The following is a 42,614-nucleotide window of genomic DNA, read 5'->3' as shown; positions in this document are numbered from 1 at the left end:
ATGGTGGAGCGGGAACCGATACCTTAGAGATTACAACTGCAGATACGTTAACAGATGGTGATTTTACGGGGGTTAGCCTTATTGAGACACTCAAACTTTCTCAAGATGCGGCACAAAGCGTTATTTTAGGAACAGAGGGGACAGCAGCAGGGATCGTTACGATTAATGCGGCGGCAGTAGTTACATCAGCGAATGCAGTAACCATCGATATCCAAGGGATGACTTCAGATAAAACGATGAGTATCACTACGGGTGCAGGTAATGACACGATCAAAACCAAAGGGACGTACCTTACTTCAGCAGATAGTATTAATGGTGGAGGCGGTAATAATACCCTAGAGATTACGACAGCAGATGATCTAGTGGATACTGATTTTACAAGTGTCACGAATATTAAAATATTAAAACTCTCTCAAGACGTGGCGCAAAGTATTGTTTTGGGTACTGAAGCTAGTCAAGCCACTATTGATACCATTGATGCAGCAGCAATATCCAATGTTGTCACCATTGATACGATTGCGATGTCATCTGCAAATATGACCATTACAACCGGTACAGGTAATGATTTAATCCGTTTTAAATCCGGTGAACTAACCAGTGGAGATGTTGTTGATGGCGGCAATGGTGATGATATTCTCGAAATTGTTGCTTTATCGGGTACGAATACAATAAATGATGTTGCATTTACAAATGTTACTGATATTAAAACCTTAAAAGTGACGAACACTGCCGGTGCTAATGTGGTAACATTTTCGGCAGAGGCTAAAGAAGCAGGGATAACGACAATTGATGCTAGTGGTAATACGAACGGAGGGTATGCCACAACATTTGATTTTTCGACGGCTGCTGTTGATGGCGATTATACGTTGACCGGAAGTGCTGGTGCTGATATCATTAAAATTAAATCAGCTCATCTTACAGTAAATGATGTAATCAATGGCGGTACCAATACGGATACACTTGAATTTACTACTACTATCAGCAGCACAGATGGCGATATTTTCAGTGGGTTAAGCAGTGTCGAAAAAATTAAACTAGCCGTTGGTAATGATCAACTTCTTACCTTAAATGCATATAGTTCAGACTTAACGATTGATGCAAAAACAAATTTGAACGCCGGAGATAAAGTTACGATTGATGCAGATCTTATGGCTAACGATCTTATCTTAAATACGGTCGGTGGTGCTGATATTCTTACCCTTGGATCAGGAAATGATAGTGTTGATCTAGGCGCAGGTGATGACATCCTAAAAGCAAAGAATTTACGTTTAGATTCTGCAGATTTGATTAAATTTGGTAGTGGTGTCGATACGCTAGAAATGCTCCAAGCGGCGACGTTGGTGGATTCTGATTTTACGCAGGTAACCGGTTTAGAAAAAATCATTCTTTCAAATGGTGCTAATAGTGTAACCTTAGGTGATTTAGCTTATACAGCAGCTGTTTATAGTGTTGATGGTTCGTCTTCTACATCGGCATTAACGGTGAAATGGGAGGCTCAGTCTGATATTGGAATGGGTATTACTGTTGTAGGAGGAAGTGCCGCCGATACGATCGAGATGAAGGCAGGACATTTGAGTGCCAATGATACGATTACCGGAGGAGACGGAGATGATATTCTTTCTCTAAAAGGGACCGGAATTGTCTATGATGATGTGTTTGTTAATAAAACCAGTATTGAAATCTTGAAGCTTGCCAATGCAGATCAAGATTATACATTAGGAACCAATGCTATTGCAGCGGGTATTACCAGTATTGATACTACAGATGTTACCACGGCAAAAATCCGCTTAGACCTCTCAGCAATGACTACTGATTTTACAGTAGCAACCAAAGGTGGAAGTGATACCGTTGTAATGGGAAGCGGTACTAGTGATGATATTAAAACGGGAGCCGGTGATGATACGATCCGTATTGCAGGCGATCGTTTGAGTGCGACTGATTTAATAAATGGTGAAGCGGATAATGACGTTTTAGAATTTACCTCTGCGATTTCGATTACGGACAATGCCATTTTAGGTGGTGTAAGCAACATTGAAACGTATAAACTATCAAATGCGGCAGATCAGGCATTGACTCTGAAAGCCGATGCGGCATTGACGACTATCGATGCCACGGCATTGATCGGTACCAATAAAGTAACCGTCGATGCAACAGCTATGGTTACAGATTTAACAATCAAAACCGGAAATGGCAATGATACGATTATCGCCGGAAGCGGATCAATCTATACGATTGATTCCGGATCAGGCGATGATTTGATCCAATTTGGTGCTGTATCAGATATCGACAATACTGATTCTATTAAAGGGGGAGTGGGTAAAGATACGTTGGAATTGACCGATACAACCGCTCAAAGTATCGACAGTACATTTTTCGGAACCCATATTAGTGGAATCGAAGTATTAAAAGTTGCCGATGTAACCGGACATACTATCGACCTCTCTACGGCAACGACAGCTATGACTAGTGGGCTGAATACAATCGATACTTCATTGGTTGCTACTACGAAAACAGTAACAATAGATGTTTCAGGCTTTACAACATCAATGAATATTATTGGCGGTGCAGGAGATGAGAGTGTTACGGCCGGTAAGGGCGTTGATAGTTATGTCTTGGGTGAGGGTGATGATGTATTAACGATCAATAATACCTCTTGGACCAAAGACGATACCATTAATTTGGGTGCAGACAGTGATACTCTCAATGTAGCTGAAGCGCTAAGTATAACTGATGAAATGTTTACCAAGGTTTCCGGCGTTGAAAAAATGGTATTGCTCGATAACACCAAAGATAAAACGGTTACGTTGGGATTGTATGCAAAAAACAGCGGGCTGAATGAGATTGATGCTTCTGCTTTAAATGGTGCAAGTAGTGCAACCGCTAAAAAAGCAGTGATCGATGCCTCTTTGATGACGAACGACATGACGATTACTACCGGAACCGGATACGATACTGTAACTATGGGTAAAGGTAAAGACACGATTTCTACCGGAGAGGGTAATGATACCATCAAAGTTTCCGGTGCCCAATTTACACTTGATGATGAGATTGATGGTGGTGCTAGTACCGATGATACTCTTATGTTTACTGATTCGGTCTCATTAGCGGATGCGAGTTTTACCAATGTGAGTAATGTTGAGGGGATAAGACTTTCTGATTTTGACCGTCAGACGATTGTACTTGGGGATGTAGCGTTAGGCAATGGAATATTGAGTATAGATGCTTCGTTGCTAACTGCAGGGAATCGTTCAACTACTGATTTCTCTACGGCGACTGTGGATAAGATTATAAGTGTGATCGGTGGTAAAGGGGATGATACGGTTAAAATGAGAGCCGTGGATTTTACAGCAGACGATACGATTCAAGCCGGCGTAGGGATCGATACCATCCATATTGCATCAGCTTCAAGTGGTGCAAATGCAGTTGAAGATAATGATTTCACTCTTGTAAGTGCCTTAGAAACGTTGAAACTCTCCGATTTTGATGCCCAATCGGTCGTTGTAGGTGCAAAAGCAAAAGTTGCTGGATTAAAAACGATCGATGCAACATCTCTCTCCGGTGCTAATGCGGTAAGTGTTGATGTTACTGCGATGAGTGGTATGAGTGTCAAAACCGGTTCAGGGAATGATACGATTAAAGCTGGATTTACGACAGCCGTTGATACGATCGAAGCGGGAGGCGGTGATGATACCATTGAGATAAAAACTGCGGCATTTACAGGGGATGTGATTGATGGAGGAAGCGGAACTGATACGATCCTGATTACCGATTTAGCAACCATTACCGATGTTAAATTCAGTGCAGTAACCAATGTCGAGACTTTGAAAGTCAGTGATATCTTGGGAACTTCCAACGTGACTCTTGGAGCTAAAGCTGATGCAGCGGGGATCGTAACCGTTGATGCTTCAGCGCTAACTGGAACGAATAAAGCCATCATCGATACGTCATTGATGATCGGAAATGTCGAAATTAAGACATCTTTGAATGATGATACGATTACTCTAGGAAGCGGTGTCTCCACAGTGAGTGCAGGCAGTGGAGCCGATACTATTAAAATAGCAGCGGCAAATTTGACATCTGCAGATTCGATCAGTGGTGGATTAGGAAGTGATATACTACTTGTCACCACAGCTTCAGTTGGTGCCAATGAGATTATCGATGCTGATTTTACTAATATCAGTGGCATTGAAACTCTCAAACTTTCCAACTTTGGGTCTCAAGTGGTTACTTTAGGTACTAATGGACGGTTGGCAGGTGTTAATTCGGTAGATGCAACAGGGGTAACGACAACAACATTCGGTGTTACGATCGATACCTCAACGATGAGTAGTTCTGTCACACTCAAAGGGGGTGCAGGTAACGATATCTTTAAACTTGGTACCTCAAATGATACGATTCTAGGTGGATTAGGTAATGATACCATTCAATTACAATCGTCTGATTTAACCTCTTTTGATAATTTTGACGGAGGAGCAGGAACCGATATTTTACATATTATCGATGCAGCAACAGTTGTGGATGATGATTTTACCGGTATCACCAATCTCGAAACACTTAAAGTGGGTGATTTCGCTTCACAAACGATCTCGGTAGGAGTAAAAGCTTCTGTGACAGGGGTAGGGCTTAAAACTGTTGATGCTTCATTGGTCACATCCGGTGTAACGGTAAATGCTTCTGAAGCAACGATTGCGTTGAATATTATAGGGGGAAGTGGAAATGATACCCTTTTGGCATCTAAAGGTACTAATGTAATTACTGCCGGAGATGGTAATGATACGATCAAAATAGCCAGTGTTGGATTTGATGCAAATGATAAAATTGATGGCGGTCTTGGAACGGATATTCTTGAGATCACCGATGGCGCTAATCTTATCGATGCGGCTTGGTCAAATATCAATGGAATTGAAACGATCAAATTAAACGATTTTGCATCACAGTCACTTGTATTGGGGGTAAAAGCCCAAGCCAAAGGAATTGTCAATATCAATGCAGCAGGATTAACAGGAACAAATTCAGTCTCGATAAATACAGCTGCGATGACGGTCAATCAAAATTTCAATATCCAATCGGGAGCAGGGGATGATACGTTTGTTGTTCGTAAGGCATTTTTAGACAGCAATGATGTCTTAAAAGCGGGAGACGGAAACGACACCCTTTTGTTCTCTGATTTAGCCATTATAAACGATGCCTTTATTGGTGATTTTGATGCTAATGCAGATTTTGAAATCCTTGCTTTAAGTAATTATTCTGCACAATCGGTTATTTTAGGTGCTAATGCCCTAGCAAAAGGGATTACGACTGTCGATTTATCCAAAGTTGTATCGACAACTTATGCAACGACAGTAACATCTACAATGGCGAGTGGTCTCAATGTTACAGGTGGTGCAGGAATTGATACAATAACAACCAACAGTGGAGTTTATAACGATACAATCTCCGGCGGAGCCGGAAATGATATCATCAGTATTGGCGGAGGAAATGATACTCTCACCGGAGGAATCGGAAACGATACGATCAAAGTATCAATTGCTAATTTAGATGTAATGGATAATATTGATGGAGAAGCGGGTATCGATATAGTAGAATTTACGACTGCCGGTGCAATCGGAGATACCCAGTTTGAAGGGTTGACATCGATTGAAACCATTAAACTAGCTAATGGTGTCAATTCAGTTACATTAACAGAGAAAGCACTCATTGCAGGGATAACAACGATTCAAGGACAAGACTCTAGTTCTGCATTAACCGTCAATGGCAGTGCATTTACTGGCAATATCTCTATTTATGGAGGCAGTGGTAACGATACCATTACTGCTGGAAGCGGAAATGATATTTTAGTCGGAGGCAGTGGAAATGATAACTATGCATTCTCGAGTTTCAATTTGACACAAAACGATAAAATTATTGATTCTAGCGGGACGGACACCCTTTTAATTACCGATGCTGCATCGATAACTGACACAATGTTTACAGGGGTTAAAGGGGTAGAAGTTATTAAATTGACCACAAATGTTGCTAACCAAACGATTTCACTTGGGACATATGCTAAAGCTGCAGGAATTACGACGATCGATTTATGGGATATTGATCCTATTAATGTGATATTGAATACAGCAGGGTATACAGGTTCGTTGAGTATTTTGAGTAACAAACAAGGTGGTACTTTTAAAGGAGGAACAGTTAATGATACGTTCCGACTTGCATACGAAGCATTTGATTCTGATGTTGGAACGAATTTAACAACCATCGCTGGATCTACCGGTATAGATACATTAGAAATGATGACAACTGCTAATGTTGTGGATGATGATTTTGGTAAAACAACTGCTGTAGAAATATTTAAATTCGCAAGTGATGGCGGTAGTGCAGTATTTGGAGCACTTGCAAAAAAAGCAGGAATCTTAACGGTTGATGCTTCTCAAGCCAACAGTGCTGTAACGGCAAATGCTACTGACATGGCACTTACAACCTTGAGTTATATCGAAGGTGGAACGGTTCTTGATAGCCATTTTGCTAATATCTCAGGATTTGCTTCATTAAAATTTGCTAAAGGTGATAATACAGTCACTTTAGGGGCAATTGCAGCAGCAAAATTTAGTACAGCAACTTTGGATGCATTGGCTTCTCTCAGCGGAGATAACTCTGTTTATAATCTTGATGGGTATGCTCAAGCCAAAACGATTGTATTCAAATCAGGGGCAGGAAATGAAACGATTGTCCTCAATGATATGCAGTTTGACGGTACACACACCATTACAGCCGGGACAGGGGCAGATACAATCAAAATCGCTGACGCAGCGACCATTTTCGATATCAATTTCGGAACTAGTAAAATCACAGGGGTCGAGGTACTTAAACTCTCTACCGGTGGTTCGGTAACATTAGGAGCTAAAGCACTTGCAGCAGGGATTACTACCGTTGATTTGAGTGAAACAACGGCAGCAAATACCATCGATAGCTCAGGCATGTTGAAAGGGGTTACGGTTCAATTGGGTGCTCAAGCCGATAATGTGACAACCGGAACGTATGCTGATACGGTAACGGTTGCTATAGGGTCATTAACTTCTGCTGATACGATTAATCTTGGTACAGGTACTACCTTGGATACTCTCCAATTTACAAATGCCGGTACCGTTTTAGATGCGGCTCTTACCAATGTCACCAATGTCGAAGTGATCAAATTTGCTGTCGGCAATAACAGTGCGACTCTATCCGCACAAACATCAGAAGCATTCGCAAGTACATTGCAAACACAACGCACCATTGATGCAAAACTTTCTGTTGCCGGTAACGCTTCGACATATGATATTTCTGGAATGACCAAAACGGTTACTTTTAATGGAGGTGCTGGAGATGAGACACTTGTAATGGGTGACCAAGATCATAATATTATAGCAGGGGCTGGAGCTGACACAATGTCCATCACCAATGCGAATCTATCGTCAACCTACGCTTCAACGATCGATGGTGGACTTGGAGAGGATACTCTAAGTATTACAGATGCTGCAGCGATTGATGATAACCAATTTACAAAAGTAAAAGGGGTTGAAGTCGTCAAGCTAAACTCTACTGATGCAACACAATCGGTAACAATTGGAGCTAAAGCAACTACGGCTGGAATCATTAAGGTGGATGCTTCACTTACCGGAAGTGTGACAATTGATAACGCTATGACTACCAATAAAGCAATGACATTTATCGGTGGGGCGGGTGCCGATACGTTCAAATTTAAAAATGCAACATTAGATTTGGCGGATACGGTTACTGGCGCAGGTGGAAACGATGTTGTTGAAATTACGGACAAAGCAACCATCATTGATACTGATTTCAAAAAAACAACGGGTGTAGAGACTCTAAAAGTTAATAATTTTGCCGGACAAATAGTCACTTTAGGTATCTGGGCAACTGCTGCAGGGATCAGAACGGTTGAAGCATCATCATTGACTAATGCGATGAAAATTGATACTGCAGCTATGGGTAGTGCTAATTTGACCCTTAACGGTGGCTCGGCAGCAGACACGTTTGTTATGAAAGGTAGCGATCTGAACGGAAGTGATACGATCGTCGGAGGAGTTGGAACGGATATTTTACAACTTTCAGGAGCGACTACTTTGGTGGATAGTGCTTTTGCCGGTATTACTGATGTTGAAAAAATAGTTTTGAATGTAGGTGCCGCATATAATCTTACTCTTGGTACAACCAATGCTGAAGATAAAGCAAAAATCGATACGATTGATGGCTCTAAATTGACCACGACCGCATTGACGCTCGATGCCAGCGTATATGCCTCAATAGATTTGACGGTTACATCAGGTGGTGGTGCAGATACGATCAAAACAGGTGCTGGAGATGATGTAATTACCTCCGGTGGCGGCAATGATACAATCGAATCGGGTGCAGGAAACGATAATATCGTCACTGGCGCAGGTAACGATACAATCACTTCGGGTACCGGTAACGATACGATTGATGGTGGTGCCGGTGATGATATATTCAAATTTGCAATGGCAGATTTGGATGCAAGTGATTCAGTGATTGGAAACTTAGGCAGTGATACGCTTTGGATGACTGATGCCGTTACACTGGCAGATACTCAGTTTACCCTTATTAAAACAACAGAGAATATTAAATTAGCTTCGACAGATGCTGCACAAACGGTAGAACTCGGTGTTAAAGCAACTGCTGCGGGTATTTTGAAAGTTGATGGGTCGGCTGCAGGAAGTGTGACGATTAATAACGCTATGACAACCAATAAAACGATGACGTTGATAGGTGGTGCGGGTGCCGATACGTTCAAATTTAAAAATGCAACGTTTGATTTGGCAGATACGGTTACGGGAGCAGGTGGTAGTGATGTGATAGAAATCACCGATAAAGCAACCATTATCGATACTGATTTTACAAAAGTCACCGGTGTCGAAACGCTTAAAATTGGAAATTTTGCAGGTCAAGTGGTTACTTTAGGTGCAAAAGCAAAAGTATCAGGATTAACTAAAGTAGATGCGTCGCTTGTTGAAACCGGGGTGACTATCAATGCATCGACAATGACATTTACTGCTGGTACATCAGGGATAACACTTATCGGGGGTAAAGGTGCCGATACATTGTACGGATCTGCCGGCAATGATATTTTTGTCTTTAGCAGCGCTGATGGAATGAGCGGTGCTGACAAAGTTTATAATTTTGCCGATACTAAAGATAAAATTGCACTCAGTGGCACCAGTGGTACTGCGGGTGATGCCTTGAGTGGCGGTGATTTCAGCACCTATATTACTTCTATTGCACAAGTAGGAGATAATACACTCATTACATTAGCCACCGGTACGAATGACACTATTACTCTTTTAGGTGTTGAAGCAACCAACATTACTGTAGCTGATTTCATCTACGGCTAACTTCTTTACAAAAGCGGGAACTCCCGCTTTCCCTTCTCTATAAAATTCTTCTATCTATTCATACCGCAGAGCATCAATTGGGTTAAGTCTAGCCGCTTTACGGGCTGGGAAATAGCCAAATACGACCCCAACGAGGGTAGAGAATAAAAACGCAATAATGACTATCGAGGTGTTAAATACCAACGGCAGATCAAAGAAAAAACTGATCCCGACTCCAAAGCCTAATCCCAAGAGTACTCCAATCACCCCACCGAGTGAGGATAGGACGATTGCCTCGACTAAAAACTGTAGCAGAACCTCCCTCTCCAGTGCTCCGATGGCGAGGCGGATTCCGATTTCACGAGTACGTTCGGTGACCGAGACGAGCATAATGTTCATAATCCCGATCCCTCCGACGAGGAGACTGATAGTCGCGACGGCTCCGAGGAGGAGGGTAAGCATTTTGGTGGTGGAGGTAAGCGTTTGAACCATCTCCCGCATATCACGGACACTGAAATCATCCTCTTCGCCGAGTTTGATGCGGCGGCGCTCTTGGAAGAGGGCAGTGAGGGAAGATTTGACATTTTCGATCACCGCAGGTGAAGAGGCAGAGACCAGAATCATCGAGATCTCTTGATTGCCGCTGACCCGTCGCTGTAGCAGTCGGATGGGAACGACGATAATATCATCCTGATCCATTCCGAACATGGACGCACCTTTGGATTTAAGTAATCCGATCACTTGACATGAAAATGTCCCTAAACGTATAGAGGCACCGAGGGGGTCTTGATCGCCGAAGAGTTCGCTCCGTACCGTTTCCCCGATAACACAGACCGATTTTCCTGCTTGAAGTTCTGCGGGAGCGAACATCCGTCCTGATTCAAACATCCAATCTTTGACGGCGAAATAGTCGTTATCACTTCCATCGATTGTCGTGGAGTAGTTTTGGTTTCCGTAGACCGCTTGAACCCCTTTGGAGCCTATCGGTGCAGCGCCTCGTATATCGGTGATTTCACGGTGAATGGCTTGGAGATCGTCGTGGCTGAACCGTTTAGCGGTGCTATCTTCACTTCGCGGCCCTTTGCGGTCCTGTCCCGGACGGAGGATGAGCATGTTGGTACCGAGTTTGGAAATACTGTTCGAGACATAGGCGGTGGTGGCATCGCCGAGCATCACCATCGCGATAACCGAAGCGACCCCGATCACGATCCCAAGCGTTGTGAGGATAGAGCGCATTGCACTGCGACGTATTTCACGTAGAGCGAGGAGAAAAGCATTCCAAATCATGAGTGAGCCTTGTCTATGAGCCCATCACGAAAACGGATGGTTCGCTCTGAGTACGCTGCCATATCATCCTCATGGGTGACCATGATGATGGTGATCCCTTTATCACGATTAAACGATTGCAACAGCTCCATCACTTCGATACTTTTGGCACTGTCGAGATTTCCGGTAGGTTCATCGGCGAGGAGGATGAGAGGATCGGTGACGATCGCACGGGCGATAGCGACACGCTGCTGCTGTCCTCCTGAGAGCTCACCGGGGGTGTGGTGGGCGACGTGCTCCAATCCGACACTTTTGAGAGCTTCGAGTGCTTTAGCTCTGCGAGTTTGGGCATCTATCCCCCGATACAGCAGTGGAAGTTCGACATTTTCAACGGCTGAGGTTTTTCCTAGCAGATTGAACCCTTGAAAGATAAATCCGATGTAGTTACGACGCAAGAGTGCTCGCTGATCTCTGGAGAGGCTCCCGACATCTACCCCCTCAAATAGGTATTCTCCCTGTGATGGGGTATCGAGACATCCGATGATGTTCATTGCCGTCGATTTCCCTGATCCGCTGGGTCCCATGATGGCTACGAATTCACCGCGTACTATCTCTAAATCAACACCGCGCAGAGCATACGCCGTTGCTTCACCCTCTCCATAAGATTTGGTAACATTGCTAAAGCTAATGACGCTAGAGGTGTGCGTACTCATTCACTATTCTCTTTGACACCGATGATAACCTTATCACCCGCTTTGAGGTTCGGTGAGGTAATGGCGGTTGAGATTCCGTCGCTTTTACCCACTTTGACACTGATGGATGAGGGTTTTTTCTCTTTGAGAATCCATACCGATTTTTCGTTTAATTTGCTCGTCTCTTGAGAGGTGTTTGCTTTCTCCTCTTTTGATTTTGGAGGGGTGAAACGGAGCGCTGCATTGGGGACGACGAGAGTATTTGCTAAAACACCGGTGATGATCTGTGCCGTTGCCGTCATCCCCGGACGGAGTTTTAGATCACTATTGGGCACTTCGACAACGGCATCGTAGGTTACTACACCATTGACCATTTGAGAGTTCAATCGCAGTTGCGTGATGATCCCTTTAAACTGCTCATTAGGATAAGCATCGACATTGAAGGTTACCTTTTGCTTCTCTTTTACTTCGCCGATGTCGGCTTCATCCACACTGACTAGGACTTTCATTGTATCGAGACTTTTTGCCATTTTGAACAAAACAGGAGTTTGCATCGAGGCAACGACGGTTTGCCCCGGTTCTACTTTGCGCTCTAAAATTATCCCCTCTACCGGTGAGACGACGATTGCTTTTCGGAGGTTATCCTCATGGGCTTCGAGTTCTGCACTGGCTTGGGCGGATTGAGCGATCGCCGCTTCTAAACCTGCTTTGGCGGTGAGGAGGGCGTTACCCGCTTCATCCACCTCTTTTTTAGAGGGGTAGTTTCCTCCGGTCTCTTTGTACATTTTATGGATCCGCTCATACTCGTTTTGGGCATTGGAGAGTGAGGCTTTGGCGGCGGAAATATTGGCCTTATAGCGCAAGAGGGAGGCTTTTGAGCTGGTTACTTGGGAGATCAGTTTAGTCGTATCCAACCGTGCTAATATTTGGCCCGCTTTGACATGATCGTTATAATCGACTAGCACGTCGGTAATGGTTCCGGAAACTTCGATCCCCACATCGATGGTATTTGTCGGTTCTAAATTCCCCGTCGCCGATACGGTAGTGGTGAGCTCTTTGATCTGCGCAGGTGCGGTGAGATATTCAGTTTTAGTCGATGAAGAGCTTTGCATCCAAAACCATCCCCCACCAATAAGTAGTAGAGTGATCCCCCCTATGAGGAGATACTTTTTCAGCGGTGATTTTTTCGGAGCATTGAGCCCGAGGGTTTGTTCGATCGATTCGGTAGATTGATTCATAAATTTTCCTTGGAAGGGTGAAGTGCAAAATGGAGTTTAGCGAACTCGATTTGGATATTGATCTCATTGATCTTAATCTCCAGCTCTTCGATCGTTTTGGTGTTTTTAAGGGTTTGTAGATCGTATCCCGTTTTGGTTCCGGCATTGACTCCGGCTTGGAGTACACGGATCAGTTCATCGTAGAGGAGGAGGTTTTTAGAGGTAATAGAGATAGTGTCTCGGTAGCTTTGAATTTTCTCAAGCACTTGAGCATATTGGGCATTCAGTTCTCTTTTTTTATCGGCAGTTTTAGCCGCTTCTTTGAGATAGGTTGCTTGTGCTTCTTGGATTGTCGCTGAGGCGTTATAGACCAGTGGCATGGTGAGCTGAAACCCTGCGCTATAGTAATTGCCATTGTAGGCTCCGCTGAGTTCTTTGGGATCGTAGTTACGATATCCGACATCTGCGTTAAGTGCGATGGAGGGGAGATAGTTGGTAGCCGTTACCTCGGAGAGGTTTTTGAGGGTATCGCTTTGCGCTTGTGCGTATTGTAAATCAAATTGACCTGAGAGGTACTGCTCTTTAGCGATCATCTCAAATCGGGGAATCGGAAACGTATCCGGGGTAATGTCGCTGATTTTAGCAATCTCAAAACGCTGTTCACTGAGGGCGTATTTGAGGGAAATGAGAGTTTTAAGCTCATTGCTTTTTCCCATAAATGCATTGTTTAACTCGGTAATATCGACTTTTCCGGCATCGTAGAGTTGACGTTTGATAAAGATTTCGATCTCTTTGTTATCGAGACGTTTTTGACTTTGTTCCAGCAATACACTGTTTTTTTGGTACGTGAGGAGGGCGAGAAACAACTGTTGATTCAACGCCGCTATTTGTTGTTGGTAGGCTATGGACTCACTTTGTTTTTTGGCATCGGCGTAAGCGATTTGATACATGATCCCACCGGAGCGAAAGATGTCCTGAGAGATGGACGCGGAGAGATTTTCGGTGTCACTGTGATAATCACCCTGTGCGCTTTTGTCATAACTGTACGACGCATTGAGATTCAGCGGTGCGATCCAGTTCGTGCGGAGTTTTTCATGCTCGAACTCATATATCTCTTTTTGTTGGCGTAATAACTCTTGTTTTTCGCCAGAGAGGAGTGCATTATCACTGCCACAGAGGTTAGTCATGAGAAGTAAAGGGAGTGTAGCTATATATCTTTTTTTCATCTCATCATAGTATTCTTTTTTCGGTAACAAAAAAGTAAATGGTGTGAATGAAATTTTAATGGTATAAAAAAAGTTAATAAAGGAAAAAAATTATCCTTTAAGTGAAAAACTTCTATGATTGACAAAATTATTACCAAAGGGAAATTATGAAAATTTTTGTTGCCCTCATCAGTGCAGCCGTATCACTTCTCGCAATTGAACCTATCGTTACTGCACAATGGCTGAATGAACATAAAAACGATACCAATCTTCGTATCATTGAAGTCTCCGAGGGGGATTTGTACGGATTAGAGCATATCCCGAATGCCGCACATACTACGATAGCCAAATGGCGTTTTGATAATGGTACCTTTCTTTCGATCCGTCCGGTTGCTGATATTGAAAAAGAGATCAGTGCTTTGGGTATCGATTCAACAACCGATGTTGTCCTTTATGCCCCGATTAACGATCCTAAAGATGTCTTAAAAACCTCATACATCTATTGGGCACTTAACTATCACGGAATTAAAAACGTGGCGTTGCTCGATGGAGGTCTCAAGACATGGAAAAACGGCAAATTAGAACTCACCCAAGCGGAACCGACGATCAAACCGACCGCGTTTAAAGCGTCAATCGACTCCGCTAAAATCGCTGACATCACCTACGTGAAAAATCACCTCGGTAAACTCCCGATGATCGATGCACGTCCGAGTGATATGTATTTAGGCGTCACCCCGACCCCAACCGTCAAACGTAACGGTCATATCAAAGGCGGTATGAGCTACTCATGGAACTATTCGGTCGATAAAGAGTATATGCTAAAACCTAAAACTATGTTAGAGAGTGTTTTTAAAGAGGGATACAGCCTCGACAAAAACAAAGAAGTGTTGGTTTATTGTACGGGGGGATTGGAGACGTCGTTTAACTATTTCGTCCTCAGCGGAGTCCTCGGATATAAAAACGTCCGATTGTACGATGCGTCGATGAAAGAGTGGGGTAACCATGACGATACCCCGATGAGCCAATACCGCTACGAGATGTTTAAAAAATAAGTTTACTTTTTGAGAGCAAGCGGGCTACAGAGATATTTTTTATCTTTGGCGACCCGCGCACATTTCTCACAGATAAATTTTGGTTTACTGACAATCTTGATGATTTTTTTGAAATCGGTTGCCAATTTATTTTTTTTGAGTTTGCATAGTGTATTCATGATAATCTCCGCATCCCCAAAAAGGGGATAAAATTAATCTAAATGTTCCCGTTTAAAATACTCACGTCCTGCTTTACATAGAGGGCAGGCAACAGGTGGTTTTTTTCCTCGGTGGATATGTCCGCATACTTCGCACACCCAAATCTCATCCTCTCCACTGGCAAAGAAACCATCGGCGATCAATGCCTCTTTGAGGGCGGCGTATTCGCGTTCGTGTTCTACTTCGACTTTACCTATGGCAGTAAAAAGCCGTGCTAACTCTTTATGCCCTTCGGCGGTAGCGATTTCGGCAAAGTTTGGGTACATCACCGTGTGTTCATAGTTCTCTCCACCCATTGCGCTATCGAGATTGGCGGCAGTCGCATCGACGTCACAGCCGTGGATTAGTTTATGATACGCTTTATACTCGGCACGGGCGTGGTACATCTCGTTATGTGCTGCTTCGCGAAAATGGCGCTCAACCGCGTGCCACCCTTCATCATGCGCGATGTCGGCAAACAGCTCGTATTTGTTCCGCGCCATACTCTCACCTGCAAATGCTTTCATCAGGTTGACGGAAGTGAGGCTTTTAGTAGTCATCTCCATCTCATGTCCGCAGCAGACGAGAGTTCCCCCTCCGACGTTTTGCACTTCGACTTCATTTCCGCACGTATTGCAATGGTAAGTTTCGTATTGACGCATAGTGGCTCCTCAAAATAGTGATTAAGCAAATCATAGCAGAAAAAGGGGAAACGAAAAGAGATGATTAAACGATAAACATTATCATTACTAAGATTATATTAAGTTGATAACTACTATCATGTTGAAATATTTTAATAATGCTAATCAAAATAAAAAACTATTTATATTAGCTTTAGATAAACAACGGAGAACCTTAAAATGAAAAAAGCAATTATGATGAGTTTATCGGTAGTAGTGGCATTAAGTGCATCAAGCATTGATGAAGCATTTAATACAGGAAAGGTTAGTGGACACATTCGAGCGGCGTATGTGAGCCAAGATAATATGGCAAATTTAGATACTTATGGAACATCGATTGGTGGTATTTTAAAATTTGAGACAGCCGATTGGGATGGAATTAAACTAGGTGTAGCAGCCCATATCAGTCAAAAAATAGATGTTGCAACCAATGATGATAAAAAAGTTAATCTTGATTTTTTGGATGAAGAAGGGAGATCATTTACATCTCTAGGTGAAGCGTATCTCGATTATACTTTTAACGATTTGAACCTTCGTATTGGTCGTCAGTTGATTGATACACCATTTGCTGATACCGATGATATTCGTATGCACCCTAATACATTTGAAGCAGCGATTATAACGTATAGTCTGATTGAAAATATGACGTTGGTCGGCGGGTATGTTACAAGGTGGGCGGGATACGATTCCGGTGATGATAAATCGACCTTTAAAAAACTAGATCCTAACGGGAATGGAGCGATCGTTGTGGGTGCAGTTAATGAGAGCATTGAACATCTTGCTCTTCAAGGTTGGTATTACGGTGTGGACAATGTAGCGGATATGGTGTATACAGATGCATCTTACGTCATTCATCTTAGTGAAACCATGGAATTCGATATTAGTGCTCAATACGCACAGTTCAATGAAAAAAGCGGTAGTGCAGTTGATGGAAATGTATTTGGAATAAGTGCAGCATTTAATGCAAGTGCATTAAACCTAGGGATAGCTTACAATCAAGGAAATAATGATAATAGCAAAACAACGCCGATTGGATTTGGTGGAGGTCCTTATATGACCTCGATGGAAGAGTGGACGATCGAGGCGATGAGTGATGTTAAAGCATATCAGCTCAGAGCAGAGTTTGATATGGCGAGTGCAGGATTAGAAGGCTTAATTCTCACAGCACTTTATGGCAATTTTAAAAGTGATACGGATGGAACTAAAGTAACTGAATTTGATGTGATCGCATCATTGGAACTGAATGAAGTGATCAGCGGCGATGTCAGTTATGCAATAATTAATGATAAAAATAATAATGCTGATGGTGGAATTGATGCGGGATATGATCGTTTCCTTGTCCGTTTGAACTATGCGTTTTAGGATGAATAATGCTAGAAAATACTATTGCTCCAACTCACCGTCTTGTACGGAGTGGATGTGCATGTTAAAAGATGAGCAAGTAATCGTCTCGTCATCTTCATCAGAGTATAATGGCATTGTTATAGAGTCAAAAATGCTGTTTAAAACGATAATGCAATCCGTATCGTTCACGGCAATGAGATATATACCCTGAGAATTACCAAAGGCAATAAGCTAATTCTCATCAAATAATCGGTGCTTGTGCACCGCATTTCCAAGGATTACTGTGTTCTACCGTCCCCTCATACTTCTCACCTGTACCCTCTCTTTCGCTTGTGCCGAAGAGATACTTCAGCTCGATAAAATATCAGTAGAAGAGACCTATAGCGTCATCGAGGAGCGTAAAGATAACTCCATAGCAAAACGTATCATAAAAGGTGAAGAATTAGCACAATATGGTGATATGAATGCACAAGAGATGCTCAAACGGACACCCGGTGTCACTATCAGTGAGGGTAAAGGGAAAAAAGGTGCTCCCGGAAAAGGGTACACTAAAGTGTTAATCGACGGTGAGGAGGTTTCAAGCACGAAACGGGGAAATCCACTGGAACATATCTCCCCCGATATGATCGAACGTCTCGAAGTGATGACCAACGGCTCAGCCGAGCACAGCGCTGAATCGATGGGGGGGATTGTTAATATCGTCCTCAAAAAACCTTCATCTGAGGGTAAAACGATCGCGAAAGTGACCGCAGGTGCGTATGAGGGTGAACCGATGGCGTCTGTATTCGTCCAAAATGAAGGAAAAAAGGGGAAGCTCTCCTATCTCGTAAATACGACATTATCGGATAACTCTCAGGATGATTCATCCTCCACTCTAACTGAGCGTTATAATGAAAACACCGATACCGATTCACGTTACCGATCTCTTAGCCTCAATACCAAACTAATCTATGCACCGACTTCGAAAGAGAAATATATGTTTGATGGAGCGCTCAATCGGAGCGATTATACAAAAGAGAGTGTCGAAAACAGAATGGGCAGTGTCAATGAAACCCTGCTGCACAACGATGAGGGGGACGCTCTGATGATCTGGGCAAAACTCTCAGGGAATCATAATCTCTCAGGTACCGAATTGGTTGAGTGGAAACTCAAATACCATGAGAACGATTCAGACGGTATTACGAGATCCGATGATGCAACAACGCAGAGTGAACAGAATGACCAAGGGACATTTCGGGTATTCGGAACCGAGGGGAGTTACTCAAAAGCATACGATGAGCATTTCATCAAAACCGGTATTGAACTCAAGCATTTGACTCAAAATGATGAGGTATCGACCTATGTTAACAGTGTGTTAGACACGGCGGATAAACAAAATTTACGTGAAGACAAAGGTTCATTTTACCTACAAGATGAGATAAGTATCGGTGAAAATATGGTCGTAACGCCGGGGATTCGATATGAGCACTCGCTTCGTCGTTTTGAGCAGAGTGTTGCTATCGATTATTTTGCCCCCTCGCTCCATGCTCTGTATAAACTGAGTGAGAGTGATAACCTCCGTGCGAGTGTTGCTAAAACAGTAAAATTACCTCGTTTGAGTGAACTCTCTTCGTCCCTAGACAGCTCTCTCGATGATAATGATCTTAACCATCCCGATGTGAGTGGAAATCCGAATCTCAAAGAAGAGTCAGCGATCAGTTACGAACTCCGTTATGAACACTTTTTTGACGATAAAGGGATAGTGAGTATCGGAGGTTTTTACCGTGATATTAGTGATAAAATCGAAAAACTTACAACGTACGATTCTGGAACCGGGCGATACACAGAACGCCCAGAAAATGCAGGAGAGGGGAAACTGTGGAGTTTAGAACTTGAGCTCAAAAAATCACTCGATGCATACACAAAAGGGCTAGGGATTTTTGCTAATGCCACGATTCAAAACTCTTCACTGGTTACTGATGGGGTCAAACGAACCATAAAAGGGACTAACGATTACATTTATAACATCGGGATTGATCATAGGTTTGAACCGTATCGCTTGACCTATGGTGCGGCCTATCGGTATGTGAGCGGTTATGATGATCCTATCGATGCGAGGGATGTGGCAGAATCACAAGAGGGGTATGGAACATTGGATCTATATGCTAAGAAGCGATTGGATTCTACTTATAAGTTGGGACTTAACCTCAAAAATATTACCCAAGAGAGCATCACAACCACTTCAAAACGCTATAGCTCAGGTGTACTGAGCGAAACCCAAATCGACAACGAAAATTCTCGCTTCCATTTCCTCGTAACACTAGAAGGTCGCTGGTAATGTTTGACGTTAAAATAAACCAATATTTAAACTTAAATCGTCAAAGTAGGGGTGATTTGTTAACCGATTATAGGATAAGATGGCTACTATTCTTAACCTAAATTTGAGGAGTTTCCCATGAAAGACAATGAACCAACACTTAGCTCGATCGAAGACTACGATACTCTAAAAGGATCGAAAAAACGGGTTGTATGGGCTGTTATTATCAGCGGTTTGATTATAGGAGCTATTTTTGTTACGGCAAAAATAATTTATGGCGGAGTAGAAGATACGATTCTTGTGAATGAAAGTATCGGTAAAGTTCCAGTTAAATAATGGTAAAATCCCCCTTTAAATTTTAAAACGCTAACGGAGCAAAGCCCCGTTAAGCTACGCTTGCCGCTATGGCACTGAAGCTTGCCTCTAGCGAGGCAGAATTCCAAGGAATTTTATGATTACAACTATTATCGGTGTCTACACGCTCTATATTCTTATACGGCTCTATGTTAGTGTCATGCAAATCGGCTATATTAATCAGATGAAACGCAAAGGTGCCGTGTTGATGGGTGAGCGTGAGTATCTTGATGCGGCCAATTACGCCGTAGCAAAAGAGAAACTCGGGATGATGGAGACGTTTGTGGAATACGCTCTTTTCCTCATTTGGATGGGGGGAATGATGGCATGGCTAGATTCTGCATTAGTCTCTCAAACTCCTCTTATACAAACCATCGGGGCCGTAATGGGATTGATTTTAATCAACGGTTTAGTAAGCCTCCCTTTTGGATGGATTACGAAATTTAAAATCGATGCGCAATACGGGTTTAATCGCTCAACAACGGGACAATTTGTAAAAGATACCCTAATTAGTACCCTTTTAACACTTATTATCGGTAGTTTGATGGTTTGGATCGTATCGATGATCATCACCTCAAGTACGTTGTGGTGGTTATGGAGTTTTGCCTTTATTATGGCGGTAGTGATCGCTATCAATATGTTTTTTCCGACGATTCGTGCACTCTTTTTTGACAAAGTAACTCCGCTGGAAGATCCGGAACTTCGTGATCAGATCGAAGCGTTGATGGCAAAAACAGGTTTTGTAAGCAGTGGTGTTTTTATCAGCGATGCGAGTAAACGCGATGCACGTTTAAATGCCTATTTTGGCGGATTGGGTAAATCAAAACGGGTTGTACTTTTCGATACCTTGATCCAAAAATTGACCCCCGCAGAGTTAGTTGCTGTTTTAGGTCACGAACTGGGACATTTTGCCCACGGTGATTTATACAAAAATATCGCGATGGTGGGGGCAATGCTTTTTGGAATGTTCGCGTTGTTCGGCAACCTTCCTGAAACACTTTATATGGAACTGGGTGTTTCTCAAAGCCCCCACATTATTATGATGCTTTTTCTCCTTCTCCTGCCGGTAGTCAGTTTTGTGATGATGCCGTTAATGGGGTTGATGAGTCGTCATAACGAATATGAAGCCGACCGCACCGGAGCAGAACTCGGTGGAGCAGAACATTTGGTCAATGCCCTCAAAAAATTGGTGGCAGAAAACAAAAGCTTCCCCCTTTCTCATCCCATTTATCGCTTTTTTCATACGACACACCCGCCGGTGGTCGATCGGCTTCGTGCGCTCGGATACGATATCCATGTGAATGCTAATGAGGGATACGCCGATCCATGTCCAAAAGACTAAAAGAACTCCACGACGAGATTACCGAACGTTTGCGCGGTGTGGTTGAATCTCCCCGCCGTGAAGCCGAACTTCTCCTCATAGCCTATTTGGAGAAAGATCAGCTCTACTTTATCACCCACCAAGACGATCTCATCGACGATAATGATCCGAGACTATTGGAATGGATAGTGAAACGTTCCGCTAATGTCCCCCTCGAATACCTCACCAACTGCGTTAGCTTTTACAGTCGTGAGTTTTATATCGATGAGGGTGCTCTGATCCCTCGACCTGAAACCGAACATCTGATCGATGAGGTATTGAGACGTGTCTCAATCGATGAAGAGATTAGAATCGTTGAGGTAGGGGTGGGAAGCGGCATTATCTCCATTATGCTTGCTCTGCATTTGCCCAAAGCCCGTTTTATCGCTGTCGATATCTCACCTCGTGCTTTGGCAGTTGCACGACGTAATATTGAAACATTCGGATTAAGTGATCGAATTGAATTACGAGAAGGTGATTTACTTTCATCCATTGATGAAAAAATTGATTTTCTTGTTTCCAATCCCCCCTACATTGCTCACGATGCGCAATTAGAAAGCAATCTCTCGTTTGAGCCTCAAAATGCCCTGTTCGGTGGTGAGATAGGGGATGAGATTATTCAGAGATTGCTGGATGAAGTGTATGCTCGTCAAATCTCACTATTCGCCTGTGAGATGGGTTTTGATCAGAAACCAAAAGTACAAGAGTATCTTAAAAATTTTGCGCTACAATCTTTGGATTTTTATACTGATTACGCCTCGTTTGATCGAGGATTTGTATTAAAGGCTTTGCATGAATAAAAAGATTATTATTGACGTTGTTTACCTCCTACTAATTGCTATGACAGCGGGTGCCGTTTTGGTACTCGGTGTATTTGTTGCGGCTGTTGTTTTTCACTCTGAAATCTATCTAACCTTGCCGCTTTTGTCCCGTTACGAAGAGGGGAAAATTATGGGAGAGATATTCCACCGATTTAGCTATTGGGGATATTTTATGGCGGTTGTGATCGCAGTGTATGAAGTGTCACGTTACAAAGTGATGCAAATCGATAAAGTCTCCATTTTGAGTGCATTAGGCTCTCTATCGACATTACTCCTTTTTAGTGCTGTTTATACCCCGAAAATTTTAGAGTATCAATCTCGCGGTGAAGAGGCGATCGATTCGTCGTTTGAAGCCTTGCACAAAGCGAGTGAGATTGATTTTAAAATCCTGTTAGTGATGTTATTAATCCTCTTTTGCCGTAGAGCCTATCTGTTGGCGGTGAAACGATGATCAAATTTGAAAACATCACCAAACGTTTCGGCAAACGTGAAATCTTAAAAGGTGTCACTTTAGAGATTGAGCAGGGGAAAACGACTGTTATTTTTGGAGTATCAGGTGGCGGTAAATCGACGATTATCAAACACATGGTGGGATTGCTCAAACCCGATAGCGGAACGATCACCTATAACGGAACTCGGATTGATAATGCCGATGAATCGACCTTGCGTGAGTTTCGTAAAAAAATTGGATTTTTATTCCAAAGCGGCGCACTCTTCGACAGTATGAACATCCGCGATAACGTCGCATTTCCCATGGTTGAGCACCAAAACCTAAGTACCAAAGAGCTCGATTATAAAATCGATGAAAAACTCACCATGGTAGGGCTTGACCCCGCAATCGTCAAATCTCTCTACCCCGAAGAACTCAGTGGCGGTATGCGCAAACGGGTCGGATTAGCACGCACTCTCGCGCTTGAACCCGAAGTAATCCTCTATGATGAGCCGACATCAGGTTTAGATCCTGTTACGAGTGATTTTATCACTCAGATGATTTGTCGTTTGCGTGATGAGATAGGGATGACATCGGTACTTATCAGTCACGATATCGCTGAGAGTTTTAAAGCGGGGGATAATTATGCGATGTTATTTGACGGTGTGATTGTCGAAGCAGGTGATAAAGAGAGTTTTAGAAATTCACCCAATGCTGTTGTTCAGCAGTTTATCCATGCACGCTCTGTAGGGCCGATCGCATTTCATTAACGTCTCCATCATTCCCAACTAGATTGGGAATCCATCTTTCACGTCATTCCGTACTCGATACGGAATCTATTCCCCTGTGATCCCTTTAAAAGCTAAATTATTATTATATTACAGCAGATAAAAATATATGATTATTTTTGAAAAAGTGATTTTTCTCCTAACGCCAAAGAATACGGCTATCTTATGAGAGTCTTATAACTAAAAAATTAAGACTTTTTGCTGTATATTTTTCTACTAAAATTTAATGAGAAATATCAACATGGCACTTGATCAAGAAGAACTAAAATATTTCAAGACTGAATCATCTAATAAACGTCAATCAATAGCTGCAAAGCAAAATCTTATTGACTTTAAAAAAACATGGAAATTAGATGAATATAAAGATGGAGAAATCGGATTTACAGTTGTGTTGTTTATACTTGGTATATTGTTTTTTCTATTTTACATTGGTTATAAATATATTTTTCTTGATGAAAATTATGAAAAAGCTATTGAAGCTTATACAAATGAAGACTATATTAATTCTGTAAAATATTTTGAGATTTCGTGCAATGATAAGAATGGTGTATCTTGTAATCTTCTCGGTGTAATGTATGATTCAGGCGAACAAATTCAAGAAGATAATATGCAAGCAATAGAATTCTATACTAAATCTTGTAAACTAGATAATAAAAATGGATGCTACAATCTTGAGCTAATGGCTAAACAAGCTGAATAGTTTCTAGTGTTATTCTAACTAATTCAAATACCTCTCATCATCACCCTCAATACGTTGAAGCAAGAAATATCACTTGCCAACATAGGTATCAATTTTTTTGATTTTATTTAAGTAGTGTATAGGCTCTTTATTGTAAAATCAAAGAAAAATATTTAAGGTTATTAATGATTAGAACTTTTTTATTCATCTTTTTGACAATTTCGTTTGTTGGATATGCAGATATTAATCAAGAAAATTCTAAATTTAAACAAGCATGTGATAGTGGAAAGTTACTAGACTGTACTCAGCTTGGAATCAATTACGCAGATGGAAAAGATATTGAACAAAATCTTAGTAAAGCAATTGAGCTATTTACAAAAGCATGTGACGGTGGTGAAAGTTCAGGGTGTATTTATCTTGGGACTATGTATACAAAAGGAATAGGTGTCGAACAAAATCATTCTAAAGCTGTAGAACTATATGCTAAATCATGTGATAATAGAGAAGCTATTGGATGTACTTTACTGGGGGATGCTTATATAAAAGGTATAGGTATTAATAAAGATTATTTTAGTGCAGTAAAACTATTCACATATTCCTGTGAAAAAAAAGAAATGTTAGGTTGTGCTAATTTAGGAGCAATGTATATGTCTGGCAAAGGAATTAAACAAGATCAAGCTAAAGCAGCAAAACTATTTAAACAATCTTGTGATTCTGGAACGATGGAAGGATGTTCAGGACTTGGTATAATGTATATGATGGGTGCTGGAATTAAACAAGATCGTGTTAAAGCAGAAAAATTAATTTCAGAAGCCTGCGATGGAGGAGATGTTACTGGATGTACTTTTCTTGGTATTATGTATGAAAAAGGAGCAGAAGTTAAACAAGATTACTATCAAGCTGCAGACCGATATACAAAAGCTTGTGATGGTGGTGAAGTAACAGGGTGTGTACTTCTTGGAAATCTTTATGAAAATGGCATAGGTGTTAAACAAGATGCTGTTAAGGTATTAGAATTATATACAAAAGCATGTAATGAAGGAAGTGCCAAAGGGTGTACAAAGCTCGGGATTATATATGAACACGGCAAAGCAGTAGAGATTAATCAACAAGAAGCATTAAAATTTTATAGTAAAGCATGTGCTTTAGATGACGAAGCAGGATGTCAAAGATATAATAAACTAAATCATAAATAAATTTTTGTTATGAGTAACTATTACTTAATTCAACAAGTTATTTTAAAAAATCTAAAATGTTCTTTCAAAATTCGTTGCCCATCTAATATCACTCATATAAAAAAATTAATTAAATATTTAACTGGGAATGTTTATGTATACCTTGTTAACGAACAAGACAATAGTAAAGAAAATCTAACCGAAAAGCTAGGAAAAACAGATTTTGACTATCATGAGTTTTTATTAGATTTTAAAAATATAGATAAAATTTTTATGCAATTCAAGATACGTCAAGGTCATTGGGCACAAGAAAATATTGTATTCTATTCGACTGAAAATATTATTTTTGATATTTTTTTCTGTAATGGCAACACAACATATCCTTGCTGGAGTTCACAGTATATTAACCTTCTTGACTATACTGATTCATCAAAAAAAATATATAAAGGCTTGGAATACGAAAAGTTCATTGGAAAAAAATATGAAATAGCTGGCTACCATGTTCGGTATCGAGGAGATGAGCTTGGTAAGCAAGATGGAGGAATTGATTTATTAGTTGAAAATGATGATACAATATTTTTAGTGCAGTGTAAAAATTGGATTGAAATTGATAACTACCAAATTGAAAGTAGGGATTTAAGAGCATTTATTGGTGATTGTTATATATATTTATTGCAAAATATAATCAAAAAAAAGGTCTCGTTTCATTATATTATCGGTGACAATCAAATGCTATCAGAATCTGCAAAATATTTTCTTAAAAATCAAAAAATGTTAAAACTTCAGGAAATTAGATTTGAAAGTATTATTGAGTCGTAGTTTATTTTAGTGATCCCCACAAAATTTTCTATCTTAACTTGATTATTTCTGATAATGTAACAATCTTGATAGCATAAGAAATGGGAACAGCTAAATTTATCCCGCCATTCTATATGACCGTAGAGAAAACGGGGACAGGCTGAATTAAAATGAGTAAACGATTGGAGAGGGCAAATAAATGAGTGAAGTGTTAATTTATCAAAACGAAAGCGGAGAGATAAAAGTCGATGTTCGGTTTGAAGAAAAAAGTATTTGGCTTTCTCAATCTCAACTATGTGAGGTCTTTGGCAAATCAAAAGCAACGATCAGCGAACATATTTCCCATATTTTTGAAGAGGGTGAATTAGAGCATATATCAACTGTTCGGAAATTCCGAACAGTTCAAATCGAAGGTGAGCGAGAGGTTGCGAGAGAGATAGATTTTTACAATCTCGATATGATTATCGCCATCGGTTTTCGGGTCAAATCGCCTCAGGGGACGAAGTTTAGAATCTGGGCGACCAAAAGACTCAATGAGTACATTACCAAAGGTTTTGTCCTCAATGATGAACGATTCAAAAACGGCACCGATATGGTCTATTTTGATGAACTGCAAAAACGACTCCGTGATATTCGCATTTCAGAACGATTTTTTTACCAAAAAATCAAAGATATTTACATGACAAGTATCGATTATGATCCTAAAGATGAAAAGACGATAGAGTTTTTCAAAATTGTTCAAAATAAACTTCTATGGGCTATCTCATCTCAAACGGCTGCGGAGCTAGTTCATAATAGAGTGGATATGAGTTTGCCTTTGTTGGGGATGCAATCATTTGATAAGACGGGTAAAAGTATCACTAAAAAAGATGTCAGTGTTGCCAAAAATTATCTCAACGAAGAGGAGATAAAATTATTAGGGCTTTTGGTCGAGCAGTATCTCGCATTTGCCGAAACAATGGCAAGTCAGCACAAACCCATGACGATGAAGGATTGGATTGATCGATTGGACGCTATTTTATCCATTAATGGAAGAGAACTGCTCACCCATAAAGGTAAAATTTCTCACGATATGGCGATACAAAAATCAGAAATAGAGTATGAAAAATACAAACAAACTCTTCGAGAAAAAGAAAAGCAGTTAAGTCTGCAAGAACTAGAACAAGATATAAAAAGACTGATGTGATCTTATGGGTTGAGCGGGGGATGAGATTGCGATTGTGGAGGGCAAAAAAAAGGTCGAGGGTAATTACTCCCTCGACCTTAATCGTACCGCTCCATCGAGCGTATCATAATCAGTCACTGCGAAAAGAATTATATCACAAAAAATAAATAAAAACGTAAATAGGTGACTTTATCTCCCCCCAAACTTCTTAGTCCACCACTCCTGCGGAGTGAGGGTTTTCTCTCTCAAATGATCTTCATCAAAGTTAAATTCATACTTGGAACAATACTCAAGTAAAATGGCATAGGCATCATTGATTTGGGTACTCATGGCATGGGCTGTTTCGGGATCATCTGGATGTTTGTCAGGATGCCATTGTTGCATCATGTTTTTGTAGCGGATTTTGATATCGGAGAGGGTAGCTTTGTCACTCAGGCCAAGGAGCGTTTTGGCCTTTATGAGCGTGTCGGAAGAGAGCATGGAAAGAGAGATTAATCTCTTTGTTGACGCATAAACGTCGGTACGTCTAGGAAGTCTTCTGTGTAGTCACCGTTGGCAACCATCGCAGGGCGAACAACGACGCGAGGTTTTGCAGCAGCGGCAGCAATGACCTCTTTGTTTTCAAATTCGTGGTTATTGATTCCCATCGCCGCTTTTTTCTCAAATCCGGTAGCCACAAGGGTAATACGAATAAAATCTTTCGGAAGGTTTTCATCTGTGGTCGTACCAAAAATAACGTCTGCAGCATCATCAACGCTGTTATGAACCACGTCCATCGCTGCTGAGAGTTCCATAAACGGAAATTCAGGGTGCATGCTAAAGTGAACCAATACTCCAAGTGCACCGTTAACGGACATATTATCAAGCAACGGAGATTCGATAGCATTTTTGATCGCTTCGTATGCCGCATTTTCACCTTTGTATTCGCCCACACCCATGAGAGCCAATCCACGGTGACTCATAACAGTTTGTAAGTCAGCAAAGTCAAGATTGATGTCGTTGTCACCACTGGCGAGAATAACACCTGATGTTCCGCTTACAGCACGAGCAAGTACACTGTCAACGATTTTAAAGCTCTCTTTGATCCCCATTTTCGGATCGATGATCGAGAGGAGTTTGTCATTCGGGATAACAACGATACAATCGGATTCATTTTTGAGTTCGTTCAAACCGTCTTCAGCAAGCTTAAGACGTTTTTTACCTTCAAATGAGAATGGTTTAGTTACAACCGCAATGGTCAAAGCACCAACTTCTTTAGCGATTTTAGCAATGATAGGAGCTGCACCCGTACCGGTACCTCCACCAAGGCCTGCCGCTACGAAAACGATGTCCGCACCCTCTAGGGCACGTGCTAAATCCTCATAGCTCTCTAGGGCAGACTCTTTGCCCACTTCGGGCTTCATCCCTGCACCAAGACCTTTAGTCAGTTTTGCACCGAGTTGGATTTTGGTTGCTGCTGAACCTTGCTCCAATACTTGAGCATCTGTGTTTGCAATGATGAGTTCGATTCCCGGAATTTGCTCTTTAAGCATATAGCCTATCATGTTTCCGCCGCCACCGCCGACACCGACTGCTACGATACGCGCTCCTGTGAGAGTTGTTGATTCTTCAATTGAAAATGGTTCCATGCTTGCTCCTTGACGTGATTAAAATAGTTGAGTTGCCCAATTCCAAAACTTGGAAATTGGGTTTGGTTGATCGCCATCTACGGTTTTTTTCTCCGTGATATTGACCATCTTGCTGGTTTCTGCTTTCTTCTCTTCCTTCATCGGCTGCGGTATGGGACCCGCTGTAGGAGAAGGAGTAGAGATAGAAGTAGCTTGCTCAAACTTAGGCGCCTCATCGTGGAGGGGATTTTGAGTAGGGATCGGTTCTTCACTGGCATGTCGCATACGACGATTTACATCGATTTCGTATGGTGTATAACCGCCGGCTAAATATTTGACTAATCCTACTGCACCTGAGTAGGATGGATCTCTAAGGGTGTCAAAAAGTCCCCCTATGTCGGTTGGTTTAGCGAGTCGTACTGGCATATTGTCCAAAATTGCAATCGCCAATTCACGTAAGCCTTCAATTTTGGTAAAACCACCGGTTAGTACAACACCGGCTCCCATATGTTCTTTAAGGCCACTCTTTTCGATAGATTGAGCGATAATCATTAACGTCTCTTCGACACGCGCATAAATAACGTTATGGACAACTTCGAGGGAGACCTCATGACTTGAGCTTTCATCTCCAATAACAGGAAGTTCAATCAGGTCGTTGCTAGGAGCATAAAGCGATCCGTAATTGATTTTGACATTGTCAGCTGTGTGAAGGGGAGTGTGCAATGCCATGGATAGATCGTTGGTGATATGGTTTGAACCTACACCTAAAAAATCGTTATAGCGGATTGCATGACCGGAGTGGATAACTATGTTACTCGTATTTCCACCCATATCGACGACAGCTGCTCCGAGCTCTTTTTCGTCTGCATTAAGAACGGCAATCGCTGAGGCATATCCGCTGAGTACAACACTCTCAACATCAACACCTGCAGCTTTTACCGCTTTACGAAGATTGTTAAGATTACTTTTTTGTGTCGTAATAATATGAGTTTCGACTTCCAGACGTGCGGCGTTCATCCCTAGAGGATCTTCGATAAAATCTTGATCATCGACTTTGAAATTATACGGAAGGGCATGTAATACTTCAAACTCATTAGGGATATTAGCGTTATACAGTGACGTATGCATAACACGCTGAATTTCATTGAGGGTAATCTCTTTGTTAGGGATATTGACAATACCACTGGAATTCAGACTTTTTGTGTAGGCACCGGAGATGGTGACGACAGCACTTCGTAGTTCAGTCCCGGCAACACGTTTCGCATCATTGAGTGCGCTTTTGATCGATTTTGATGCAAGCTCAATATTGGTGATGCTCCCTTTGCGAAGCCCTTGTGCTTTTGCGATCCCGGCACCAATGATTTGTGCAACGTTATCGTCATCGATTTCCGCGATGAGTGCACAAACTTTAGTTGAGCCGATATCAATGGCTAAAACGGTCCGTTTCAAATCAAATCCCCTCTACATAGATTTCAACAGGATATTTGCTCTCAAGAGTTTTAATAAGCCCTTGATCCAACAAACTCCCTTTTAGCTTCGCTACAGCATTTTCATCCGCTAATGTTTTATCTTGAAGCAACTTTTGTTCCAAAACGTTATAGATTATAACATTTCCATTTTCTAAAGTGATAAAACCTTGTTTTTGTTTGGAAGCAAACAGTTTTGATAAAAATTCGGATCCTTCTTGAGCGTTTAAACCCGCTAGTTTAGTGCTGTCATTACGTGTTATGAAATCACTGCTCTGACCACTAAAGGTTTTAAAACTGTTTTGCGCTAACTCTTGAAGTTTTGTTTTTTTGGCTTCAATGAGGTAAAGCGTACTAACTTTTGTTTTGGCTTCTTCATAACTCATTGGACGTGATGGAACCGCTTTATCTAGTTTGATCACTAAATAATCGTTCCCAACTTTTCTAGGTTTTAAGAACGGTTTTTGTTCGCTCAGTTGTGTAATCTCTTTTGAAAGTTCAGGGGTAAATGGAGATGATGATTCCTTGATTATCGCTTTCTCTGCCATAGTTGCATTTGCTAGCGTCCCTTTTTTGAAATCGATATAGAGACGAAGAGCCTCTTTTTCAGTTGCTTTATCATTAAGTGCTGCAAGGATCATTGGTTCTGCCTCATCCATAGTGAGGATTTTTCCTGTAGAGTCTTTAAATGATTGGCGATTCATATCATAATATTCACTGATCTCTTTTGCCGCTGGTGTAAGGCTGAGCGGTTTTTGAACAACGTAGCTGATCTCATAGCTTGGCTGTGTTGTAAACTCTTTTTTATGTTTCTCCCAGAAAGCTTTTAATTCGGTTTCATTTGGAGTGAGAGTAATCATGTTGGGTGTTAAGAGTTTGTAGCTAATTTTATCAGATACGCCGAGGGCACCTGAGATAGCTTTGGCCTCAATCGCTTGATTGCTTGATGCGAGTAGATAAAGGGTTTTTTGGATGAGCAACTCTTTTTTCATTGATTCTTCGTACTCTTTGATCGTTAAACGGTTTTGTTTTAACATTTCTGCGTATACCGTTTTGTCAAAGGTTCCATTCTTTGAAAAAACACTTTGGGATTTAATAATGTTCCAAAGTTCTTCATCGGATACGATTAATCCATAACTGTTCGCAAGATTGAGAATAAGAGCCTGGTTTACCAATTGGCGAAGCGCTTGGCGTTGGAGCCCAAATTGTTGTGCTTGTTTTTCGTCAAATTTTCCTTGGAAAAGCTGATTGTATTGGTTAAAAAGGTTTGAGTAGCTTTTTTGCAGTTCAGCAGAGGTGATCGAAACTTCTCCTACTTTAGCGACAGCTCCGGCTTTGTCCCCATAGCTGTATTGTCCCCATCCGACGAATCCGGCTCCGATAAAAGCGATTGTGGAGATCCAGATCGTAATGACCAAATATTTCCGATGGCGTTGCATCCAAGTAATCATATTTAACGATCCTATTGTAAAATTCAGATATTCTATTCAGTTTACCATTAAACTTGGATGAAAATAGTGCCCGACTAACAAATGTTATCATATTATAATTCAATTTTAGAGGTTTTTCATGAATAATTTAGAGATATCCACGCGTGACTTAAATGTTTTATGGCATCCGTGCACCCAAATGAAAGATCATGAGACAATTCCGTTGGTTCCCATTTCCAAAGCGGATGGAATATATTTGTACGATTTTGAAGGGAACCGTGTTATCGATGCTATCAGTAGTTGGTGGGTTAATCTCTTCGGTCATTGTAACCCCTATATCAATCAAAAAATAAAAGAGCAATTGGATACGCTAGAACATGTTATCTTGGCAGGCTTTACCCATGAGGGGATTGTAAGATTGTCGGAGAGATTGGTAAAACTCTCCCCTGAGGGACTAACACGATGTTTTTATGCCGATAACGGTTCAAGTGCGATCGAAGTAGCACTCAAAATGTCGTATCACTCGCATAAAAACGGTGGAAAAGAGAAGCCACTGTTCGTTTCACTCTCTGAGAGTTATCACGGTGAGACATTGGGGGCACTCTCGGTAGGGGATGTAGCCTTGTATAAAGAGACCTATGAGCCTCTGCTGATCCGCTCGATTCAGACACCATCACCGAAAAATCAAACGATAGAAGCGGCACTTGAAGCGGCAAAATCGTTTGAGAATTTGCTCCAAGAACGCTCAGATGAGATTGCGGCATTGATCGTCGAGCCGTTAGTGCAGGGTGCAGGGGGAATGAGGATGTATCATCCCCTCTTTTTAAGTGAAACAAAACGGTTGTGTGTGGAGTATGGAGTCCATTTTATCGCGGATGAAATTTTGGTCGGATTTGGACGGACGGGGAGTATGTTTGCATGTGAGCAAGCGAGTATAACACCCGATTTTTTAATCCTTTCAAAAGGGCTTACAGGGGGGTATTTACCGCTATCGGTTGTACTAACAACGGAAGAAATATATGGATCGTTTTATTGCGATTATAATCCTACGCGATCTTTTTTACACTCACACAGTTATACGGGAAATGCTTTGGCATGTGCGGCGGCGAATGCGACGCTCGATATTTTCGAATCGGAAAACGTGATCGAAAATAATCAACGAACGATTGCTTTTATAGCCCAAGAATTAAAACGGTTTGAGAGATTGGCGAGAGTCAAAGAGGTACGTCAGTGTGGGATGATTGCGGCGATTGAATTGGAGGGATTTGATCCAAAGGATCGGATCGGATTAAAGATACATCAGCAGTGTATGGGACAAGGAGTATTGATACGGCCTTTGGGAAGCGTCATTTATGTGATGACCCCTTATGTTATTACTTTTGAAGAACTACAGAGAGTTTTTGATGCAATCGAAGGATCAATTCTCTCAATCGATGTCTAAACGCGATTGGGAATGATCAAGCATCAAAATGCGGCAACTTCGCTCTAAAATAGAGAGCTGTCGAACCATCGTATGGATGTCACGGCTAAAGGCATAAACCCCGTACCCGCGAATAACCATTATTGCAGTATTGTTTTGTTGGAAATATTGGGGGATCTCACTTACTGCACGCTCGTACCAATCTTCAAATTTTTTAGGATCATAGATATGGATTTTTCCAAACTCTTTGAACCCGAAATAATCTTTAGGGATAATAATGGAGTGATTGAGCGAAAATGCGGTGGTAAACGGCGGCATTGTAAAGGTGATAAATTTAGCATCCGATATTTGGCGATAAATTCCCTGATGAATAGATGCATCAATACTGGCATCTTTCCAACGGTAATCCTTATTGTAGAAAAGATCGATTAGACTCTCTTCGCTGATGGAGTCAAAAATAGCATTTTTTGTATTGATCGTAAAAAGATTGGTATCGAGTTTTGCGGAGAGAGAACCGTGATAAATACCGAAAAAATCTTTTCGGAACATTGAGAGGGCAAAAGTGGCGAGTTGACGTTTGACGTATTGTTTATCCATAAAAGAGATTTTAGCATATTTTAAACAATATGTTAGAGTGGGTGAGTTATGATAAGGAGACTAAAACCCAAAGGCCGCTTTGTGCAAGAGACTCCCCATATCCCCGTCCTTTATCGTGAAGTGATTGAAGCATTTTCCGTATGTAAAGAGGGGACTATTATCGATTGTACGATGGGTTACGGTGGGCACTCTTCGTTATTGCTCGATAATAACGGCGCTTTGAACCTGATTGGAATTGATCAAGACCCTACGGCGATAAATTTTTCTTCCAAGCGGCTTGATTCTTATGGAAACCGTGTAGATATCCGAAGAGGCCGTTTCTCAGAAGTTGCTCGTGATGCAATGGGGGAAAAGGGTGATCAAATTTGCGGCGTTTTGGCCGATATCGGGGTTTCCTCGCTCCAACTCGATCAGCGCGAGCGCGGGTTCTCGTATGAGAGTGATACGCTCGATATGCGGATGAATCCCGATGCGCCACTGAGTGCCTATGAAGTGGTCAATGAGTACTCGCAAAGTGGATTGGAAACTATTCTTCGAGAATATGGTGAAGTGACTAATGCCCGTAAAGTGGCAGAGACGATGGTGCAACGCCGACCGTTTTGTTCTGCCAAAGAGCTCTCCAACGCGATTTTTCATCTGATGCCGAAGGGAAAAAAAATTCACCCCTCGACACTGGTGATGCAGGCAATTCGGATTGAAGTCAATGATGAATTGGGTGAGTTGACACGACTACTGGATGCGATCGAAGCATCGGCTATTAAGACTCTGCGTGTGGCAATTATCACGTTCCACTCACTCGAAGATCGGATTGTGAAAAACCGCTTTTCCAAATGGTCCAAAAATTGTATTTGCCCCGATGATGCGATGCGCTGTACTTGCGGAAACAATCATTCCATCGGAAAAGTGATCACCAAAAAACCTCTCACAGCGCAGGATGATGAGTTGCGATCAAATTCGAGAAGCCGCAGTGCAAAACTCCGAATATTTGAAATACGAAGAGACTGATAACCCATGAGTGATAAACACGATATCTTAGAAGAGACCCATCTTATTATCAACCCTGATGATTCGATGGGGCCGATTTTTTTGCGAAATGTTTTTGTGGGCATTTTTTTGATCTTGGTGATTGTTTTTCCCAAAATTTTCATTAATACACAAATTTATTTCAAAAGTCGTGAAATCTCTACTCTGAGTCATGAACACGATGCCCTGATGGAAGAAAATCGACTGATTCGGGCAAAAGTAGAGTCTATGAAATACAAAAGTCAGGTGTTAGATACCCTCTTTTAGGAGCAACATTATGCTACGCCGCTTTATTGAATTCGCTCTTGATAAACCTCTTTTAAATCATCTTTTCCTCTTTTTCATTTTTTTGGTTGCGATTTTTTCGTACATTAATATCTCAAAAGAGATATTTCCGCCGATGCAGATGGATAAAATCACCATTAATGGAGCGTACGCAGGAACGAGTGCGGATATACTTGATAAAATGGTGGTTCAATCACTCGAAGACGATTTAAAAAATGTTAATGAACTTGATGAGGTAACATCGAGCATTAAAAATGGGGCGTTTGTTATCGTTGCCGATATCAAGCCAGATTCCAACAATAATAAAGTGCTTAGCGACGTCAAAGATATCATAGCTCTTGCAAAACGTGATCTTCCCTCCGATATGAATGAACCTACGGCAAAGATTTATGAAGAGACTATCCCTTTGGTATTGATCGCTATTGCGGGAGATGTAAAAACTGAAACCTTATTGGCACGAGCAGAAGAGCTCAAAAGTGAACTTTCAGAACTTAAAGATTTGAGTGAAATTACGGTTCGCGGGGATGCTGATGATGAACTTGTGATCCGTTTGGATACGCAAAAAGTCGAAGCGTACGGATTGAATCAAAGCGAGGTTGTTTCAGCATTAGGAAATTTGAGTTCTATTTTCCCAATTGGAACGATCAAAGAGGCGAAAAATCATCTCTATATCAGCACTTATAATGGGGAAAAAGAGGCTGAAAATATCCGTAATACCTTGATTCGTGTCGGAAATGTTCAAGTCCGTTTGGGGGATGTTGCCAAAATCTCTTTTGAACTGAGCAGCGGTACGGAACTCTCCCACTTCAATGGAATGCGAAATGTTTCGCTGAACATTACCAAAGCAAAAAGTGGTAATGCCATCGAATTAGTCAAGCAGATACGTCATAAACTAGAACGGTATGACCAGAAGTATCCCCAATTAGAATTTGAAATTTATACCGATACTTCAATATGGATAAAAAATCGTTTGAATACGGTATTTTCAAACATCGTTTTTGGTTTGGTGTTAGTCTTTTTCGCGATGTTGATTTTCGTAAATCGCGGTATCGCTATGGTTGTTGCGATCGGAATCCCTGTGAGTTTCATGATCGGTTTGATTGCGACACAAATGATCGGTTACAGCCTTAATATGCTCTCGTTATTAGGGGCATTAATCGCGTTAGGAATGTTAGTAGACGAAGCGATTGTTGTTGCGGAAAATATTTACCGTCATATGGAAGAGGGGCTAAGCAAGCGTGAAGCGACGATTCGCGGTTCCATAGAGATGTTTCCAGCCGTTATGGCGGCAACCATGACCACCGTGTTTGCTTTTTTACCCTTGTTGATGATGAGCGGTGAGATGGGAACTTTTATTAAAATTCTCCCGATTATGATTACGATATTGTTGCTAAGCTCGCTGTTTGAAGCGTTTTATTTTTTGCCGCTGCACGCACACGATTTTTTACGAGTTCGAAAAGAGGATCACCTCTCACATCTCATCTGGCAGAAATTGTATGGGTGGTTTGCGAAGGTTCTTAATCTTGTTTTGATCCGTCCAAAACTCACGTTAGGTGTAATGATTTTGGTGATTATAGTGATTGAAATACTTTTTATTAAACACACCAAGTTTCAGCTCTTTCCGCAGTTTGATGTAACCCAAGTCTATGTGACCGGCAAAGTGGATATTAATAACGATTTAGAAGCAACCGAAGCGATGGTGGAGGCACTTGAAAAAGATCTGATTGCAAAGCTTTCTCCTGATGAAGTCTCGTCAGTCACCTCCGTCATCGGTATGCGTTTGGATGCAAAAAACAAAGCAGAACTAGGAGATAACCTTTTTCATATTTTTATTGATTTGCATGAACGCTCACCCGTAAATGTTTTTGATCGCTATATCAACCCTTATTTAAGTATAGAATATGATGGCTCAGGAATGACTCGGGGACGCGATGCGGATCGTATCTCCGATGAAGTTGCCAAGATTATCCACCCTTATACACAACAAAAGCTGGGAGACCGCAAGATGTTTGAAGAACTGATTAATTCGGTTCCGGGAACAGGGGTTGTCGCGCATGATATTGAAATCTCACTCGAAGGAAAGAGTGATGCGGCGTTGGTTGATGGGGTAGATCGATTAGCCTCTTCACTGAAAACGGTGAATGGGGTCCACAGTATCGGGGATAACGCTGATGAAGGTGAGCGTGAAGTTAAACTCCGTGTGAATGGATATGGGCAGCAGTTAGGATTGGATGAGGGGATGTTAAACGCCCAGTTACGAGCCTATTATCTCAAAGCAGAATATTCTAAAATGTTTAATGAAAACGGTTTGATTCGTATTCGTATTGAAGGGAAAGAAAAAGATGCCCTCTCTTCGCTTGAAAATTTCCCGATTATAGTAGGTTCAGAGCAGGTGGCACTTCAAGAGGTGTGTGATTTTATTTACACGCGAGGGTATGTGACGCTTAACAAAGAGGACGGCAAACGGATTCGCAGTGTTTTTGCCTCTATTGACAAAGAGCATACTACTTCTGCAGAGGTAATGTCAGCGTTGTCATCAACGATCGAGAAACTTAAGGAAGAGGGATTTAAGGTTAATGTCAAAGGAGAAGAGCAGGAAAATGCCAAAACAAAACGGGAAATGTCTCAAGCCGCACTTATGGCTATCGTGCTGATTTTTATCGCGTTGGTGTGGCTTTTCGATTCATTTATAAAATCATTGATTGTTTTAAGTGTTATTCCTCTGTCGCTTTTAGGGGTGTATGCGGGGCACATGCTGATGGGGCTCAATATGACCATGCCTGGCCTGATAGGCACGGTAGGACTCGTTGGAGTTGTGGTAAATGATGGCTTATTAATGGTGCAATTTATTCAGAATGCAAGGGATAAAGCTGAACTGATATCGATGGCAAAAACCCGTCTTCGACCGATTTTAATGACCTCGATCACAACCGTATTAGGGTTGTCGACTCTCATCTTTTTTGCAAGCGGTCAAGCACAAATTTTACAACCCATGGCGATTTCGCTTGGATTTGGTTTGGCGTGGGCAACACTTTTGAATCTTATTTATGTTCCGTTGCTTTATAGTGTTATCTATCGAATCAAATAAGAATTATGGTGGTATAATCATCGACTTAAATTGTTCCTATGCCGAGTCGATGTATAATCCGACGTAGATATCGTCCGTTCCGAAATTTCAGAAAAGAGTGTGTATGAACCTTATTTTCATATTTTTACTCTTTGGGATACTTAGTGTTTTGGATGCGGCTGCTTGGAGAGAGAGCAAAAGTTTTATACTCAAAAAAGATGAGTTGGTTAAAGTACTTATCAAAAGTGAGGGACAAGAACGGGTACTCAATTTTAGATGGACTCTTTATAAAGACAAAGTATTAGTCGTACATGAGAGTTTTGATCGGTTTGTCGGACAACATATGTTGTATGCTACTCATGCCAATAAAAGCTTTCGAAAAGTTCTTTTACCCGCTAAGCGGAGTCATAAAGATATACCGTATGTAATTGTTCTTTTTAAAAAATTTGATGAAGCCAATGCAACCGCGCAAATGGATCTTTTTTTAATTGATACAGAAAAACGAATTGTTTTGGATTATTTAACTCAGAAGTGATTGATGGAATGTTAGAAATTGTAGAAAATCTTATTGCTAAACTTGTTAATGAGGTTGATTATCCTCAGGCTATGGAACTGTTCCAAAAACTTTCCGGTGGCAAACGTTTACGTGCGCGGCTTATTTTAACCATTGCACCATCGGCTCCTCAAGCACCGTTATTAGGGGCGATTGTTGAGCTGATTCACGCGGCAAGTTTACTGCATGATGATGTTATCGATGAGGCACAATTGCGTCGAGGTGTCCCCTCGATCAATGCAACGCATGGCTCAAAAACCGCCATTATGCTTGGGGATATTCTCTATTCTAAAGCGTTTAGTGAACTTACTTCTTTTGATTCACGCATTGCCCGCACTGTAGCTGAATCGGTTACTCGTCTCTCAATTGGAGAGATGATGGACGTAGGGATGGCAGAGTCTTTTAACAGTGATCGTGAGCTTTATCTCAAAATGCTGTATCTGAAAACTGCCACGTTGATTGAGGCGTGTGCTTATGGTGCGGCAATACTAGCAGGCAAAGACGCGGATGCACATGCAACGTACGGTAAAAATCTTGGACTTGCTTTTCAAATCGTTGATGATATCCTCGACATTACGTCTGATGAAGCAACTCTTGGTAAGCCATCGCTTAATGATTTTTCTGAGGGGAAAGTGACACTTCCATACATTGATTTGTTTGAACGACTCGATACACATGAAAAAGAGCGTCTTATCAGGTATCACGCTAAAGTACTGGATGAGAGTGAAAAAAAATGGATTCGTACAAAAATGGATACGTTCAGTATCATTGAAAACTCCTATACTCATGCACGTATGTTGTGCGATGAAGCGATCAATGCTGTCGGTGAAGATATTGCTTTGCGTTCCATCATTGAAACCGTGATCAGAAGAAGCCATTAATGCACTATTTGATTGTCAGCTTTTCACATAAAAACTCAACCTTGGCCATACGGGAAAAACTTGCATTTGTGGATGATACTGCGCAGTTAAATGCTATGAAACGTTTAAATGAGACCCCTTTTATTAGTGAATCGATGGTTCTCTCTACATGCAATCGTGTCGAGTTTTTTTGCAGTTGTAACGATACGAATGGAGCCAATGAAGCTCTTTTTTCTCTTTTAGCACAGCATTCAGGTCTCACTCCCCAAGAGTTGCATGAGCGTGCTGATATTTTTGATGATGAGGGGGGGATTCATCATCTTTTCAGTGTGGCAAGTTCACTTGATTCTATGGTGGTCGGGGAGACGCAAATCTCCGGACAGCTTAAAGATGCGTTCAAACTCTCACAGGATAATGGTTACTCAGCTCAAAAAATTTCGCGTGCAATGAATTATGCATTTAAATGCGCGGCAGAAGTACGTAATGCTACCAATATTTCTTCCAAACCTGTTTCTGTTGCTAGTGTAGCAATTGCTCAAGTGAAAGAATCGGTGGGAGATGTTCGAGGCAAAAAAGCACTGGTCATAGGTTCAGGAGAGATGTCGGTGATTACCTGTAAGCACCTTAGTGCTCAAGGTGTAGATGTGACGGTTATGAACCGAACTTTTGAGAAAGCTGAAGCAATTGCGCAAGAGTGCAATGCACGGGTACGATCATTCGATGAGATCGCTTATGCGATTAATGAAAATGAGTTACTTTTTACGGCAACAGGGTCGATTAGTCCAATTATTACGGATGAGATGATTAAACCAACTTCATTTGATCGTTTTTGGTTTGATATGGCAGTTCCCCGAGATATCGAGTGTGATAGCGAACTTTGGTCAATTCGTCTTTTTTATGTTGATGATCTCAAAGAGATTGTCAGTGAAAATATCGCTTTGCGTGAGGATGAAGCAAAACTTTCTTACGTTATTATTCGCCGGCATGTGAATTTATTTTTCGAGTGGCTCAAAATGCTCTCGGTTGAACCTCTTATCAAGAATATGTATCTTCGAGCTTCTGATGCTGCATTTTTGGAAGCGACACGCGTGATTGAAAATAGGTATATTCCCAAAGAATTTGAGCACGCTCTCCAAAAAGCAACACATCAAGCGCTAAAGCGGTTTTTACACCCATTTGCTGAGAGGATGCGTGATGGTTCTGATCCGATGCGTGTTGATGCCCTGATCGAGTCGATGAGTTTTTTAATGAATCAGGAAGAGGGGGATGACTTATCCCAAAACTCCTGTACCTATTACCCTAAAGGAAAATAATGCGTTTTAGTAAAGCCTATATCCCAACCACCAAAGAAGCTCCAAAAGATGCGCAGCTTCCAAGCCATATCTATCTTTCGCGTGCAGGATTTGTGACGCAGGTAGCGGCAGGGTTGTATAATTTTTTACCGATGGGAAAACGGGTACTTCGTAAAATCGAAAACATTATCAATGAAGAGATGGCGGCGTGTGACGCACAAGAGGTTGATCTTAGTTTCGTAACCCCTGCGGAATTGTGGCAAGAGAGCGGACGGATCGAGAAATTCGGTAAAGAGCTTCTCCGTTTCCGAGACCGTAAAGAGAACCTTTTTGTCCTCGGGCCGACCCATGAGGAGATGATGGTAAACATCGTCCGTAACCGTGTTACGAGTTACAAACAACTCCCTATCAACCTCTATCAGATCAAAACCAAATTCCGTGATGAAGCACGTCCCCGCTTTGGTTTGATGCGCGGACGAGAGTTTGTGATGAAAGACGGGTATAGTTTCCACTCAAGCACCGAAGATTTGGATCGTGAATTTGATGCGATGGAAGCGGCATACAAACGTATTTTGGAGCGTTTGGGTCTCGCGTTTCGTGTTGTTGAAGCCGACAGCGGTGCCATTGGGGGTACGGGGTCAAAAGAGTTGATGGTATTAGCCGGAAGCGGTGAGGATACCCTCGCGGTGTGTGACAGTTGCGAATACGGTGCCAATGTTGAAGCGGCACGCCGTGCACCTCGTAGTAGTGTTCCAGAAGCACCGAGCGCCGATTTCGCCCGTTTCAAAACACCTGCTATCAAATCGATTGAAGATTTGAGTAATTTTTTCCATGTTGATCCGTACTATACCCTCAAAGCGGTCGTTCAGCGCGCTGTTTATACAGAGAGCTCAGAACTCGTCTGTTTCTTTATTCGAGGATGTGATGAACTTCAAGAAGTCAAAGCGCGTAACAGTGTCGGGGCGATCGATCTGGTGGATGCGACGGAAGCGGAGTTGATCGAAATCGGACTGATTCCTGGATTTATCGGACCGATCGATCAGGATAAAATTCGTATCGTGATGGATAATGATACCAAAGGTGCAACGACAATGATCTGCGGTGCAAACGAAGCCGATTACCATTTCGTCGGTGTGGATCTAAGTGTTATGAATGAGGCTCATTTTGCCGATCTCGTCAGTGTTCAAGAGGGGGATGGTTGTCCTCACTGTGAGGGTAAAATCCTCCATACCAAAGGGATCGAAGTAGGGCATATCTTCAAACTTGGCACCGTTTACTCGGCACCGCTCAAAGCAGAATTTTTGGATGAAAACGGGCGTGCTCAGCCGTTTATCATGGGAACGTATGGGATGGGTGTTAGCCGTCTTGTCGCTGCGGTGATCGAACAGCATCACGATGAAAAAGGGTGTATCTGGACTCACGCAACGGCTCCATATATGGTGAATGTCATGGTTTCCAATATTAAAGAAGAATCACATCTAGCGTATGCCGAAGAACTTTATACTGCATTGCAAAGTAACGGTATTGAAGCGATGTTGGATGATCGAAAAGAGCGATTCGGATTTAAAATGTCGGATGCTGAATTGATCGGATTTCCGTATACGGTGATTGTCGGAAAAGAGCTTGATAACGGTTTGGTTCAAATTATGATTCGAAAAACGTGTGAGATAATTAGTGTGGATGCATCAGATGTGTTAAACAAAATTAAAGAGCTTTGCCAATGATCTATTTTTTAATCTACTTGTTTATCGAAGTGCTTGTTACGATAGAGCTTGCTTCGCAAATTGGAGGGTTAAATACTTTTTTTGAAATTGTCGGGAGCGCATTTTTAGGGATTTTTATTTTAATGAATTTCCGTCATAGCCTCGCTGAGAATGTTTATGCCTTGCGTATGCAGCAGATTGATATGCAAGGGTTTTCTAGTCGTAACTTAATGGGGCTATTTGGTGCCATTTTATTGATTCTTCCAGGATTTTTGGGAGATATTATCGGTTTGTTGATGCAATTTTCTCTTTTGAGTAAATTTATTGTTAACCGTTTTACGCGAAAATACCATTCACAAAACTACCAAGATACCTACACACCACCACGAAAGGATGACCATGTCATTGATGCCGAAATTATCGACGATACTCCTGCTA

The 42,614-nt window shown here is 41.7% G+C and carries 34 protein-coding genes; 23 read left to right on the top strand and 11 right to left on the bottom strand.

Annotated features, from left to right (window positions below; translation table 11 throughout):
• Window positions 1-9,395 (top strand): hypothetical protein (locus PHR02_RS04160; protein WP_299989360.1); only part of this gene is annotated, 9,395 nt, incomplete at its 5' end.
• Between the two features lie 54 nt (window positions 9,396-9,449).
• Here the strand turns inward: PHR02_RS04160 and PHR02_RS04155 are convergent.
• The 4 genes from PHR02_RS04155 to PHR02_RS04140 are packed head-to-tail and all read right to left on the bottom strand — an operon-like array spanning window position 9,450 to window position 13,775.
• On the bottom strand, window positions 9,450-10,661 hold the full coding sequence (locus tag PHR02_RS04155; RefSeq protein WP_299989357.1) for an ABC transporter permease: 1,212 nt from the start codon (window positions 10,659-10,661) through the stop codon (window positions 9,450-9,452).
• Complete coding sequence (locus PHR02_RS04150) at window positions 10,658-11,353, bottom strand: ABC transporter ATP-binding protein (protein ID WP_299989355.1); 696 nt, start codon at window positions 11,351-11,353, stop codon at window positions 10,658-10,660. The genes PHR02_RS04155 and PHR02_RS04150 overlap by 4 nt, the downstream gene beginning before the upstream one ends.
• Window positions 11,350-12,570: an efflux RND transporter periplasmic adaptor subunit gene (locus PHR02_RS04145; RefSeq protein ID WP_299989352.1), complete on the bottom strand. Its 1,221-nt coding sequence runs from the start codon at window positions 12,568-12,570 to the stop codon at window positions 11,350-11,352. The genes PHR02_RS04150 and PHR02_RS04145 overlap by 4 nt, the downstream gene beginning before the upstream one ends.
• A complete protein-coding gene (locus tag PHR02_RS04140) occupies window positions 12,567-13,775 on the bottom strand; it encodes a TolC family protein (RefSeq protein ID WP_299989349.1) in 1,209 nt (402 codons plus the stop codon). The genes PHR02_RS04145 and PHR02_RS04140 overlap by 4 nt, the downstream gene beginning before the upstream one ends.
• Window positions 13,776-13,921: 146 nt before the next feature.
• On the opposite strand from PHR02_RS04140, the gene PHR02_RS04135 reads away from it, so the two are divergent.
• On the top strand, window positions 13,922-14,806 hold the full coding sequence (locus PHR02_RS04135; protein ID WP_299989346.1) for a rhodanese-like domain-containing protein: 885 nt from the start codon (window positions 13,922-13,924) through the stop codon (window positions 14,804-14,806).
• Between the two features lie 2 nt (window positions 14,807-14,808).
• Here PHR02_RS04135 and PHR02_RS04130 read toward each other — a convergent pair whose 3' ends face one another.
• Window positions 14,809-14,964: a hypothetical protein gene (locus PHR02_RS04130; RefSeq protein WP_299989343.1), complete on the bottom strand. Its 156-nt coding sequence runs from the start codon at window positions 14,962-14,964 to the stop codon at window positions 14,809-14,811.
• Between the two features lie 33 nt (window positions 14,965-14,997).
• Window positions 14,998-15,645, bottom strand: a complete 648-nt coding sequence (locus PHR02_RS04125) for a ferritin family protein (RefSeq protein WP_299989340.1) — start codon at window positions 15,643-15,645, stop codon at window positions 14,998-15,000.
• A gap of 198 nt (window positions 15,646-15,843) precedes the next feature.
• On the opposite strand from PHR02_RS04125, the gene PHR02_RS04120 reads away from it, so the two are divergent.
• From PHR02_RS04120 to PHR02_RS04070, 12 genes are all read left to right on the top strand, one after another.
• On the top strand, window positions 15,844-17,025 hold the full coding sequence (locus tag PHR02_RS04120) for an OprD family outer membrane porin (protein ID WP_299989337.1): 1,182 nt from the start codon (window positions 15,844-15,846) through the stop codon (window positions 17,023-17,025).
• 156 nt (window positions 17,026-17,181) lie between these two features.
• Entirely contained in the window at window positions 17,182-17,256 is a 75-nt protein-coding gene (gene hemP / locus PHR02_RS13595) for a hemin uptake protein HemP (RefSeq protein WP_366141160.1), read from the top strand.
• Between the two features lie 34 nt (window positions 17,257-17,290).
• Window positions 17,291-19,324 carry a TonB-dependent receptor gene (locus tag PHR02_RS04115; RefSeq protein WP_299989334.1) on the top strand — a complete coding sequence of 678 codons (2,034 nt, stop codon included), beginning with the start codon at window positions 17,291-17,293 and terminating at the stop codon, window positions 19,322-19,324.
• A gap of 117 nt (window positions 19,325-19,441) precedes the next feature.
• The gene (locus tag PHR02_RS04110; protein WP_299989331.1) at window positions 19,442-19,639 is read left to right on the top strand and encodes a hypothetical protein; all 198 of its coding nucleotides are present in this window, start codon (window positions 19,442-19,444) and stop codon (window positions 19,637-19,639) included.
• A gap of 115 nt (window positions 19,640-19,754) precedes the next feature.
• Complete coding sequence (locus PHR02_RS04105) at window positions 19,755-20,999, top strand: M48 family metallopeptidase (protein ID WP_299989328.1); 1,245 nt, start codon at window positions 19,755-19,757, stop codon at window positions 20,997-20,999.
• Complete coding sequence (prmC, locus tag PHR02_RS04100) at window positions 20,984-21,817, top strand: peptide chain release factor N(5)-glutamine methyltransferase (protein ID WP_299989325.1); 834 nt, start codon at window positions 20,984-20,986, stop codon at window positions 21,815-21,817. The genes PHR02_RS04105 and prmC overlap by 16 nt, the downstream gene beginning before the upstream one ends.
• Window positions 21,810-22,289, top strand: a complete 480-nt coding sequence (locus PHR02_RS04095; RefSeq protein WP_299989322.1) for a DUF4149 domain-containing protein — start codon at window positions 21,810-21,812, stop codon at window positions 22,287-22,289. The genes prmC and PHR02_RS04095 overlap by 8 nt, the downstream gene beginning before the upstream one ends.
• Window positions 22,286-23,038 carry an ATP-binding cassette domain-containing protein gene (locus PHR02_RS04090; protein ID WP_299989319.1) on the top strand — a complete coding sequence of 251 codons (753 nt, stop codon included), beginning with the start codon at window positions 22,286-22,288 and terminating at the stop codon, window positions 23,036-23,038. Before PHR02_RS04095 ends, PHR02_RS04090 begins: the two co-directional genes overlap by 4 nt.
• A 259-nt stretch (window positions 23,039-23,297) precedes the next feature.
• Entirely contained in the window at window positions 23,298-23,756 is a 459-nt protein-coding gene (locus PHR02_RS04085) for a hypothetical protein (protein WP_299989316.1), read from the top strand.
• Between the two features lie 164 nt (window positions 23,757-23,920).
• A complete protein-coding gene (locus PHR02_RS04080) occupies window positions 23,921-24,931 on the top strand; it encodes an SEL1-like repeat protein (protein ID WP_299989314.1) in 1,011 nt (336 codons plus the stop codon).
• Between the two features lie 9 nt (window positions 24,932-24,940).
• Entirely contained in the window at window positions 24,941-25,729 is a 789-nt protein-coding gene (locus PHR02_RS04075; RefSeq protein ID WP_299989311.1) for a restriction endonuclease, read from the top strand.
• A gap of 178 nt (window positions 25,730-25,907) precedes the next feature.
• Window positions 25,908-26,894 carry a virulence RhuM family protein gene (locus tag PHR02_RS04070; protein ID WP_299989307.1) on the top strand — a complete coding sequence of 329 codons (987 nt, stop codon included), beginning with the start codon at window positions 25,908-25,910 and terminating at the stop codon, window positions 26,892-26,894.
• 168 nt (window positions 26,895-27,062) lie between these two features.
• Here the strand turns inward: PHR02_RS04070 and PHR02_RS04065 are convergent, their stop codons facing one another.
• Genes PHR02_RS04065 through PHR02_RS04050 form a run of 4 tightly spaced genes read right to left on the bottom strand, consistent with a single transcriptional unit; the run spans window position 27,063 to window position 31,397 of the window.
• Complete coding sequence (locus PHR02_RS04065) at window positions 27,063-27,353, bottom strand: J domain-containing protein (protein ID WP_299989304.1); 291 nt, start codon at window positions 27,351-27,353, stop codon at window positions 27,063-27,065.
• An 11-nt stretch (window positions 27,354-27,364) separates the two neighbouring features.
• Window positions 27,365-28,501, bottom strand: coding sequence for a cell division protein FtsZ (gene ftsZ / locus PHR02_RS04060; RefSeq protein ID WP_299989301.1), 1,137 nt, complete (start codon window positions 28,499-28,501; stop codon window positions 27,365-27,367).
• Between the two features lie 18 nt (window positions 28,502-28,519).
• The gene (gene ftsA, locus PHR02_RS04055) at window positions 28,520-29,929 is read right to left on the bottom strand and encodes a cell division protein FtsA (RefSeq protein WP_299989299.1); all 1,410 of its coding nucleotides are present in this window, start codon (window positions 29,927-29,929) and stop codon (window positions 28,520-28,522) included.
• A gap of 1 nt (window position 29,930) precedes the next feature.
• Window positions 29,931-31,397: a peptidylprolyl isomerase gene (locus tag PHR02_RS04050; protein WP_299989296.1), complete on the bottom strand. Its 1,467-nt coding sequence runs from the start codon at window positions 31,395-31,397 to the stop codon at window positions 29,931-29,933.
• Window positions 31,398-31,515: 118 nt separating this feature from the next.
• Between PHR02_RS04050 and PHR02_RS04045 the strand changes: the two genes are divergently transcribed.
• Window positions 31,516-32,817 carry an adenosylmethionine--8-amino-7-oxononanoate transaminase gene (locus tag PHR02_RS04045; RefSeq protein WP_299989293.1) on the top strand — a complete coding sequence of 434 codons (1,302 nt, stop codon included), beginning with the start codon at window positions 31,516-31,518 and terminating at the stop codon, window positions 32,815-32,817.
• Here PHR02_RS04045 and PHR02_RS04040 read toward each other — a convergent pair.
• On the bottom strand, window positions 32,803-33,393 hold the full coding sequence (locus PHR02_RS04040; RefSeq protein ID WP_299989290.1) for a class II aldolase and adducin N-terminal domain-containing protein: 591 nt from the start codon (window positions 33,391-33,393) through the stop codon (window positions 32,803-32,805). The two genes, PHR02_RS04045 and PHR02_RS04040, sit on opposite strands and share 15 nt — an antisense overlap.
• A gap of 81 nt (window positions 33,394-33,474) precedes the next feature.
• Between PHR02_RS04040 and rsmH the strand changes: the two genes are divergently transcribed.
• The 8 genes from rsmH to PHR02_RS04000 all read left to right on the top strand — a co-directional run.
• Window positions 33,475-34,398 (top strand): 16S rRNA (cytosine(1402)-N(4))-methyltransferase RsmH, encoded by a 924-nt coding sequence (gene rsmH / locus PHR02_RS04035; RefSeq protein ID WP_299989287.1) that lies wholly within the window; start codon window positions 33,475-33,477, stop codon window positions 34,396-34,398.
• Window positions 34,399-34,404: 6 nt separating this feature from the next.
• The gene (locus tag PHR02_RS04030; RefSeq protein ID WP_299989284.1) at window positions 34,405-34,683 is read left to right on the top strand and encodes a hypothetical protein; all 279 of its coding nucleotides are present in this window, start codon (window positions 34,405-34,407) and stop codon (window positions 34,681-34,683) included.
• Window positions 34,684-34,693: 10 nt separating this feature from the next.
• Window positions 34,694-37,789, top strand: a complete 3,096-nt coding sequence (locus PHR02_RS04025) for an efflux RND transporter permease subunit (protein WP_299989281.1) — start codon at window positions 34,694-34,696, stop codon at window positions 37,787-37,789.
• A 103-nt stretch (window positions 37,790-37,892) separates the two neighbouring features.
• Window positions 37,893-38,303, top strand: a complete 411-nt coding sequence (locus tag PHR02_RS04020; RefSeq protein WP_299989278.1) for a hypothetical protein — start codon at window positions 37,893-37,895, stop codon at window positions 38,301-38,303.
• Between the two features lie 8 nt (window positions 38,304-38,311).
• A complete protein-coding gene (locus PHR02_RS04015; RefSeq protein ID WP_299989275.1) occupies window positions 38,312-39,202 on the top strand; it encodes a polyprenyl synthetase family protein in 891 nt (296 codons plus the stop codon).
• Window positions 39,202-40,494: a glutamyl-tRNA reductase gene (hemA, locus tag PHR02_RS04010; protein WP_299989272.1), complete on the top strand. Its 1,293-nt coding sequence runs from the start codon at window positions 39,202-39,204 to the stop codon at window positions 40,492-40,494. Before PHR02_RS04015 ends, hemA begins: the two co-directional genes overlap by 1 nt.
• A complete protein-coding gene (locus PHR02_RS04005) occupies window positions 40,494-42,197 on the top strand; it encodes a proline--tRNA ligase (RefSeq protein WP_299989269.1) in 1,704 nt (567 codons plus the stop codon). The genes hemA and PHR02_RS04005 overlap by 1 nt, the downstream gene beginning before the upstream one ends.
• Window positions 42,194-42,614, top strand: a 421-nt coding sequence (locus PHR02_RS04000) for an FxsA family protein (protein WP_299989266.1), incomplete at its 3' end; no start/stop codon positions are given. The genes PHR02_RS04005 and PHR02_RS04000, both read left to right, overlap by 4 nt.

The sequence above is a fragment of the Sulfuricurvum sp. genome (assembly GCF_028688295.1).
Taxonomy (GTDB): Bacteria; Campylobacterota; Campylobacteria; order Campylobacterales; family Sulfurimonadaceae; genus Sulfuricurvum.
Note: the sequence above shows the minus strand (reverse complement) of the source record. Positions and strands in the feature narration are given on the sequence as shown.

Bases quoted from the DNA above. Each gene is read 5' to 3' on its own strand.
- PHR02_RS04155 (WP_299989357.1), bottom strand. From the start codon at position 10,661: ATGATTTGGAATGCTTTTCTCCTCGCTCTACGTGAAATACGTCGCAGT.
- PHR02_RS04150 (WP_299989355.1), bottom strand. From the start codon at position 11,353: ATGAGTACGCACACCTCTAGCGTCATTAGCTTTAGCAATGTTACCAAA.
- PHR02_RS04145 (WP_299989352.1), bottom strand. From the start codon at position 12,570: ATGAATCAATCTACCGAATCGATCGAACAAACCCTCGGGCTCAATGCT.
- PHR02_RS04140 (WP_299989349.1), bottom strand. From the start codon at position 13,775: ATGAAAAAAAGATATATAGCTACACTCCCTTTACTTCTCATGACTAAC.
- PHR02_RS04135 (WP_299989346.1), top strand. From the start codon at position 13,922: ATGAAAATTTTTGTTGCCCTCATCAGTGCAGCCGTATCACTTCTCGCA.
- PHR02_RS04130 (WP_299989343.1), bottom strand. From the start codon at position 14,964: ATGAATACACTATGCAAACTCAAAAAAAATAAATTGGCAACCGATTTC.
- PHR02_RS04125 (WP_299989340.1), bottom strand. From the start codon at position 15,645: ATGCGTCAATACGAAACTTACCATTGCAATACGTGCGGAAATGAAGTC.
- PHR02_RS04120 (WP_299989337.1), top strand. From the start codon at position 15,844: ATGAAAAAAGCAATTATGATGAGTTTATCGGTAGTAGTGGCATTAAGT.
- PHR02_RS04110 (WP_299989331.1), top strand. From the start codon at position 19,442: ATGAAAGACAATGAACCAACACTTAGCTCGATCGAAGACTACGATACT.
- PHR02_RS04105 (WP_299989328.1), top strand. From the start codon at position 19,755: ATGATTACAACTATTATCGGTGTCTACACGCTCTATATTCTTATACGG.
- prmC (WP_299989325.1), top strand. From the start codon at position 20,984: ATGTCCAAAAGACTAAAAGAACTCCACGACGAGATTACCGAACGTTTG.
- PHR02_RS04095 (WP_299989322.1), top strand. From the start codon at position 21,810: ATGAATAAAAAGATTATTATTGACGTTGTTTACCTCCTACTAATTGCT.
- PHR02_RS04090 (WP_299989319.1), top strand. From the start codon at position 22,286: ATGATCAAATTTGAAAACATCACCAAACGTTTCGGCAAACGTGAAATC.
- PHR02_RS04085 (WP_299989316.1), top strand. From the start codon at position 23,298: ATGGCACTTGATCAAGAAGAACTAAAATATTTCAAGACTGAATCATCT.
- PHR02_RS04080 (WP_299989314.1), top strand. From the start codon at position 23,921: ATGATTAGAACTTTTTTATTCATCTTTTTGACAATTTCGTTTGTTGGA.
- PHR02_RS04075 (WP_299989311.1), top strand. From the start codon at position 24,941: ATGAGTAACTATTACTTAATTCAACAAGTTATTTTAAAAAATCTAAAA.
- PHR02_RS04070 (WP_299989307.1), top strand. From the start codon at position 25,908: ATGAGTGAAGTGTTAATTTATCAAAACGAAAGCGGAGAGATAAAAGTC.
- PHR02_RS04065 (WP_299989304.1), bottom strand. From the start codon at position 27,353: ATGCTCTCTTCCGACACGCTCATAAAGGCCAAAACGCTCCTTGGCCTG.
- ftsZ (WP_299989301.1), bottom strand. From the start codon at position 28,501: ATGGAACCATTTTCAATTGAAGAATCAACAACTCTCACAGGAGCGCGT.
- PHR02_RS04050 (WP_299989296.1), bottom strand. From the start codon at position 31,397: ATGATTACTTGGATGCAACGCCATCGGAAATATTTGGTCATTACGATC.
- PHR02_RS04045 (WP_299989293.1), top strand. From the start codon at position 31,516: ATGAATAATTTAGAGATATCCACGCGTGACTTAAATGTTTTATGGCAT.
- PHR02_RS04040 (WP_299989290.1), bottom strand. From the start codon at position 33,393: ATGGATAAACAATACGTCAAACGTCAACTCGCCACTTTTGCCCTCTCA.
- PHR02_RS04030 (WP_299989284.1), top strand. From the start codon at position 34,405: ATGAGTGATAAACACGATATCTTAGAAGAGACCCATCTTATTATCAAC.
- PHR02_RS04025 (WP_299989281.1), top strand. From the start codon at position 34,694: ATGCTACGCCGCTTTATTGAATTCGCTCTTGATAAACCTCTTTTAAAT.
- PHR02_RS04020 (WP_299989278.1), top strand. From the start codon at position 37,893: ATGAACCTTATTTTCATATTTTTACTCTTTGGGATACTTAGTGTTTTG.
- PHR02_RS04015 (WP_299989275.1), top strand. From the start codon at position 38,312: ATGTTAGAAATTGTAGAAAATCTTATTGCTAAACTTGTTAATGAGGTT.
- hemA (WP_299989272.1), top strand. From the start codon at position 39,202: ATGCACTATTTGATTGTCAGCTTTTCACATAAAAACTCAACCTTGGCC.
- PHR02_RS04005 (WP_299989269.1), top strand. From the start codon at position 40,494: ATGCGTTTTAGTAAAGCCTATATCCCAACCACCAAAGAAGCTCCAAAA.